Origin of the sequence: Streptomyces sp. KR80 (genome assembly GCF_052245555.1) — a bacterium.
Lineage (GTDB): Bacteria > Actinomycetota > Actinomycetes > Streptomycetales > Streptomycetaceae > Streptomyces.
In genome coordinates this window covers 225,339-281,892 of sequence record NZ_JBQQCD010000001.1, presented here as the reverse complement: position 1 = coordinate 281,892, position 56,554 = coordinate 225,339, and the positions used below count along the sequence as shown (strand labels likewise).

Below are 56,554 nucleotides of genomic sequence, written 5' to 3'. Positions count from 1 at the left end.
ATGATCAGCGTGCAGGGTGCGGCGCCGGCCAGCCGGAAGCGGAACGCCGCCCAGATGAGGAACGGGAAGGCGAGGAAGAGCAGCTGCACGGTGCTCCACAGGGCCAGCGTGCTCACGAAGGCCGTGCCGAGCCCGAGCGTCGCCGCCTCCGCCCACCTCAGTGAGGGCTTCTCCCGTGGCAGCGGGGTCATGCGCAGGGTGAGGAGCAGCGGTGTGATCACCAGGACGCCCATCGCATCGCCCGTCCACCACACCGACCAGGACGGCCAGAACTCGCTCGCCGACAGGTCCTCGAGGAGGACGAGGGTGCCGCTGCCCACCGTCGCACTCACCAGCATCCCGACCATGGCGCCGAGGAACACCAGCGCCAGCGCGTCCCGCAGCCGGTCCAGCTCGGTCCGGAATCCCGTACGCCGCAGCAGCAGGTAGGCACTCACCGGCGCGAGCGTGTTCCCGACCGTGATCGCGAGGAGCGCGGCCGCGGACCAGCCGAGCGTGACATTGACCAGGAACGCGCCGAGTGCGATCCCCGGCCAGATGCGCAGGCCGAAGAGGAGCAGTGCGGTGAGGGCGATGCCGGTCGGCGGCCAGAGGGGCGTGACCTGGCCGCGTACGAGCTCCTGGAGCAAGCCGAGCTTGCCTGCGCCGAAGTAGACGGCCGCGACGGCGAGGATCACGAAGGCCTCGGCCGCGTACCGTCGGGGGCTGTCGTATCGCGCCGCAGGCATGGCCACGGGATTATCAGAACCCCTCGCGCCGCCGGACTCGGGGCGTGACACACGGCTGTGGGGCGATCAGGTGTGACTCCGGGTGCCCGGGTCACCCACCGGAGTCAGCGAGCTCGCCGTGGCGGAGGACCAGCACGGCCGCGTCATCGGTGTGCCCGGTCATGTCGGCCACCCTGATCACCGCTTCGGCCAGCTCGTCGGCGTCGGCGTCGAACCCCGCGCGCACCAGCCGGGTCACGCTCTCCAGCCCCCGCTCGATCGGGCAGGACGGCCCCTCCACCACTCCGTCGGTGAACAGCACGAAGGCCCCTTCCTCGGTGAGCAGGTGCCGGGTCACCGGATAGTTCTCGCCGGGGAGGATGCCCAGCGGCAGCCCGCCCTCGTCCAGCACGACGGTGGAGCTCCCCCGGCCCATGGACCACACGGCCGGGACATGGCCCGCGCGGGAGGCGGTCAGCTCCGCCGTCGCCGGGTCGAAGCGGAGGAAGGAGCAGGTCACGAAGAGGCCGGAGCCCATCGACAGGAGCAGATCGCTGGTCCGGCCCAGGACCTCGCCCGGGTCGGTGGTGGCGAAGGCGATGGCGCGCAGACCGATCCGGACCTGCCCCATGACGGCCGCGGCCTCCACACCGTGCCCTTCGACGTCACCGATGGCGAACGCGAGGGTGCCGTCGGGCATGGGGAAGACGTCGTACCAGTCGCCGCCGATGTCCAGGCCCGCCCGCGCGGGCGCGTAGCGTGCCGCGGTCTGCAGACCGGGCAGGTTCGGCAGCTCTCCCGGGAGCAGGCTTCGCTGCAGCGCGACGGCCAGGTCCACATGGGCCTGTTGCAGTTTGATCCGCTCGTCGATCCGGCCGGCGAGATGACCGAGCGTCTGCAACAGCTCGTCGGCGGTAGCGGGCGGGCGGGGGCGGTTCAGAGCCATCGACCGCTCCGGGTTCGTCCGATTTACGCAGTACGTAACGTTACCGCCGTTGCGTTACGGAAGCTCCCTGAGTCACATCACCGCAGCTCACGAACGCGGGTGATCGCCGTCCGTCCGGACCGGGTGCCGATGGCGATGTGCGGCTTCTTCGCCGGATCCACCCAGGTCAGGATCGCCGCCATGGCCGATGCCGGGACGGATGCGCAACCGGCTGTGGCGCCGCGCCCGTTCACATGCAGAAAGATCCCGGCGCCCCGGCCCCTGACCGGCTGGTCGTAGTTGAAGCCGATCACCAGGGCCGGGGCGTACTGCGTGCGGTACGAGGCGAGGCGCTCGGCCTCTTTGGCGGCGCAGTCGCGCGGCAGTGGCTCGACCCAGCGGTTGTACGACCTGGACCGGCCGTCCTGGCACCACCAGGAGCGATGGGTGATCCGGCGGTACGGGACGGACGTGCCGGCGGGGGGCCGGCCGATGCCGAACGCGTACGGCAGGTCGTACAGGCCGGTCGGTGTGGTGGCGGTGTACTGCTTCCGGGTCCTGCCGTCGGCCAGGCCGCCCGCCCCGAACCGCGCGGGGCTGGATCCCGCCTTCCGCCACCGTTCCTTCCGCTTCTCCCACCAGATCACCGTGCCGGTGGTGGCGGCGAGCCGTGGGGCCACGGCGGTGATCAGCTGGGTGCCCCCGCCGGTGTCGGCCATGCGGGCGGGCAGAGGCGCGTCGGGGCTCGGGGCAGGGGCGGCCGCGGCGAGGAGCGGGAGAGCCGCAGCCGTCGCCAGGGCCCGGCGGACGAGGGTGCCGGGTGCCATGCGTCAGCCGAGGTCGGACGGGCTGGACATACGGTGCTGGTTGTCGCTGAAGACGTTGCCGTGGCCGGTCCGGTCCCAGAACAGGCCGACGGGACGGTTGTCCAGCGCGACGTTCTGCACGACCCGGTTGTCCCGAGGCGTCGCGCCGCCCCGTGGTTCGGTGGAGAACACCGCAATGCCGCCGGTGGCGATCGACGGTCCCGTCGGGGCGTTGTGGCGGACGTCGTTGCGGTGGACATGGACGTCGTGGACCCCGGCGAGGGCGATGCCGACCCCGGACGTGGCCGGCGTGTCCCCGCGGGCCGGACATGCCCGGGTGTTGCGGTGGACGGCGTTGTCGCGGATGTTCAGCCTGCCGCCGGGGACCGCCCCGCGGCCCGTGTTCAGGGCGACGATGCCGATGCAGTTGCCGGTGGCAGTGTTCCTCGCCGCGGTCATGCCCGTGGCGTCGCGGATCATGATCCCGACGGCGTTGCCGGAGGCCCTGTTGTCACCGATCCGGGCCGCGGCATCGGGGGAGTCACCGAGGTAGACCCCGGCGTCGCCGGAGCCCGTGGCGGTGTTGCCGGTAAGGACCGTTCTCGTGCTCGCGAAGGAGGCGATGCCGTACTCGCGGTTCCCCTCGGCGTGCACGTTTTCGACCAGCAGTCGGTCCGTGCCGAGGCCGATCACTCCGCTGCCGCGGAAGCCACGCACCCGGAAGCCCTTGATCGTCACATGGCCGACGATCCGCGTCGACACCTTGGGGCGGGTGTACGGGATCCTTCCGCCCACGCAGAAGCCGGAGACGTCCTGGCACGCGCTGTCCTGCGGCTCTCTCGGCGGCGTCAGAAGACTCCCGCCCTCGGTCATGCCCGAACCCAGGACCGTCAACGGCTTGTCGATGCTGACGCTTTCTCGGTAGTGACCCGGGTGGACGAAGACGGTGTCGCCGGGGCGTGCACGATCCACCGCGTCCTGAATCGGGGTGCCCCTGCCCGGCGACACGTGATGCACCGTCCGCGACTTCGAGTGCTCGTCGGTGTCGGTCGCACCGATCGCACCCGAGGAGGCGGCATAGAGCAGCAGCGCGCCCGCGACGAGGGCGCAGGCCAGTGCGGTACGGGTGGGTGTGCCCACCATGGCGGCCTCCAGAAAGACAGCGAGCGGGACCGGTGCGGCCGATCGTTGACTTATCTCGAGGCGACAGCGATTAAAAGTAATGGCTGATTATTCACTCGTGCGGTCTATGAGGCTTGCGCTAGGGCATCGCGGGATGCCTCCAACGATCGGTGGTGTCCCCCGACTTGGTCGCATCTCTCCGCGGTGGGGGAGTGGCGTGGCACGCCCGCTACCTCCCCCTAGCGTTAGTCCCCCTGGGCCTAGCGGCCCGGGTGGGGGGTACCCCCCGGCAGCGGGCGGGCGCGGTCGGCGTCCACGAGCGGGGCGAGCAGCTCGCCGTACTCCTCGAGCCGGGGAGCGATGTCACCGGCCTCGAAGGACAGTTGCCCGGGGTCCGTACAGTCCGCGATCTCCTCCCAGGTGACCGGCGCGGACACGGTCGGGGCCGGGCGGGCGCGGAGCGTGTACGGGGTGGCGGTGGTCTTCGCGGCGGTGTTCTGGCTCCAGTCGACGAAGACCTTCCCCGGTCTCAGGTTGCGGGCCATGCGGTGCACCACCAGATCGGTCAGCGTGCGCTCCGCCTCGACCGCGAGCCGCTTCGCGTACGCCGTGACCTGCTCGGACGGGACGGGCTCCAGCGGCGCGAGGATGTGCAGGCCCTTGGAGCCGCTGGTCTTCGCGAAGACCTCGAGGCCGTCCGCCGCCAGCCGCTCGCCGAGCCACTGCGCCACGGTGCAGCACTCCACGATCGTTGCGGGTGCGCCCGGGTCGAGGTCGAAGACGAGCCGGTCGGCCACGCCCGGTGCGTCCGCCTTCCACTGCGGGGTGTGGAACTCGGTGACCAGGTTCGCCGCCCAGATCAGCGTCGGCAGGTCCTGGACCAGGACGTGCCGCCCGGTCTCCCCGGCGCCCGATCGCGGCACGATGGCCGTCCGCACCCAGTCGGGCGTGCCCAGCGGCAGGTTCTTCGCGAAGAAGTGCTCGCCCTCGGCTCCGTCCGGATAGCGGAGGAAGGACAGGGGACGGTCGCGGAGGTGGGGCAGGATGGCGGTGGCGCAGCGGGCGTAGTAGTGCAGCATCTCGGCCTTGGTGAACCCGGTCGGATACAGCACCTTGTCCAGGTTGGACAGCGCCAGACGCCGCCCTTCCACCTCCGTCATCGGGGACATAGCACGAGAATCCCACGAAAGTCATGAATGCCGCGATTGATCTGTGAACGGCAAGGGGCCGGGTGACCTGGGGCCAGTGTCCTTCCGTCTCAGGAGGCGTGGGCCTTGCGTCGGGCGGGCTTGGCGGTGAGGGCCTTGATCAGCTCGTCCCGGCTCATCGAGGAGCGACCCGGGATGCCGGCTTCGGAGGCGCGCTGATAGAGCTCCGTCTTGCTGAGGCCCTCGAGCTCCGCCGCCTTCGAGGGCTTCTTCTCGGTCTTCTTCGTGGTGCGGGCGCCCCGGCGCTTCTCGGCCGCCTCCGTCAACTGCGTCGGCTTGCGTTCGGCGCCTGCCTTCTCCTTCTTCTCCTTCTTCGCGCCGGCTTCCTTGCCGCCCCTGGCCTTGTCGACGCTGGCCTGCAGGGCGTCCATCAGATCGATGACGTTGGTGGAGCTCGGCGGCGGCTCGCCCTTCTCGAAGGTCTCCCCGGTGCGCTTGGCCTCCACCAGTTGCATCACGCGCTCCTGGTAGGTGTCGTGATACTCCTCCGGGTCCCAGTCCATGCTCAGCGCCTCGACCAGTTGGACCGCCGTCTGCAGCTCCTTGTCGGAGACCTGCGTCTGCTCCGGGAGGCTGCCGATCTCCCGGTGCGGGTCGCGGACTTCGTCGGCCCAGTGCAGCGTGTGGATGGACAGCACGTCCCCCTCCGCCTTCACGGCGACCAGGTACTCGCGGTTGCGCATGACGAACGTGGCGATCCCCGCCTTGTTGGACCGTGACAGGGCCTCGAGCAGCAGGGCGTACACCTTGCCGTACTCCTTGCCCTTCGGGGCCAGGTAGTAGGTCCGGTCGAAGAAGATCGGGTTGACCTGCTCGAGGTCGACGAATCCGGTGATCTCCAGCCCCTTGGAACGGCCGGGGGCGATCTCGTCCAGTTCCTCGGGCTCGACCACCACGTACTCGTCCCCCATGTCGAAGCCCTTGACGATCTCCTCCAGGGGGACCTCCTTGCCGGTGCGCTCGTTCACCCGCTTGTTGCGCACCCGGTCGGACGTTCCGCGCTGGAGCTGGTTGAAGCGGATCGTGTGACTCTCCGTGGCGGTGAACAGCTGCACCGGCATGGCGACAAGACCGAATGAGAGAGCACCGCTCCAGATTGCCCGCGCCATGGCCCTCCACCTCCTTGTTCCCTCCCATCGCACTCCCCATGACCGGTGATCGCATCCCGGCGCCCGAGGGGCGGTGACAAGGCGTGTCAGGTGGCGGACGGGCCGGCGGTCGCCGCGGGGCGCGGACGCCGCAGCGCGTAGGCGGCACCCGCGCCGGCCGCGAACAGGGCGACGGCCGACACCGCCGTGGCGAGCCAGGTGGCACCGAGCCACTGGCCGCCGAAGTAGCCGAGGCCGACGCTGTATCCCGCCCAGGCGAACCCGGCCAGCGCCGACCAGGGCAGGAACTCGGCGGCTTTGCGGTGCATGGCCCCCGCCCCGAGGCTGACCACCGAGCGTCCCGCCGGCGCGAAGCGAGCGATCAGGACGAGCGTGCCGCCGCCGCGCATCAGCGCGCCGCCCAGCCGCGCCTGAGCGCGGGTCAGCCGCCGGGACCGGGCGATGGCGCGGTCCAGCCGGTCCCCGCCGCGCCACGCCAGCCGGTACGCGACCAAGTCGCCGAGGCACGAGGCGGTCGCGGCGCACAGCATCAGGGCCAGAATGTCGGGGACGTCGGGGTCGACGCTCGCGGCGCCGACGGCGTCCGCGGCCCTCCTCGTTCCGGCGGCCGCCGTCGCGGCGGCGATGACCAGCACGCCGCTGGGGAGGACGGGGAGAAAGACGTCCAGCAGGACGGAGACCCCCACGATCACATAGATCCATGGGGTGACGACCAGCGACCCCAAACTCTCCAGCAACGTCACTCCCTGTCCGGTCCCCCGCCGCGACGTCGCTGGGAAGCGGCAGGAGCGGCCTCTACAGCCGTACAGCGTACGCGGGCGGGGGTCGGAGAGATCGGCAAGGGGAAGGGGTGTTGTTCGAATCACTCTCACCCCAAATCCACCTTGCGGCCCATCGGTGTTCCGGACCGACGGTGGAGCGACGCAGTGGTTTCAGGGCGTCAGACGGCGCTGGACTGACGCTCGGCGGCTGGCGCCGCCACCGCTGCCGGTGCACGGCGCTCCACGCCGAGGAGCCGGTCGAGGGCCCAGGCGCCGGGGCCGGTGAAGACGATCAGCAGGAAGGCCCAGGAGAACATCGCGGCGGGCTCTCCGCCGTTCTGCATCGGCCACAGCGCCTCGCCCTGATGGACGATGAAGTACGCGTACGCCATCGAGCCGGAGCAGATCAGCGCGGCGAGCCGGGTGCCCAGTCCGAGCAGGACCGCGGCGCCGCCGACGAGCTGTATGACGGCCGCGTACCAGCCGGGCCAGGTGCCGGTGGGAATGGTGCCGCCGCGGCCCATCGCGCCGCCGAGGACGCCGAACAGCGAGGCGGCGCCGTGGCAGGCGAAGAGCAGGCCGACGACGGCGCGGAAGAGCGCGAACACGTGGGGCTGGAAGCCGGTGAGCGATGCGGTGAGAGACCTGGGGGAGGACATGGCGAAGGATCCTTCGGTGGGGGACGGGATACCGAATGCGTGCCTAGCTAGGCCAGGTTGGCTGGCCTGATCAATCCTTTCAAGTTCAATATTTGGCCGTCGTTCCTGACCGGCGACCAGAACGTCCTGCACCGGGACAGTCCGGGCGGCCGGGGACATGCCGCGTCACAACGGTGCGCAGCGCCGCCCGGGCAGCGGGCCTGCAGAAGCCGCGGCCGTCCCCCTACCCCGCATCACGGGCCGACGCAGTCGGCGCGCCCGCCGCGGCTGCCCCACCCCGCGCATGCGCGGCATCCGGGAGCAGCTCCGGCTCGGCTGTCACCGGGGTGGGCGGTGCGATCTCGGTGTCGAGGACCGTCCTCAGCCGGGGTACGGAGTCCCCGCCGCGCCCGGCCGCCGGATTCGCCCGGCGATCCGCCGCCCGCTCGCCCCCGGCGCGCGCCTGGTCGAGCCGCAGCCGCGCCCCGCGTCCGCGCAGCGTCAGCGTCATGAGCTGGTTGCCGAACCACGGCCCGCCCGTCTTGCGCCAGCTGATCGCCGGAGGTCCGACCCGCCCCTGCCGTCCCACGCGGCCATGGCGCGCCATCGCGCGCCCCAGCCAGCGACCGGCCCGGCTCCAGCCGAAGCGGAAGCCGAGTTTCATCGATGCCGGGACGCTGTTGTGGACCGGCGAGCAGGTCAGCTGGAGCACCCGTGCCGCCGGCTCCTCGCCCTCCGGCCACTGCGGCTCCGCGACGTACGCATGGTGCACATCGCCCGAGAGCACGCACACCGTGGCGGGCCCGCCGTCCCCGCCAGGCCCTTCGCCGGACTCGGACGAGCCCCTGCCCGCCCGGGCGATCAGCTCCGTCAACGCGTCGAAGGACCGCGGGAAGGCCGACCAGTGCTCGAGGTCGCCGAGCTGCCGCAGCTTCTCGGCGATCCGCGCCCAGCGCGGGCCGCGCTCCCCGGCGCACAGCGCCGCGTTCCACCGCTCCACGTCGTCGATGGCGGGCGGCAGCAGCCATGGCAGCGAGGAGCCGATCAGCAGGTGGTCGTACGCGCCGGGGCCGCCGTCCGGCACCTGCTCGCGCAGCCAGGCCCACTCGCGGTCGTCGAGCATCGCCCGCTGGTCCTCGGTGAGCACCCGGGCGGCCCGGGTGTCCACCATCAGCAGCCGCGCGCGGCCTAGGTCGCGACGGTAGCTCCACCGCGTGAACAGCGGGTCGGCGTCGGCCCGGGTGGCGAATTCCCGGAGCAGCGCGGTCCCGTCGCGCGCCGCGCGCACCTCGGCGAAGAGCGGATCGGCCATCAGTTCGGCGGGAGAGAGATTGCCCAGGTGCTGGTAGACCCAGTACGACATCAGGCCCGAGACCACCCGCTCCTCCCACCACGGGGCGGTCCGCATCTTCTCGAGCCACGTGGCGCTGGTGTTCCAGTCGTCGATCACATCGTGGTCATCGAAGATCATGCAGCTGGGGACGTTGGAGAACAGCCAGCGCACATCCGGGTCCAGCCAGGACTCGTAGTAGAGGCGGGTGTACTCCTCGAAGTCCGCGACCTGGTTGCCGGGCGGTTCGCGCAGGTCGCGGCGGGCGCCGAGCCACTGGCGGATCGCCGTCGAGGTCTCGTCCGCGTACACCTGGTCGCCCAGCAGCACCAGGATGTCCGGCCGCTCGCCGTCCGGGTCGGCGGCGATCCGCGTGGCGAGCGTGTCGAGCGCGTCCGGGCCCACCGGGTCGTGGCCGGCGTCGGAGGGCGGCGCGGCCCAGCGACAGGAGCCGAAGGCGACCCGCAGGGTGGGCTCTCGGCCGGTCGGACCGGAGGGACCCGATGGCGAGGTATTGGCCTCCGGCGCCGGCAGCGTACGGATCGTGCTGGGCGGATAGCGGTCGTCCGTGCCCGGCCAGACCTCGACGCCGTCGAGGAGCACGCGGTACGGGGTGGCGGTGCCGGGGCGCAGTCCGACCACGGTGGCCAGCGCGTAGTGGTGCCCCGCGATCTCCCAGGTGCGTGCCACACCGCGGCCCGTGCCGCCTTCGCAGACGACTTCGACCGTGCAGGGTCGGCCCGTTTCGACCCAGACGGTCGCGCTCGTCTCGTCCACGTACCGCAGGAGCGGTCCCAAGAGCAGTCCGGCCATAGGCGCATGGCCTCCCTCCGTCGCGCCTTACGGTTCGTCGCACCGTACGGTACGGAACGACGGAGGGAGGTGGGGAGTTTCCTTCCAGGAGATTCCGCAGGTGTTCCGCCTCGCTTCGCCTCCGGACGGCTCAGCAGCGGTTGAGGACCCCGCTGAGCGCCGACTTTTCGGCGGAGTCGACCGACAGGGCGTAGTAGTGCTTCACCTGGACCCACATGCGCGCGTACATGCAGTGGTAACCGCCGACCGGCGGCAGCCATTCGGCCGGGTCCTGATCTCCCTTGGACTGGTTGACGTTGTCGGTGACGGCGATGAGCTGGGCCCGGGAGAGGTCGTTCGCGAAGCCCTGGCGCCGCGAGGTCGTCCAGCCGCTGGCCCCGGACCGCCATGCCTCGGCCAGCGGGACGACGTGGTCGATGTCGACGTCCGAGGCGGCGTACCAGGTGGCGTTGTCGTACGGCGAGAACCACTTGCCGCTGACCGCCGCACAGCTGGAGTCCTGCTGGACGTCCGTGCCGTCGCGCTTCAGGACGACCTCGCGGGTGTTGCAGCTGCCGCTCTGGGTGATCCAGTGCGGGAACTTGTCACGGCTGTAGCCGGTCGACGAGCCCTCCGGCTTGACCGTCAGCTGGCCGAGGTAGGTGCGGGCGGTGGCCGCGCTCGGCGGCGTGGGCGGGGCGGCCTGAGCGGTGGGGAGAACCAGCATCGTGGTGACGGCGGCCAGGGCGGACAGCCCGGCCAGGATGGGTATTCGACGCGCGTAGAACTTGCGCCGCACAGCTGTCGTGCGCGTACGGACCATGGCGAACTCCCGTGGGTGAGGGGGGTGGTGGCCGGTGAAGCGTGGCCATCGTCGCGGCGCCAGGTTTCCGTGGGGCAGGCGCCACGTAACAGCGTGACGACATGCTCACGTCATATCAAGACATGTGGTTCATGTGCGCGCCACCGCACGACCCCCAAGCCGGTGTTCGTGGGAGGGAGGCCAGCAGGCTTCGCCGTATCGTGGGCGGGTGCCCGCCGCCGACGTCTCGCAGCTCGCCGCCGACTCCACGCTGCTGCCGGTCAACGCGACACTCGGAGCCGTACTCGCCGTGCTGCTGGTCGCCGCTGCCGGTATCGCCGCGCTCGCCCGTCTCGCCGACGGCACCGGCCGCGGCTACCACCGCTCCGTCGCCGTAGCCGGGCTCCGTGCCGCGGTCCAGCTCGCCGCCGTCTCGTTCCTCATCGGCTGGGTGGTCCACGAGGTCCCCTTGCTGCTGTCCTTCATCGCCCTGATGTTCGCCGTGGCGGTACGCACCGCGGGCCGCCGTATCACCGGCAACCGCACCTGGTGGTGGGCCGTGGTCCCCATCGCCGCCGGAGTCCTCCCCGTCGTCGCCGTCCTCCTCCTCACCGGTCTCGTGCCGCTCGAGGGCATCGCGCTCATCCCGGTCACCGGCATCCTCATCGGCGGCGCGCTCACCGCCACCGTGCTCGGCGGGCGCCGCGCGCTCGACGAACTGCGCACCCGGCACGGGGAGGTCGAGGCGGGCATGGCGCTGGGACTGCTCGACCGCGACGCGCGCCTGGAAGTCGCCCGGCCCGCCGCCTCCGACGCCCTCCTCCCCGGGCTCGACCAGACCCGGACGGTGGGGCTGGTCACCCTGCCGGGCGCGTTCGTGGGCATGCTGCTGGGCGGGGCGTCACCGATGGTGGCCGGGGCAGTGCAGCTGTTCGTGCTGGTCGCGCTGATGATGGTGCAGGCGGTCGCGGTGGCGCTGGTGTTGGAGCTCGTCGCCCGTGGCCGGCTTCACCGGGACTGACGGCGTGAGGTGAGCGGCTGTTCGCCGGGCCTCAGGGGCTGATGTGCAGCCGGAGGGCGCCGCCCTCGAGGGCTTCAACCTGCACGTGGTCAAGCGTGGGCACGTGCACCGTCGGCCGGTACGCGGCCGCTCGGGCGCCCACACCCACGACCCGCATCCCGGCCGCGCGGCCCGCCGCCATGCCGACCTCCGAGTCCTCGAGGACGATGCAGTCCTCGGGGGCGAAGCCGAGCTCGGCCGCGCCCTTCAGGAAGCCCTCGGGGTCCGGCTTCCCGGCGCCCACGCGCTCGGCGGTGACCCGGACTTCCGGCATCGGAAGTCCGGCGGCACGCATACGGGCCTGGGCCAGGCGCTCGTCGGCGGATGTGACCAGGGCGTGCGGCAGGTCGGCGAGTGCCGCCAGGAAAGCCGGTGCGCCGGGGACGGCTACCACGCCGTCGACGTCCGTCGCCTCCTGTTCGAGCATCCGCCGGTTGTCGGCGTGGTTCAGCTCCGCGGGGCGGTCGGGCAGGAGCAGCGCCATGGTGGCGTGGCCCTGCCGCCCGTGGACGTCGCGGAGCACGTCGTCGGGGTCCAGCCCCTGCTCCTCGGCCCAGCGCCGCCAGCAGCGCTCGACCACGGCGTCGGAGTCGACGAGGGTTCCGTCCATGTCGAGCAGCAGGGCACGGGTGGTGAGGGTGGTGATGGCCGTCATCGGCGTGGCTCCAGGGCGCGGCGGAAGAGGCAAGCGGTCCCGCCCGCCGGTCAGGGGAATGCGGGCGGGACCACTTTGTTCCCACACGATACAAAGCCCAGACGGTCCCGGCCAGCCCGCCCGGGTAACGACTCCGAAAACAATGGCCCGCCCACATTCGGCCGATGACGCCCCACACTCTCGTGAAGGGCTCAGCCTCCGCGACGATCCGCGTGTGGCCGTCACCCTGGCGAGAGGCAGGGCCTGCGCCGCGAGCCCGCGCGCGCCGCGGCAGCGGGTCCGCGAGCGTGCTCGCCCTCCGCGATGACCACGGCAGCAGCAGCTACCTCTGCCAGGGGTCCCGCACCGAGGGGGTGCCAGTACGCACTGCGGTGGCGGCTGTCCTGGCGGGGGCGCAGGCACTGCGGCAGTGCGCAGCAGGCTCCGCGGCAGCGGCCGCCCCGGCGAGGGGGATGCGCGGGGGAGCGGGCCGGGAGATCATCGTGCCCATGAACATCACAGTCCGGCTCGCGCAGCAGCAGGAGGCCGACGAGCTGCTCGGCCGCAGCCCGCTGGCCGCCCTGATCGGCATGCTTCTCGACCAACAGATCCCCATGGAATGGGCGTTCTCCGGCCCGCACACCATCGCGCAGCGCATGCGCGTCGACGATCTGGACGCGCACGACATCGCCGTGCACGACCCGGAGGCGTTCGTCGCCCTGCTGTCGGCGAAGCCCGCCGTGCACCGCTACCCCGGTTCCATGGCCAAGCGCATTCAGCAGCTCTGCCAGTACCTGGTCGATCACTACGACGGCGATCCGCTCGCCCTCTGGCGCGACGTGAGCACCGGCAGGGAACTCCTCGCGCGGCTGAACGCACTCCCCGGCTTCGGCAAGCAGAAGTCCCAGATCTTCCTGGCCCTGCTGGGGAAGCAGTACGGCGTGACGCCCGAGGGCTGGCGCGAGGCGGCCGGCCCGTACGGGGAGGCGGGCTCCTACCGTTCGGTGGCCGACATCACCGGCCCCGAGTCGCTGGCCAAGGTCCGCGCCTACAAGCAGGAGGCCAAACGCGCGGCAAAACAGGCGACTTCGGGCCCGACCACGCCCGGCACCACACGCTCGTAACGGGCCGACACCCGCGCCCGCCGCGCTGCGCGATCATCCAAGGACGGAAGTCCTGCCTCGACGACTCTCGACGACAGCAGTACTTCCGGGGTGGACGCTGGCGCTGGACGAGCGCGGGCCGGCCGCTCCTACGAGGCTGGGTCGGGACCGTCCGGGGCCGTGGCCAGAGGCTTGCCGGCGATCTTGAGCATCCGCTCGATCGACGTCCCCGCGACCGCGCCCGGGGCGTACGGCTCTCCGACGACCAGGTGCGTCAGGTCGCCGGCGGCGGTGCCGTCCGCCAGACGGACCGGTGACCCCGAGTCACCCGGCGACGCCGCGCCGGCCCAGGAGAACGCATCGCTCCGCCGCTCGTCGCCTGGGCCGCGGTAGGCCACTACACCCGCCCGGGGTGTGCCGCCGGTGCCGATGACCAGGCCGTGCCCGGCATGCTCGACGATGTCGCCGGACTCCGGCGAACCTTGACCGGTCGGGCCGCCGAAGTACGTCATCGACGGGTTGACGTGCTCGGCCATCTCCGGCCGGATCTCGACGAGCGCGAAGTCGTCGCCCACGCCGTTGTCGACACTCTTGACCGTCTTGCCGATGTTCATCAGCAGGCCCGGCGCGGCGAAGATCGTGACCTCGTCACCGGGCTCGGTGCAATGTCCCGCGGTGCCTATGTAGTAGTTCGGTGCCTGGCCGAAGACGAAGTTCATCGTGCAGCCGGCGGGTGCGATCATCCAGGCGCCTGGGCGGATGCCGGTGAAGGCCAGCCCGCTGGACGGATAGGTGACGCCGTCGGGAAGGGGTACGCCCTCCCCCCGGTCGCCGGCCTCGACCACCTTGGCGTGCAACTGCGCGGTGTACCAAGCCGGTTTGGGCGCCGACAGCTCCTCGGCACCGGCCACGGCCTGCTGCAGGCCGTCGGTGAGCGCCCCGTTGGCCGGGACGGCGGCCATCACCAGGGTCGCGCTCATGACAAGAACGGCGAACACTCGCGACACCCTCATCTGTCCTCCTCCAAGGCTCCAGGGCGGCGCGCCACGAGGCTGCCGCTGTGTCCGGTGACGAGACGGACGATTGTTCGGGAGGCTTCCGCGGAGGTCAATGGGTTGGAGTGGCTCGTTCCGGTTCTGCAACGTCTCCTGCCGCCCAAGCGCGCCGATGGCGCAGTCGTCAGGAACGGGTGGCGAGGTAGGTGTGCCCTGCCTGCGCGTCGAAGGTGATCGTGTCGCCGGTCCTGGTGTGCGGTACGGCGGTTCCGCTGCCGGCGTCGACGAGGGTGTACGAGCCGGTGAACAGCCGATTGCGGACCTGTAGTTCGCCGGTCTTGCCGGCGGCCAGCCTGATCGCCGTGGCCGCCCGTGCCGCCCAGCGCAACTCGACGGTGACGTCGCCGCGGGCGCGCAGCCCCCGCACCGAGCCGGTCGGCCACGTCCCCGGCAGGGCAGGCAGCACATCGATCACACCGGTCTGGCTCTGCAGCAGCATCTCGGCGACGCCGGAGACCGCGCCGAAGTTGCCGTCGATCTGGAAGGGCGGGTGTGTGTCGAGGAGGTTGGGCAGGGTCGAGGAGCGCAACTGCTCGACGAGCAGCTTGTGCGAGCGGTTCCCGTCGCCGAGCCGGGCCCAGAAGTTGATCTTCCATGCCTTGCTCCACCCGGTGCCCGCGTCGCCGCGGGCGTTCAGCGACACCTTGGCGGCCTCCGCGAGGGCGCTGCCCCGGGTGATCTGCCGGCCGGGGTGCACCGCGAACAGGTGGGAGGCGTGCCGATGCTTGTCGTTCGGGTCGTCCCAGTCGGTCTTCCACTCCATCAGCTGGCCCCACTTCCCGATCCGGGTACCGGGGTCGAGCTTGGCGCGGGCGGCGGCGAGTTGCCCGCGGAAGGCCGCGTCGTCGCCGAGGACGTCGGCGGCCTCGATCGTGTTGGTGAACAGGTCCCAGACGATCTGCTGCGCCATCGAGGCGCCCGCGGAGAAGTCGCCGTGCTCGGGCGAGTGGCTGGGCGAGACGACGAGCTTGCCGTCGCGCGGATCGGTGTGCAGGTTCGCCAGCCAGAACTTCGCCGCGTCCTTCATCAGCGGGTACGCGCGCTGCCTGAGGTAGCTGACGTCGCGGGAGTACCGGTAGTGGTCGTACAGCGTCTGGGTGAGCCAGCCGGCGGCCTCGGGGAACCAGAAGGAGTTGGGGTGGTCGTGCACACCGGTGTAGCCGAAGGGGTTGGTCTCGTTCTGCACCATCCAGCCGCTCGTGCCGAACATCTCCCGGGCCGTCCGCTGTCCTGGTGCCTGGAGCTTCTCGACGAAACGGGTATAGGGCTCGACGGTCTCCGCGAGGTTGGTCGCGTCGGCCGGCCAGTAGTTCATCTGGAGGTTGATGTTGGTGTGGTAGTCGGCGTTCCATGGCGGTTTGACGGAGTTGTTCCATACGCCCTGGAGGTTCGCCGGAAGCGAGCCGGCGCGCGACGAGGCGATCAGCAGGTACCGGCCGTACGCGAAGTACAGGGCCTCCAGGGCGCGATCGGCGGCGCTCGCGCCGCCGGTGTACGCGGCCAGCAGGTCGTCGGTCGGCGTGTCCGGCATCGCCTGTCCGATGTCAAGAGCGACCCGGTCGAACAGCCTGCGGTGGTCGGCGACGTGGGCGGCGCGCAGCGCGCTCCAGCCCTGGGCGGCAGCGGCGTCGACGCGGGCGGTGACTCCGTCGTGGGGGTCCGCGCCGCGGTACTCCGGGTAGGTGTCGGCGTAGTCGGTGCCGGCGGCGAGCAGGAAGACCGCACTGTCGGCGTCGGTCACCGTGATCCGGTCGGTGCCGTCGACCCGGGTACCGCCGGTGGTGAGCACCCGGATCTGCGCCTCGAACCGCATGCCGTTCTGCTCGAGTGCACCGCGGACCGTCAGCCGCCCGTTCAAGACCGTCACCGACTGGTCATTGCGGGGTGAGGACACCCGCAGGGTGAAGGACACCTTGCCGCCGCGGTCCGCGCCGAGCCGCCCCGCGATGACGCCTGCCGGGTGGGAGGCGAAGTACTCGCGGCTGTACGCGATTCCGCCCGCGGTGTACGACACCCCGGCGGTCGCGTCCCGCACGCTGAGGTGGCGCCGGTAGCCGGTCGCGTTCGCCGCGCCGGCCACGTCGAGCCAGAGATCCCCGAAGGTCTGGTAGGCGCCGAAGCCGCGCCGGGCCTGGCCGAGCTTCTGGGCCACGGCCGACGGCTTCATCGTGGTCTGGCTGTCGATGGTGCGCCTGACGTCGTCCAGCGCACCCGGCCGCGGAGCCGACCAGTTGCCGTTGTCGTACCCCTCCTTGGAACCGGGGCCGCCCGTCCATAACGTCTTCTCGTTGAACTGCAGGTGCTCGGTCCCGGTGCCGCCGAAGACCATCGCACCGAGCGCGCCGTTGCCGATCGGCAGTGCCTGCCGCTCCCAGTTCGTCGCGGGTTCGTCGTACCAGAGCGTCATCGCCTCGCCGGGGGCTGCGGCCTGGGCCTCCTCCGGCCGGCCGCTTGCCGCCAGGGCGCCACCGACGATGGCCAGCGCGGCCAGTACCGAAAGCAGCCTTCTGCAGGCGATCATGGTGGGTCCTCCGCGGAACGAGAATCGACAGAACTCGATGGCGGCGGCCCGGGGCCCCTCCCTGGGGGCACCCTCAGCGTTAGCTGGGGGGAGATCAGACCTCTTCTTTGTCCAAGCCGCAGTTACCAGCAATTACGCCGATCTGATGGGGCCGCGGGATGGTGATTGGTCGGATGTCTTCCGGGAGTGTAGCGACGTGAACGTACACAGACAACGGCGGGCGGGACGGTTTCACCCCGTCTCGGCGTCAGGACCCGGCACTCCGGCAGAACGCCAGGGGCGGCCGCAGGCCGGCGGCGTGGTCAGCCCCGCTTCGGCGCGGCCTGCTGGACCACCTCGAACGACCAGAGCGTCGCGCCGGACGCCGCGGGCTTCGGCCGCTCGCCGCCGCCCTCCCCGGCCCCGCCGCCCTGATGTGCGGCCTTCATCGTTCCTTCCATCCACGCCGTGAAGGCAGCTTCGTCGCGCCATCGCGTGTAAACGAGGTACTGGTCCGTCCCCTCCAGCGGCCGCAGCAGCTCGAACCACTCGAAGCCGTCGGAGTTCTCCACCATCCCGGCCCGCGCGCCGAACCGCTTCTCCAGCACCTCGCGCTGCTCCTCGGGAACCGTCAGCACATTGATCTTCACAATGCTCATAGGGCTCATCTTGCCGTATAGCTCGGGGGCTCTAGCGCCGGGGTTTAACGTTCGATCTTGAAGCGGCGTGTGTTCAGGGTCGCCTGGCGGACCCGATGTGTGAAGTCACTGCTCCGAGCGATTCGGTCAATTCCCTTCGTCTTGTTACTGCGTAGCGCAGCTCTATATTCCCGATCAAGAATCAATACCATCTGCTCGATGAGATCCTCCGAAAAGGAATTCGTGTCGATGGCCAAGAATTCTCTCTCGGAGGGGCTTCTTTTCTTGGTGAGCGTGAAAGATGCCATGTAGGCGAGATGGTATCGCCAATTCTCTGCAGTATCCCCCAGTAGGGTGTTGTAATCCATGTATGAAGTCAGGAAGTTGCCGATTTCTCGATGTACTTGGAGAACGATTCGGTATAGGTCGAGATCCCGATCTGTAGAGAATATCTTCTCGTAGTGCGCGTCTTGCATGAGCAGACTCTCGGAGAATTTGAGTGCAGAGTGCGGCTCTCCAAGCGCGAAAGCCGTGAACTCCTGCGCAAGTCGTGCCATGCTTACGATCTGTTCGAGCTCGAATCCCAGATTCTTGTAGTAGTTGGCGCGGCGCTCGTAATAGAAGCCGCCGACTCTTGCAAGAGACTCCTCGATGTCTTTCTGGATCTTCTCCGTAGCGCGCAGGGCGCCCGGTGGCAGTTGAGTCTGGCTGTTTGTTGCTCTGATGATTCCATCCCGGGTGCTTGAGCCAGGGGGGACGACAATCTTGACGAGCAGTGAGCGATCTCGGTGCTGTTCGGATTGTTGGAAATGGCTGTAGATGAGGTGACTGGTCTGCAGGCCGTTAACTATTTGCGGGTCTTTCATGACGATCTTTTTGCCGGTAATTCTTGCCTCGGAGGCGACAATCGTCACACCATTGTTGAACCACCAGAAGTCATCCTTACTGGTGGAGTTCAGCGTCTCCCTGATAGCGCTGTTGACCGCTGTGCGGCCTGCGTAGTCTCGGACATTGGACTCAAAGAGTTCCAGGCGCAGCGCGTCGTTCGGTGCAGACAGGAACTTGCAATACTCGTCGAGGCGCACAAGGCAGACATACGCCTCCCCCAAGGAGGTGCTCATGGGAGTCTCGGTGAATACCAGCTCGCCGACAACAGTGGCTCCGCGGGCAGCCAATTCGCGGAGCTCCGCCGCACCGAGGTATTCAATCTTGCAGCGAGTGCCGGAAGCGATGCTCTCCAGCTCGCGGGCCAATCTATTGCCCTTGGCGCGCACGTTGGGATGTGGCGGCTCCGCCGACTTGGTTGCGTAGATTACCTTAATGCGAATTTTAGGGAACGATGACGCTAACTCTTCGAGGACGCGCAGGAATCGGCCGGTGCGATCCAGCAGCTTCGCATTGGTCGATTCGGAGAGTTTTCCGATATCGCGCCCCATGTTGAGAAGCAGGGGCAAGTGATAGTGGAGTTTCTCGAATGCGCTTTCCTGATAGCCGGGTGCTGTCTTGGCCTGCAGGATGACGAGGTCGATCTCGGGTGCTCGGCCGCCGATACGAGGCCGCCAATCGGCCGTTACGTATCGACCGTCTACGAGCACCCAGATCCCGTCAACGCCGCAGTCATGGGAGCCGTCGACGATTCCATCGCGTAACTCGTCGGTGTCAAGGTCCAAGTCCTGGAGGGCGTTATCGGCTGCGAAGTAGTTGAAAAAGTCTTCGAGTCGCAGGTTGGGTGCAAGTCTCAGGCGCTTATCTTCAAGGATTCGATCGAGTAGGCGCTGATCGTTGTTCTTTGGTGCCACCCGGCCCCCCTGGATTGCACGACCTAGACAAGGCCGCCCCATTCTCGCCAGCTGAACACTCTGTGTGCAAGGGCGCTGACAGGATCGGTCTGGTGGAGGCGCCCTCCCTGTGGAGGGCACGGTTCGTCCGCGCAGGGTGGCTCTGCTGGAAGGCGCGTGGTACATCAAGGCACCTGTTGAGGCCGGAGCAGCTCGAACCACTCGAAGCCGTCGGATCTCCACTATCTCGGCCCGCGCGTCGAAGCGCTTCTAGGCGCCTCGCGCTGCTCCTCGGGCACGGTCAGGACATGGATCTTCACGGATGAACTGGAAGATGTCTCGGTTTTTAGGCTGGGGAGGCCTCCGGCTTCCCGCGTTGCGGGGCAGGGCTAGCCGGATTGCTGCCGGGTGTTTCGGCGTCCATCACGGGGGTGCCGAGGCTGAGCTCGAGCCGATGCACGATCTCGGAGTTGAGGGATCGCCGGGCCGTGCGGGCCTGGGCGGTCAGCTGGGAGTGAATGTCAGAGGGGAGCCGTAGGGTGATGCGCACTTCGTCATCCATAGTCTCAACTGTAGTTGTAGAGTGGTGGCATGACGACACCAAAGCTAGCTGCGGGTACTGGGATCGCCCGGTACACCTACCGCCTCCGTGTGTCGTCGACCGCACGCGCCACGCTGCTGGGCGAGTGGGACCGGTGCAGGTGGATCTGGAACGAATGCGTCGCCCGGTCCAAGAAGGCGCACCGGGATGGCGAGAAGTGCGGACCAGCCCGGCTCGACAAGATGCTGACCGAGGCCCGGAGCGCGACACCTTGGCTCCGTGAGGGCAGCAGTGTTCCGCAGCAGCAGGTGGTCCGGGATTTCGGCAGGTCGCGAGCCAAGGCGCTGAAGGATATCAAGGACCGTCTTCCGATCAGGCAACGGGCGGGCATGCCGAAGCACAAGAGGAAGCACCTCGCGGACCCGACGCTGAACTACACCCGCCACGGCTTCCGGGTGAAGGACGGGCGCCTGCACTTGGCGGGTGGCTTGGTCCTGACGGTGGTGTGGTCCCGGGAACTGCCTGCTGACCCGTCGAGCGTGCGGATCTATCGCGACAGTCTCGGCCACTGGTACGCCTCATTCGTTGTGCCCGCCCAGGCCGAACCGCTTCCGGAGACCGGGCGCTGTATCGGCATCGATTGGGGCGTGACCGAGACCGCGACCACCACCAGCGACGAGCATGACCTCCCGCACGCCGAGCACGGTAAGAAGGCCGCGAAGAAGCTCGCCCGCTATCAGCGGATGATGGCTCGTCGTCAGCCGAAGCGCGGGCAGGCCGGATCAAAGGGCTACCGGCGGGCGAAGAGGCTGACAGCCAAGTTGCACAAGAAGGTGGCACGGCAGCGGCAGGACACTGCCCGCAAGTGGGCCAAGCGCGTAGTGACCGACCATTCTGTTCTTGCGGTGGAGGATTTCTGCCCGAAGTTCCTTGCCAGTTCCTCTATGGCGCGCAAGGCCGCCGATGCAGCGATCTCCGCCACCAAGCACGAACTGGTCAACATGGCACGCAAGCATGGCCGCACCCTGCGGCTTGTGCACCCAGCGCATACCACCATGGATTGCGGACACTGCGGAGCGAGAACCAAGCACGCACTGCCGCTGTCGGAACGTACCTACACCTGCACCGCGTGCGGAGCCGTTTCCCCCAGAGACAAGAACTCCGCCCGAGTGATGCTCCTCCGGGCTGGTCTGAACCCGGCTAGCGCTGATCGTGGAAGACCTGACGGGCCGCCGGTCCGCCAGGCTGCGTGAGCTAGGAATCCCCCATCAACCCGAAGGCTGGGATCCCCCGTCTTCAGGCCAGGGAGCAGTCAAGATGCTCATGTCGGCCATCCTGCCGTACTCGACCGAGCCCGCCCGGGGCAGGTCAGATGCTGTCGCCGCCGGTGATGCCGGGGGCGACGAAGCGGCGGTGCAGGGGCAGCAGCTCCGTCTCCGGCTCACCCACGATGCCGATCTCCTTCGCCGTCGGGCCCAGTTGCTCCGCGGCGAACCGCTCCCAATCGGCCTCGGTGTCCCACACGTCGAACACCCGGATCCCCTCGTCGTCGAAGGCGGCGGCATGCATGACGATGCCCGGGGGCGGCTCCTCCTCCCAGCGGATCCTGCTCCGCGCCGCTTCGTACTTCTCGGGCGTGACACCCGCCCAGCGCAACGACAGCAGTACGGCCATCGCAGTCCCTCTCATGTCGTGCCGTCGGCCTCGGCCGGCCGTACGCCGCTTCCACGACGACGGTAAGCGAGCCACCACGGCCCGTCGCTCCGGGACGGGCCATTCGAGCAACGCCTCCGACGATCGACACGAGGTGCGGATCTCCGCCGCGCCCCCTTAATGTTCGAGCCAACAAACAGCGGCAGTCAGGTGACACAGAGGTGTCCTGCGTCGGTAAACAGGGACCCTTGGAGATCCGTTCGAGGCGGAGGGGGAGCGGCGGCGCGTGGCGAACGCACAGAGGCGCGGCACGATGACAGCGGAGTCTCCGGAGTCACGGGTCCGCATGGCCTTGGGAGTCGTCTGGCTCCTGACCGCTCTGCTCACCGCCCGTCAGGCGGCAGCCGTGCTGCGGCTCCCGCCCGGCGAACGTCTCACCGAGCTGGAGACCTGGATAGGGCCGCACGGCGTCCTGCGCATGCCCGGCCCGCTGTACGAGAACGGCACCTTCACCGGTACGCCGTTCGCCGGGCTCGTCCTCAAACCGCTCACCCGCTCGGCAGAGCAGAGCCTCGGCGTCTTCTGGACGTTCGGCACCCTGCTGCTCGTCGTCGCCCTCGGTTTCGCCGTCGCCCGCGGCCTGCCCCGCCCGGTCTCCGGCCGCACCAGGCTCTTCGCCGCGCCCGTCGCCATCAGCCTGATGGTGCTCTCGCTGCCGGTCCGCAACACCTTCACCCTCGGTCAGACCAGCATCCTGCCCGTCCTCCTGGTCCTCCTCGCCCTCCTGCCGCAGGTCTCCGCACGCAGGTCGGGGACGCTCATCGGCCTGGCCGCCGCCCTCCAGCCGACCGCGTTACTGTTCGTCCCGCTGCTGTGGTTGACGGGCCGGCGGCGGGCCGCCGCGACGGCCGCCGGGACGTTCGGGGCGAGCTCGGCGTTCGCCTGGGCCCTGCTGCCGCACGACTCCGCCACGTACTGGGTGCACCACCTCGCCGGAGCCGGGCTCGGCGGACCCGCGAACAGCCTGCACAACCAGTCCCTGCACGGTCTGCTGCTGCGGTGGGGCCTCAGCGGAGTGACAGAAGTTGCGGTGTTCGCCGTGCTCGCGGTAGCCGTCGCCGTGATCGGCCTGCGGCGCGCCGCGCACTACGCGAACGACGGCCAGTTGCTCCTCGCCGCAGCGCTGACCGGCTGTGTGGCCGTGGCCGTATCGCCCACCGCCTGGCTGCATCAGCAGCTGTGGATCCTCCTCGCCGTGGTCGGCCGCGCCGGCAGACGGCAGACGGACCGGATGGTGTGGCCGACGGTCGTCGTGCTGGTGATGACCCTGAGCAGCACCGCTCTGGTGCCCAGGATCGACGGCGTCCGCGTCATCGGCGAGAACGCGCCGCTGCTCGCCGCGCTCGCCGCGGCCTGTGCCGTCCCCTTCCTCAGCCGCAAGTCCCCATGGTGGGACCGCGCGGTACCCGCGGAGTTCCCCGACCCCGCGCCTTCGTCCGCCCCGCGCCGCTGGATCCCCCTGCTGGGGTTCTGGCGCCGACCGCTGTCCCGCCCGAACCTGCTCCTCGAACTCCTCCTGATCCGCGTCGGCTACTGGGCCTATTCGGCCGTACGCCTGCCGGCCGCCGGCGCGCGCGGCAACGCCGAGGAGCACGGGCGGCAGATCCTCCGCCTCGAGCGCATGCTGCTGATGGATGTGGAGTACGCCTTCAACCACGCGGTGGTGAAGGTGCCATGGCTCGAGAGCGCCATGAACTTCGCCTACACCTCCTTCCACTTCCTCGTGCCGCTGGTGCTGCTCGGGTGGCTGTACCGGCGTCGACCCGCGATGTACCGATGGGCACGCACAACCCTCTCTTTGACGACGCTGCTCGCGCTCATCGGCTTCTGGCTCTACCCGCTCGCGCCCCCGAGGCTCATGCCGGGCCTGGGCTTCATCGACACGGTGAACGGCCCCCAGGACCTCGACAGCCCCGAATTCGGCGCGCTCACCAAGATTTCGAACCAGTACGCGGCGATGCCGTCCTTGCACGTCGGCTGGGCCCTGTGGTGCGCGATCGCCCTCGCCCTGATCGCGCCCTGGATGTGGCTCCGGATCGCGGGATTCCTCTACCCGCTGCTGACCGTCGTCGTGATCGTGGGCACGGCGAACCACTATCTGCTCGACGCGGTCGGCGGGGCCGCGGTCGTGGCAGCCGGCTTCGGACTGCAGTACGTGCTCCTGGGCGGCCGGCCGCAGCGCGACCCGGACCGACCGGCCCCGCGCAGAGCAGCGGAGGCGCCGGACCAGGACCCGCTGCCCGTACCCGGCCTCGGCGCGATGTCCCGCGTTTTCGGGGCGACGGATGCCAGGCGGAGCTGACTTCCGCCGCCCCGTCGGATCGCCGCGCTTTTCAGCATCCGCCGGACTGCCGCCCGCCGCCACTCGTACGGCTCGGGGGTGGGGCCGGCGTTAAGAGTTAAGACAGCCGCACATGAGCTGGACTAGACCAGATGAGGCGGCTACGTTCCCGTGCGGCCGACTCCGCTTTCCCCCCACGTAAGACACTGGCTGGTTGAGGCGCTTTGAGGCCTTCCCAGCCAGCGGGAGTGGCGATGCGTTCTCCAGCCCGTCGTGGCGCCATTCCTCACCCCATTCCCTGCAGGGCCTTGTCCTCGTGGGCATGGCCGAGGATCAGGACGGAGGCAACAGGTGCGCCATCATCACAGCTTGCGCAAGGTGTTCGTTGCAGTGACGGCATTAGCCGTCTCCATGGGGATTCCCACTCAACAAGCGACGGCGAAGGAGTCCGCGTTCGTCGTCGCAGGCGCTGCGGACATCAACTCCAGCGGTACCGTCATCGTCGGTTTCAGCCCCGCACCCGGCAGCACGAACCACGCGGTGCGCTGGAATGCCGACGGCACCGTGACCGATCTGGGCACGCTGCCGGGCGATGCCACCAGCGCGGCCAAGGCGGTCAACGACAAAGGCGTGATCGTCGGCGAGTCCGACACGCCCGACTACAAGCCCCGTGCGGTGCGATGGGACACCGACGGCGGCATCACCAAGCTGCCCTTGCTCCCCGGGGACACCGCCAGCTCCGCCTGGGGGATCAACAACAGCGGCACGATCATCGGCTGGTCCGGGGTGTCCGGCGGCCCGTTCCACGCCGTGCGGTGGAACACCGACGGCACGATCACCACGTTCAAACCCCTGCCCGGCGACACCGAGGCGGGAGTCAACGGGATCAACGACGACGGTATGATCGCCGGCGTCTCCGGCGTGGCAAACAGCGACTACCACCCCGTACGGTGGAACGCCGCCGGAGCCGCCACCAACCTGGGCTTCCCCTCGGGTAAGACAAGCGGCGGAACGCTGGACATCGATGCCAAGGGCACCGCTGTCGGCTCGGCCGGAACCGCGGGCGGCAAGTTCGAGGCGACGCGGTGGGACACCGACGGCACCATCACCACGCTGCCCGCATTGCCCGGCGACACCAACGGCAGCACGGCCTATGACATCAACGCGAACGGCGAGATCGCGGGCGTCTCCGTCGGCCCCGACGACAACGAACACGCGGTGCGCTGGAAGGCCGACGGCACGGTCACCAAGCTGGACAACCTGCCTGATGACGAATACGCCTACGCCAAAGCGATCGCCGACGACGGCACGGCCGTCGGCCACACCGCTGCCAGCGGTGCGGAGCACCGCGCGGTGAAGTGGAGCCCGGACGGAGCCATCACCGTCCTGCCGCTGCTCCCTGGAGCCGAGGCCGCCTCCCGCGCGGCGCCACCACGCACCCCACGGCCGGTGGCCTCACCAGCCGTCCGCTGCACCCCTTGGCTTGTGGCGGGCCGAGGCTGACCGTACGTCACCGTCACCGGACTTGTCGTTCCTGTCGTTCGCCGGGCGGCCGGTCTTACCGCCGCCGTCCACCGCGCACTCGAACCAGACGGTCTTCCCGCCGTCCGGCGTCGGCAGGACACCCCATGCGTCTACGACCGCCGCGAGCAACGCAAGCCCGCGGCCGGTCTCGTCGTCCGGTGCCGCCGTCGTGCGGACGTACGGCTTCTCCGGCGAGCCGTCCGCGACCTCCACCCGCAGGCCACCCGGGCGGCGGAGCACCAGCAGCGAACAGCGCCGGTCCGGTACGTGGCGTACGACGTTGGCCAGCAGCTCCGTGACGGCCAGCTCGGCCGCGTCCGTCAGCTGCGGCGTACCCCAGAGCCGGAGGTACGAGCGGACGATACGGCGCACATGGCGGGCCGAGTGCTCACCCACGGTGAAGCGCATGCCGTACTGCTTGCGCGGGTTGACGTCCGGTGTCAGGAGGTCGGTTGTCCAGTTCACGCAACCAGCGTCATAGGGCTTGGCTACGCTCGGCTATGTACTGAACACAACGCGCTGTGTCGGCGAGTTGAGCAAGGGGGCGGAACGCGTGGTGAACATCCGAGACTTGGACCCGAGCGCGTCGCCCTTGGACTACTACGGGGCGGAGTTGCGGCGCTTCCGTGAGGCGGCGGGCCTCAACCAGAAGCAGCTCGGCGAGATCATCTACTGCACGGGTTCACTGGTCGGCCAGATCGAGACCGCACGCAAGCTGCCCACCCGCGAGTTCACCGAGCGAGCGGACGCGGCGCTGGGCACGGACGGGGCGTTGTCGCGGATGTTGCCGCTGGTGCTGCGCAGCCAGCTGCCGTCGTGGTTCCAGCCTTACGCCGGGATGGAGGCGAGGGCCAACCACATCCACACCTTCCAGGCCCAGTTGGTGCACGGTCTGCTGCAGACAGAGGAGTACGCGCGCGCGGTGCTCGGCGTCATGGACCAGGACCGGCTGGAGGAGCGGGTGGCGGCGCGGAGGGAGCGGCAGCGCATTCTGGAGCGTGAGAACCCGCCACTGGTGTGGGTGGTCATGAGCGAGGCGGTGTTGTACCAGGTCATCGGCGGCAGGAAAGTGATGCGGAACCAACTGGCCCACCTGTTGAGCTTCCGCGACCGGACGTGGGTGCAGATTCAGGTGCTGCCCTTCGCCGCAGGTGCCCATGCCGGACTGCTGGGCACGTTCACCCTTCTCCGCTTCGATGACGACCCGGACATCGTCTATGGCGAGGACTATGGGACGGGCCAGATGACGGCCAATCCTCATGACGTCAAGGCACGTTCGCTCCGTTACGATCACCTCCAGGCCGCCGCGCTCTCAGTGGAGGACTCGGCGGAGTTGATCGCCCGTGTGATGGAGGAGCGCTATGGGGAGCAGCCCGGAACTGACCGGAGTGCAGTGGCGTAAGTCCAGTTACAGCGGCGACACCGGCGGCGAGTGCATCGAGTGCGCCCCGCTCGGCGGCGCCCAGTGGCGCAAGTCCAGCTACAGCGGCGACACCGGCGGCGACTGCGTAGAGATAGCCCCCGCCCCCCACGCCGTTGCCATCCGCGACTCCAAGAACCCCGACGGGCCGGTCCTGACGTTCACGCCCGCCGCCTTCGCTGCGTTCGTGGACGCCGCCGCGAACGGCGGGTTCGGCGCCGCGGAACCGCAGAAACGGTAAACCCGACCACCCGGCGGTCAGGGCAGGAGTCCTGCCCTGACCGCCGGGTGACTGCGTACCGGGGTCCTTACGTCCCTACCCCTCCCATCACGGGTAGATGCGGGGGAGCAGGGCGAAGTCGTGGGAGTTGGGGTACTGCTGCGACGTGCGCGAGCCGTACATGCAGCTCGTGGTCGACGTGCTGTGGCCCAGGCCGAGGACGTGCCCTGCCTCATGGCATGCGGTGTTGCGATGCTCGGCGGCCGAGCCGCCGTAGTGGTCGTTGAGCTTCATCGAAACACTGCCGTCCACGAGGTAGCGGCTGGAGTTGTAGCTGTAGTTCGTGAGCCCCGTCCAGCCGGTGGCGCCGTAGTTGCCGCTGTAGGCGTGGACGCAGTGCCTGCCGCCACCGGGGCAGCCCCCGGTGTACCAGCGGTAGTAGGAGTCGATGCCCACGGACTCGTGCCACTTGGGGACGACGGCCGTCATCGGCCAGGCGGCGCTGGTGTGGTCGAGGAAGTACACCTGCGGGTCGGAGTAGCCGTTGTGCGCCCATCTGACGGGTGAGCACTCGAGCGTGCGGGCCGAGCCGTAGGAGCAGGGCAGGGCGGCCGGTGACACGGCCTTTGTCGACGCAGGCGTCGCGTTCGTCTGCACGCCGGCGACTCCCGCGGCACGGAGGCGGCTCGCCAGCTCAGTTGAGGTGACGCCTGGTGCCGGCCGGTACACCGTCACCGAAGTGACGCCGTTGGCACGGCGCTTGACCGCGTAGACGTCACCGCTCTCGGCGTTCTCTGCGGTGCTCGACGCCGCCGTCGGCGCTTTGCCCGGTGCCTCCGCCGGGGCCGCCTGGGCGGCGGGGACCGCGAGCCCGAGGCCGAGCACGCCGACGCCGGCCATCATGAGGACGCGGCTGCGTATTGCGCGCCGTACGTTTTTCTTCTTCAACGGAATTCTTCCCTTCGTTTTCTGTGTCGTGGGATCGCTCGTTTCGTGGGATCGCGCTGAACGGAAATCAGGGATGCGCAGGCATGATTGATCGCCTGCGGGCGCTGATGCGGCCGACCGGGTGCCGAGCCGACGAAAAGGGGCCGTCGTGCACGACGGCATGGAAAGCGCCGTACGATGGCCAGGGCGCGCCGGACAACCGCGCACTGTCGCATCGCAGGACGAAGAGAACCGCGGTGCAGCCGGGAGGTACCGGCCCATGCGGCTACAGCTGCTTCTGGCAGCTCAGTGAAGGGCCCACACGCGTGGGTCGACGAAGATAATCTGCTCTGCCCCCCGAATCATCCCCCGCTGCCGCCTCTCCCCTTGGGCGGCTTTGCTCGCACACGACGGTGCGAGTCAGGCACACAAACTAACCCCGTGCAGCGGCCCTGGCAATAATCAAGTCCGGCCAAATTATGGGAAAGAAAAAGCGGAGCCGGTCCAAGAAGGCAGGTTTTGCTGTGGAGTTCAGCATTCCACCCGCCGGAACTCCGCGAAGGCCGTGGGCAGGTGCCTGCCTGACGTCCTGACCCGGAACGGGCCGACTCCCGTTGACCGATCCTTCCGGTTTGCGCCCTTCATCCCGTAACGGCCTTCGCTGCACCACCCTCGTCGGCGGGTCGACGGACCTCGGCCGAGGCCTCAGATGAGAAAACTCTCCTCGTTCATCTCCACGTTCCGTTTCGGTGGCAAGCTGGCCGCGTGGTCCTTCGGAGGCTCGTCGTCGTGGTCGCCGCACTGCTCGCCCTCGTGGCGGCGGGCATGGCGGCCGGGGACGTATGGGCGCGCAGCGGCGGTCGGCCGACGCTCGGCCCGGGAATCGTCGTCCCGCAGCCGAAGGACCCCAGCGAGCCCTCGTCGCAGGCGCCGTCTCCGTCGAAGTCCGCGCCCGCATCGCCGACCCCCGCGCCGCCGTCCAACCCCCCGGCGCGGCCGTCCCGTCCGTCGGAGCCCTCCTCGTCACCAGGGGACTCGGACGACGACTCGGGAGGCCGGCCCGTCACCCCGCCGCCGCCACCGCACAGTGACGATGACGACACCAGCCCGTGCCCCAGTCCGAGTCAGGGTGGTGACGACGACGGCGATGACGACGGGGGAGACTGGTGCCTACCCGCAGGTTGAACGCGCGGACCCGCATCGTGGGGTGGATGCTGCTTCTGGTCAGCGCGGCTCTTGCCGTGCCGATCATCGGCATCACCGTGGTCTGGCAGTCACAACTCGACCACAAGGTGGATGCCCAGCTCCGCCGTGAGGCGGACAATCTGCGCCGGTTCGCTCGCACCGCGCATGAACCGGAGACCGGTCGACGCTTCTCCAGTGGCGCGTCGCTGCTCACGGCATTCATGACCGTCAATCTGCCGAGCCGGGACGAGACGTTCTTCAGCATCGTGGACGGGCTCCCGGACCGGCGCAGCTCCCATCTGCCGCCCGCCCGTTTGGACCGGGACGAGAAGGTGGTCGCACGGCTCTCCCAGGTCAAGGGCACCGAAATGGGATGGCTCGACTCCGCTGCCGGCCGGGTGCGGTATGGGGTGATATCGGTGCATGTAGCCGGTGAATTCAAGGATGCCCGGCTCGTCATGCTGGAATTCCGGGACCGTCAGCAGCGTGAGGAGCGCTGGGTCGCGAGGATGCTCATGGTCACCGCGTGTGGCGCGCTGATTCTCGCCGGGTTCGCCAGCTGGCTCGTGGCCGGCCGGGTGTTGGCGCCGATCCGGCTGGTGCGGCAGACCGCCGAACGGATCGGGGAGTCGGACCTGACCCAGCGGTTGCGGGTGACGGGCGCGGACGACGTGGCGGCCCTGGCCCACACGTTCAATCACATGCTGGACCGGCTGGAGAGCGCGTTCACCACCCAGCGGCGGTTCCTCGACGAAGTGGCGCATGAACTGCGTACCCCGATCACGGTGGTGCGCGGGCACATCGAACTCATGGGTGACGGGGAGAAGGAACGCATCGAGACGCAGGCGCTGGTGGTCGACGAGCTCGACCGGATGAACCGGATCGTGGAGGACCTGCTGCTGCTGGCCAAGGCACAGCGGCCGGACTTCCTGACGGTCGGTGAGACCCATCTCACCGACCTCGTCGTCGAAGTCGTCGCCAAGGCCGGGGCTCTGGGAGACCGGCACTGGCGGGTCGCGGAGGTCTCCGAGGCCACCGTGCTCGTCGACGGCCAGCGGCTCACGCAGGCTCTGATACAACTCGCGGCCAACGCGGTGCGGCACACACGGGACGGTGACATCGTGGAGATGGGGTCCGCGCTGCGCGGCGACCGGATCCTGCTGTGGGTACGCGACACGGGTCCGGGGGTGGATCCGGAGGACCGGGAGCGCATCTTCGGCCACTTCGCCCAGGCCCGCCAGATCTCCTCACTGGACCCCACGGGCACGGGGATCGGGCTCGGGCTGGCCATCGTCCGCGAGATCGCGGAGGCCCACGGCGGCACGGTGCGGGTGGAGGACGCCTTCGGCGGAGGGGCCCAGTTCGTCCTCGACCTGCCCGCTCGCTTCCCCTGGCATGAGGGACACCACGAACCAGAGCTTCCCCTGGCGGGAGGGCGCCATGAACCAGATTCTCATAGCTGAGGACGAGGCCAGGATCGCCGCCTTCGTGGAGAAGGGGCTGCGCAGCAACGGGTTCTCCACGACCGTCGTCGGCGACGGCCTGTCCGCGTACGAGCGCGGGCGCTCCGGCGACTGCAACCTGGTGATCCTGGACCTGGGCCTGCCGGTCTACGACGGCTTCACCGTGCTGCGCAAGCTCCGCGAGGCCCGGGTGACGATCCCGGTCATCATCCTCACGGCGCGGGACAGCGTGACCGACGTCGTCGCCGGTCTGGAGGGGGGCGCGGACGACTACATCTCCAAGCCCTTCGCCTTCGAGGAGTTGCTGGCCCGGGTGCGGCTGCGGCTGCGGGGCGAGAGCGCGTCGGAGGCGTCGCTGCTGCGCGCGGGCGACCTCCTGTTGGACCTCCGTACCCGCCGCGTCCATGTGGACGGGCGTGTGGTGGAACTCTCATCGCGAGAATTCGCCTTGGCGGAGGTTTTTCTGCGCAATCCGGACCATGTACTGACTCGCGAGCTATTGCTCAGTCGGGTATGGGGTTTCGACTACGATCCTGGATCGAATATCGTCGATGTCTACGTGCGGTATCTGCGCCGTAAAATTGGCCCGGACCGGGTGGAGACCGTCCGTGGGATGGGTTATCGACTGCGCGTCTAACGTGCGGCGAAGGGCAGTTGAACAGATGAGTAAACGCTCATGAGGACCTTCTCACCGTAATCTCACCGGTGACTCATGCGGCTCCCACACGCTTCACCGAAAGACATCCGCAGCGGGTGTCTCAGTGTCGGGAAGTGATGCCACATGAAGGAAATTCTCGAGCAGGCACGTTCCTTTCGGCAGCGGTTGGGCGCTGAAAGCGAAAACCTGCGGCGGCACGCCGCCGGGCAGACTCCGGAAGCCCTGTTCATCACCTGCTCTGACTCGCGCGTGATCCCCGCCCTCATCACCGCCGCTCGGCCCGGCCAGCTCTTCGAGCTGCGCAACGCGGGGAACATCGTTCCGCCGTACCGGCCGGGCATTCCCTCGGGGGAAGCCGCCACCATCGAGTACGCGGTCGAGGTGCTTCAGGTGCCTGACATCGTTGTCTGCGGGCACTCGCACTGCGGCGCCGTCGGTGCCCTGGCCCGTGGCGAGGACTTGACCCGGCTCCCCGGCGTCGCCGACTGGCTGACGTTCGCCCAGCCGGGGCTCACCCCGCTGCCGGCCACGCCGCCCGAGAACCCCGCGCTGTCGGAGATCGTGCAGCGCCATGTCGCCGCCCAGGTCCGGGCGTTGTGCGAGTACCCCCAGGTCGAGCGCCGGATCGCGGCCGGACAGCTGCGCGTGCACGGCTGGTTCTACCGGGTGGACACCGGAGAGGTCCAGGAGCTCGAGACGCCTGCCACCACCTGTCTGGCAGGACGTGCGTCCTGAGGCTCCCCACCTCACTCGGCTTTCCCCACCGCACCGAGCGATCGGTGTGAGCGAAAGGAACATCGTGTCGACCGTAAGAACCCCCGCCCGTCACGCCCGAAAGGCCGCCGGACCACCGCCCGGTCCCGCCACCTTCGGCACGGACTTCGTCGCGTCGATCGTCGTCTTCCTGGTGGCCGTGCCGCTGTGTATCGGCGTCGCGGCCGCCTCCGGCGTCCCGGTCGCCCTCGGCATCATCTCCGGCATCGTCGGCGGACTCGTCGTCGGCTTCCTGCCCGGCAGCAGTCTCCAGGTCAGCGGACCCGCCGCCGGTCTGGCCGCGCTCGTCCTGGAAGCCGTCACCTCGCACGGCCTGGAGCTGCTCGGACCGATCGTGTTGGCCGCCGGCCTGGTCCAAGTCGCCCTCGGAATGCTGAAGATGGGCCGCCTGTTCCAGTCCGTCTCCGTCTCCGTGGTGCAGGGCATGCTGGCCGGCATCGGCCTTCCCCTCATCATCGGCCAGACCTACGCGGTTACGGACTCCAAGCAGCTCGGCTCCACGCTGAAGAACCTCGTCGGTCTCCCCGGTCTGTTCGGCTCCGTCTTCTCCGATCCGCAGAAGTGCATCGCCCTCGGCCTCGGAGCGCTCTCCATCGCACTGTGCTTCGTGTGGAAGAAGGTGCCCGCCCCGCTCGGCAAGGTGCCCGCCCCGCTGGCCGCGGTGCTGCTCGGCTCGATCATCGCCTCCCTGCCCGGCGTCGAGGTCAAGCGTGTCGTCGTCGGCAACCTCCTCGAGGCGGTCAGCATCCCCGGACCGAGCCAGTACGCCGGACTCCTCGACCCCGAAGTGATCACCGTGGTCATCACCTTCGCGGTCATCGCCTCCGCGGAGAGTCTCTTCAGCGCCGCCGCAGTCGACCGGATGCACGACGGACCGCGGACCAAGTTCAACGCCGAACTGGTCTCCCAAGGGGTCGGCAACACCCTGTGCGGATTCCTCGGAGCGATGCCCATGACCGCGGTGATCGCCCGCAGCGCCGCCAACGTCCAGGCCGGAGCCAAGACCAAGATCTCCCGCATTCTGCACGGCGCTTGGCTGCTGTCGTTCGGACTCCTCCTTCCCGGCCTGCTCGGCCTGATCCCGGTCGCGGTGCTCGCCGGCATCCTGGTCCACGCCGGCTGGAAACTCTTCGATCCCCCCGCGTTCCCGAAGATGTGGCGAATCGACCGCGGCGAGGGGGTGGTCATGGTCATCACGACCGCTGCGATCATGGTCGCCAACCTCCTGGAAGGCGTGCTCGCGGGCCTGGCCGTCGCCATCGTCGTCGCTGCTCTCCGGATGTCCCGGATGACCATCCACACGTACACGGACGGCGGCGACGCCCGTCTGGTCATCAGAGGTAACGCGACGTTCGTACGCCTTCCGCGCCTGATGGAGGCCCTGGAGTCGGTCGCCGACAAGCGCCGTATCCACGTCGACCTCACCGGCATGTCCCACCTCGACCTCGCCTGTCGCAGCCTGGTGGAGGAATGGGCGGACCAGCGCCGCAAGGACGGCGCCGAGTTCGTGGAACTCCGGCTGCCGCACGCCGAGCCGCAGGAAGCGCCGGTGGAGTCCGGATCGCAGCAGGCACCGGTGGCCGCCGAGCCGGCTCCGACGCCGGCGGGCGCCACGTACAACACGGCGGTGGGTGGCAGCGCCCTGGGCGCCGAACCGCACCAGGCGCGGGTGGACGCCGGACCGCCCCCCGCGCCGGTGGGCACCCGGTACACCGCGGCGGCGGACGCCAGGTTCCAGGGAACGGACCAGGCCACCGTACAGCTGGCGGCGCCGGGTGCCGCGCGGATGCGCCGGGTTCGCATGCAGCAGGGCCTCGGGGACCCCCACCGGACCGGGGACGCGCACCGGCGCGGGGAAGCCCACCGCCCCGCGGACACGCACCCGCGCGGGCGCCCCACGACTCCGAGATCCGGCCACCACACCTCCGGTTCGGCCGACTCCTGGACCCCCGAGGACGAGCAAGCCGCATACGCGTCCTGGGAAAGGGCGTGGCGGCCCGACTGGGAAAGGACACCGAGGACATGAGCCTGGTCAGAACTGCTCTCGCCGAGGCGAGGGACGGATTACGAGAGATGCTGGGCACTGGGGGACCACACTCCACCAGTTCGGTTCGGAAGTCCCACCGGCTGGGAGGTTCCCACGGAACGGGAGACTCCCGCCGACCAGGAGGCCGAGACGACCCGCCACCTTCGGACGCCCTCTTCTCGCTCGCGAAGTCCATGCATCAGTTCCTCACCGTCCCGACCGTCCCGCAGCCGGACCACGCGGCGGAGCGGTCGGGATCGGATGAGCCGAGGCGGGAGCGGCCTGCCGCCGCCATCCCGCCACAGAGAGGCCCGCGATTGGACCACCGCTCACGGACCTGAGACCGCCGATCCTCGTCTCAGTCATAAAGCCCCGAGGCCCGCCATACCCACCCCCCGTGGCGGGCCTCGGCCCTGCCTGCGGGTCCGGGGCTCGCCCAGGGCGTACCCCCGCTCGTATCAGGGAAGTTGACGGGCGGCAGGGGCGTTGTGCGTAGGGAGGGCTGCCCCTGCCGCCCGGGTCACCGGTCAGGTGTAAGCGACCTGAAGCTCCTTCACGCCGTTGATCCACGCCGAACGCAGCCGCCGTGGTGCGCCCACCAGCCGGATGTCCGGGAGCGTGTCGGCGATGGCGTTGAAGATGAGGTCGATCTCCAGCCGCGCGAGGCTCGCACCGAGGCAGAAGTGCGGCCCGCCGCCACCGAAGCCGAGGTGCGGATTCGGATCGCGGGTGATGTCGAAGACATCGGGTCGGTCGAAGACGTCGGGGTCGTTGTTGGCCGAGGAGTAGAAGATCCCGACCCGATCGCCTTCCTTGATCTTCGCACCGCCCAGCTCCGTGTCGCACGTCGCGGTCCGCTGGAACGAGACGATCGGCGTCGCCCAGCGGACGATCTCGTCCGCCGTCGTGGCCGGCCGCTCGGCCTTGAACAGTTCCCACTGCTCGGGGTGGGTGAGGAAGGCGTGCATGCCGTGCGTGATGGCGTTGCGCGTGGTCTCGTTGCCCGCGACCGTCAGGACCAGGACGAAGAAGCCGAACTCGTCGGAGGTCAGACTGCCTTCGTCAGAAGCGGTGACCAGCTTGGTGACGATGTCGTGCGCCGGGCACTCCTTCCGCGCCGCGGCCATGTTCATCGAGTACGAGATCAGCTCCATCGCCGACTGGGTGCCGACCTCCTCGGTGATGGCCAGTTCGGGGTCGTCGTACGCGGCCATCTTGTTCGACCAGTCGAAGAGTTTGAGCCGGTCCTCCTGCGGGACGCCGATCAGCTCCGCGATCGCCTGGAGCGGCAGCTCGGAGGCGACGTCGGTGACGAAGTTGCCGGTCGGCTTCTCGGCCGCGCCGGAGACGATACGGGTGGCGCGGTTGCGCAGCGCCTCCTCCAAGGCCCGTATCGCCCGGGGCGTGAAGCCGCGCTGGACGATCTGCCGGAGCCGGGTGTGCTCGGGCGGGTCCATGTTGAGCATGATCAGCTTCTGGACGTCGATCTGGTCCCGGGTGATGGTGTCCTTGAAGCGGATGATGGCCGTGTTGGTGTTGGAGGAGAACACCTCGGGTCTGGTGGAGACCTCCTTGACGTCTGCGTGGCGGGTGACGACCCAGTAGCCGTCGTCCTGGAAGCCCGCGATGTTGTGCGGCTGGGCGTTCCACCACACGGGCGCCGTCTTCCGCAGCTCGGCGAGTTCGGGGAGCGGGACCCGCTGCTGGTAGACGTCGGGGTCGGTGAAGTCGAAGCCTTCGGGGAGCGCTGGACAGGAGGACATGGGGCGACTCCAGGTCTGACGGCCCATCAGAATGTGCGCAAGGTAGTAACGGGTTCTATAAGTGGCAAGGGATCCGACGGCATTCGTTGCGGATTGCCCTGACAGTCGGTCGAGGTCACGGCTGCACGACTCTTGCGTACCGGAGGTAAGGGCGTCGAGACTTTGGAGCGGAACTAGAACGTGTACTAGTTCTGTCGCGGCGCGCCGGGACGCCCCGCGACCGCAAGGCGCGAGGAGAGGACGAGTCATGGCCGCTGAACCCGTCATCGTCGAAGCCGTACGTACCCCGATTGGCAAGCGCGGCGGCGCGCTCGCCAACCTCCATCCTGCTTACCTGCTGGGCGAAACGTATCGCGAACTCCTCGCCCGTACGGGCATCCAGCCGGACTGCGTCGAGCAGATCGTCGGCGGCACGGTGACCCACGCCGGCGAGCAGTCCATGAATCCGGCCCGCAACGCCTGGCTCGCCTGCGGTCTGCCGTACGAGACGGCGGCGACCACCGTCGACTGCCAGTGCGGCTCCTCGCAGCAGGCCAACCACATGGTGGCGAACATGATCGCGGCCGGGGTCATCGACGTCGGCATCGGCTGCGGCGTCGAGGCGATGTCCCGGGTTCCGCTGGGCAGCGGCTCCAAGCACGGCCCGGGCAAGCCCTTTCCCGACGAGTGGAACGTGGACCTCCCGAACCAGTTCGAGGCGGCGGAGCGGATCGCGCGCCACCGCGGGCTGACTCGCGAGCGCGTCGACTCGCTCGGGCTGCTGTCGCAGGAGCGGGCCCACGTGGCCTGGGCCGAGGAGCGTTTCAAGAGTGAGACGTACGCCGTCCAGGTCCCGACGACGGAGGAGGAGCAGCGGACCGGACACGGCATGTGGCGGCTGGTGGACCGGGACGAAGGGCTGCGCGAGACCAGCATGGAGGCCCTGGCCGGGCTGAAGCCGATCATGCCCACCGCCGTCCACACGGCCGGGAACTCCTCGCAGATATCGGACGGTGCGGCCGCCGTGATGTGGGCGTCCAAGCGCATGGCGCGGGCGCTGAAACTGAAGCCCAGGGCGAGGATCGTCGCCCAGGCGCTGGTCGGTGCGGATCCGCACTTCCACCTCGACGGGCCGATCGACGCGACGCGGGCAGTGCTCGGCAAGGCGGGGATGTCCCTGCGGGACATCGACCTGGTCGAGATCAACGAGGCCTTCGCATCCGTCGTCCTGTCCTGGGCGCAGGTCTTCGAGCAGGATCTGGAGAAGGTGAACGTGAACGGCGGGGCGATCGCGCTCGGCCATCCGGTGGGCGCGACGGGGGCCCGTCTGATCACCACGGCGCTGCACGAACTGGAGCGGACCGGCAAGGAGTTCGCGCTCATCACGATGTGCGCGGGCGGGGGACTGGCGACCGGGACGATCATCCAGCGCCTCTGAGAGTACGGAGGAGCGGCCGTTCCCCGGGGGGCGGCCGCTCCTGGGGGCACTCCCCCAGCTAACGCCGGGGGTACCCCCGCCCAGCGGTAGCTGGGGGAGGTCAGACGGCCTGGTAGGCGACCGGGTCGCTGCCGGGCACGGCTTCGGCGCGGCCCAGCTTCACCAGTCGCCGCAGGTGGGCCTCTGCCTCGGAGACGGCGATGTTGCGGGAGCCGTAGGGGATCTGTGCCCAGGGGCGGTTCCACTCCATGGTCTCCGCGAGCTGCCAAGGAGTCAGAGGGCTCAGAGCGATCAGACCCTGCAGGTCGGAGAGCCGGGTCTCGTGGTGGGCCAGCAGCTCGCGCACTCGGCCCCCCGCGCCGGTGAAGGCGTATTGATGGGCGGGGAGCACCTCGGCCGGGCCCAACCGGGCGATCCGCTCCAGGGAGTCGAGGTAGTCGCCGAGAGGGTCGGTGACCGTGTCGTCGTCGGGGTCCTCGTAGAGCCCGATGTGCGGGGTGATCTCGGGGAGCAGGTGGTCGCCGGAGAAGAGCCGGCCGCGGCCCGGCCTGCCGGCCGGGTGGGCCTCCTCGAGATGCAGGCAGACGTGGCCGGGCGTGTGCCCGGGGGTCCAGATCGCGCGGAGTCTGCGGCCCGGCAGGTCGAGCAGCTCACCGGGAAGGATCTCGCGGTCCGGGATGGCGGCGCGGAGTCCGGGGAGCGGACGGCTGTTGCCCGACGCCCGGGCGGCGCGCAGTGGTGCCAGGTGCTCGTCCGGGGCGCCGGCCGCCGCGAGCTTGTCCATCAGGTAGTCGAGCCAGCGCGCCGGCTCGGCGGCCCGGGTCCGCCGTACGACCTGGGTGTCGGCGGGGTGCATGGCGATCCAGGCGCCGGAGGCCTCGCGGACCCGGGCCGAGAGTCCGTGGTGGTCGGGGTGGTGATGGGTGATCAGCACGCCGTGCAGATCCGCGACCGCGGCGCCGCAGGCCGCGAGGCCGGTGACCAGGGCGTCCCAGGCGGTCGGGTCGTCCCATCCGGTGTCGACCAGGACCGGGCCGCGGTCGGTGTCCAGGAGGTGGACGAGTGTGTGGCCGAGCGGGTTGTCGGGGATGGGGACCGGAATGCTCCACACCCCGCCGCCGTGATCCGTCACCCGGGGTGACGTCCGTGTCATGGGTCCCTCGCTCTCGCACTTCTGCCCGCTTGCCGCGGGGGCCGCCCCGCTCCCGCGCCTGCGGGGCGGGTGGGGGAGGGCTCCCGGCGCGCAGCGCCGGGACCGAGCGCTCTCGCGGAGCGGCCCGGCGGCGAGCGGTTGTGCACGCGCGTTCCCGTTCCCAATCATAACTAGAACTGGTATCAGTTCTGAGTGTGCGTCAGAAGAGGCACCCACGGACGATCCCCGGGAGGCATGGCGACATGGCGATGACCGACCTCATCGAGCACGGACAGCTCTATATCGGCGGGGAGCTGGTGGATCCGCTCGGCACCGACACCATCGAGGTGGTCTCGCCGCACACCGAGCAGGTCATCGGGCGGGTGCCGCACGCCACGCCCGCCGATGCGGACCGCGCGGTGGCGGCGGCGCGCAAGGCCTTCGACGAGGGGCCGTGGCCCCGTACGACACTCGACGAGCGGATCGAGGTGGTCACCCGCATCAAGGACGCCGTCGCCGTACGGCATGAGGAGATCGCCCGGCTGATCAGCGCGCAGAACGGCTCGCCCTACTCCTGGAGCGTCCTGGCCCAGGCGCTGGGCGCGATGATGGTCTGGGACGCGGCCATCGCCGTCGCCCGTGACGTCGTCTTCGAGGAGCCCCGGCAGGGCGTCCTCGGGCCGATCCTCGTACGACGCGAACCGGTCGGCGTGGTGGCGGCCGTCGTGCCCTGGAACGTGCCGCAGTTCGTGGCCGCCGCGAAGCTGGCCCCCGCGCTGCTCGCCGGCTGTTCGGTGATCCTCAAGCCCTCGCCGGAGACTCCGCTCGACGCCTATCTGCTCGCCGAGATCGCCACCGAGGCCGGGCTGCCGGAGGGCGTGCTGAGCATCCTCCCGGCCGACCGCGAGGTGAGCGAGTACCTCGTCGGACATCCGGGCGTCGACAAGGTGTCCTTCACCGGGTCCGTCGCAGCGGGCAAGCGGGTCATGGAGGTCGCCTCCCGGAACCTCACCCGGGTCACCCTGGAGCTGGGCGGCAAGTCCGCGGCCGTGATCCTCCCGGACGCGGACCTGGAGGCGACCGTCGCCGGCATCGTCCCCAACGCCTGGATGAACAACGGTCAGGCGTGCGTCGCCCAGACCCGTATCCTCGCCCCGCGCAGCCACTACGACGAGCTCGCCGACCGCTTCGCCGCGGCGGCGAACGCGCTCGTCGTCGGCGATCCGCTGGACCCGGCAACGCAGGTCGGACCGCTGGTCGCAGAGCGCCAGCGGCAGCGGTCGCTGGACTACATCGGGCTGGGGCAGGAGGAGGGGGCCAAGGTGCTGACGGGCGGCGGGCGCCCGGCCGGGCTCGAACGCGGCTGGTACGTCGAGCCGACGCTGTTCGGCGGCGTCGCCAACTCCATGCGGATCGCCCGCGAGGAGATCTTCGGCCCGGTCATCTGTCTGCTGCCGTACGAGGACGAAGCGGAGGCCGTACGGATCGCCAACGACTCCGACTACGGCCTCTCCGGCAGCGTCTGGACGGCGGATGCGGAGCACGGCGTGGAGATCGCGCGGCAGGTGCGGACCGGGACGTACTCCGTGAACACCTTCAGCCTCGACATGTTCGGCCCCTTCGGCGGCTACAAGAACTCGGGGCTGGGGAGGGAGTTCGGCCCGGAGGGATTCGATGCGTATCTGGAGCACAAGATGATCCATCTGCCGAACGGACAGGCGGGAGCGGCGTGATGGGGGCCGCCAGGTGCCGCGGGACCGGAACGGACCGCGGGGTCGAAGGCCGAGGAGGGGCGTGATGGGCGATCGCTGGCACATCGAGGTCGACCGCGGCATCTGCATCGGGTCGGGCATGTGCGTGAGCACCGCCCCCGACGGCTTCACGCTCGACTCCGCCCGCCAGTCGCACCCGGCCGCCTCGGAGGCCCCCGCGGCCGAGGTGCTGCTGGCCGCGGCCGAGGGCTGTCCTGTCGAGGCCATTGTGATTCGCATTGGTGACACCGGAGAGGCGGTCTTCCCACCCCCCGAATAGTGCTTCTACCTGCGGTAACCTATGAATTCCTCATAGTTGCTCGATTACAACTGTGACTGTTCTCCCCCTCCGGCGGCGTGGAAGTCTCTGAGCCATCACCGCCGAGGGGGGAACGATGATCAAGGGTTACGCCGTCTTCTGCGACGCCGACCGGTACTTCTACGACGCCCCCCATCGGCCGTCCGCGAACGGGGAGGCCGGAGGCGGGCTCTACGAAGCGGCCCGGCGCCAGGCGCCCGCGGGATGGCAGCGGCACCGCTCCGGCGACTGGCTGGCGTTCCGCCCCCGAGACGTCCGACTGCCCGGCCAGGGCTGGAAGATCCACCTCTCCGCCTGTCCGGACAACGCGGAGAAGGTGCTCGCCGGAGTCTGGGACTACTGCGTGCCCAGAGGACACGCGTTCAAGTTCCTGCCGAGCCGGTACCTGCTGCACACCCGCAACGCGAAGTACGCCGACCGCGGCAGCAGCGGGAAGTTCATCACCGTCTACCCCGCCGACGACGAGCAGTGCCGCACCATCGCCGAGGACCTGGCCACGCTGCTCGCCGGTGAGCCGGGCCCGTACATCCTCAGCGACCTGAGATGGGGCGACGGACCGGTGTACGTGCGGTACGGCAGCTTCACCGAGCGGCACTGCTACGACGACCAGGGCGAGCTGCGCCCCGCGGTCGAGGACGCCGAGGGCCGGCTCGTCCCCGACCGAAGAGGCCCGGCATTCCACGTCCCGGAGTGGGTCACGCTCCCCGCCTTCCTGCAGCCGCACCTCGCCGCCCGCTCCGCCACGAAGGTCGCCGGCGTTCCCTACCGGATCGAACACGCCCTGCACTTCTCCAACGGCGGTGGGGTCTACGCCGGGCGGGACGTACGGACCGGCGAACGAGTCGTCCTCAAGGAGGCCAGGCCGTACGCGGGGCTCGCCGCGGACGGCGCCGACGCCGTCACCCGGCTGACGCGGGAGAAGAGCGTTCTGGAGCAACTGTCCGGGCTGCCCCAGACACCGGAGGTGCTCGACTGGTTCGGCGTCGACGACCACCGCTTCCTGGTGCTCCAGTTCATCGAAGGCAAGCCCCTCAACAGCTTCTTCGCCCGGCGGCACCCGCTGATCGAGGCCGATCCGAGCGCGCGGAGCCTCGCGGAGTACACCGAATGGGCGCTGTGCATATACGGGTTGGTGGAAGAGGCCGTCGCAGCGGTGCACGCGCGCGAAGTGGTCTTCAACGACCTGCACCTGTTCAACATCATGGTGTCGGAGGACGAGTCCTCCGTGGTGCTGCTGGACTTCGAGGCGGCCGCTTACATCGACGAGGGACGCCGCCAGGTCATCGCCAACCCGGGCTTCGTCGCGCCCGCCGACCGCACCGGCTTCGACGCCGACCGATACGCCCTCGCCTGTCTGCGCATCGCCCTGTTCCTGCCCATGACCAGCCTGTTCGCCATGGACCGCGGCAAAGCCGCGCACTTGGCCGAACTGGTGGCCGAACAGTTTCCGGTGCCGCGCGACTTCCTTGACGAGGCCGTCGCGGAGATCGTCCGTGACCCCGGCGCACCGGGCCCGGGGAGGGGCGGGCCCGGTGCCGCCGCGAGCGGCTATCTGCCGGTCGACCTCCACGACTGGCCGCGCAGCCGGGACTCCATGGTCCGGGCGATCCTCGCCTCGGCCGTATCGGATCGCGACGACCGCTTCTTCCCGGGAGACATCGCGCAGTTCGGCGCCGGCGGCGGAATCTGCTTCGCCCATGGCGTGGCCGGAGTGCTCTACGCCCTGGCCGAAACCGGGAATCAGCGGTGCACGGCGGCCGAGGAGTGGCTGCTGCGGCAGACGGAAGAGCCCGCCTCCGGCACCCCGCTCGGCTTCTACGACGGCCTGTCCGGCGTCGCCTGGATGCTGGATCGGCTGGGGCACACCGGCCGCGCCCTGGAACTGGTCGACCGGGTCACCGCCCAGAGCTGGGACCACATCACCCCCGACCTGCACAGCGGACTGTCCGGCATCGGCCTGGCACTCGACTCACTCGCCACCGCCACGGGCGAGAGCGCCCTGCACGACAAGGCGCTGCGCTGCGCCGAGTTGGTGGCGGACAAACTCGGGGCAGGCGCTCCCCGGGCCGGGCTGCTCCACGGCGCCACGGGCGCCGCCCTGCTCTTCGTCCGCCTGTATGAGCGCACCGGGGACCCCGTGCTGCTCGACCTCGCCGCCGACGCGCTGCGGCGCGACCTCGCCCGCTGCATACGCGGTGCCGGTGGGGCCCTCCAGGTCGACGAGGGCCGACGCACCATGCCCTATCTCGGCGCGGGCAGCGTCGGCATCGGGATGGTGCTCGACGACTATCTCGCCCTGCGCGACGACGAGCAGTTCGCGCGGGCTCGGAGCGAGATCGTACGGGCCGCACAGGCCAGGTTCTACGCGCAGCCGGGGCTGTTCCGCGGCACCGCGGGCATGGTCCTGTACCTGAGCCGCACCACCGCGGGCGGCCCCGGGACGTACCAGGCCGAGCTGCGCCGCCAGATCGGCGCGCTGTCCTGGAGCGCCGTCCCCTACCAGGGCCAACTGGCTTTCCCCGGCGAGCAGATGATGCGCCTGTCGATGGACCTCGGCACCGGCACCGCCGGTTGCCTGCTCGCCCTGGGCAGCGCGTTGCACAGCAGCCCCGTACAGCTGCCCTTCCTCCCGCCGCTGAAGCGGCGCCCCTGAAGCCGGCCCGTCGAGGGCCGAAACGAAAGAGCAAATTGATATCTCATCTAAGGAGCGGAACCGCCATGACACTTCTCGACCTGCAGACGATGGAAACCCCGAACGACGAGCCCTCGGGTGAAGCGACCGCCCCCAGCCAGGCGAGTCTGCTGCTCTGCGGCGACAGCAGCCTGAGCGTCACCACCTGCAGCTGAGGTGAGGTCGCGGCCCCGGGTGGAGCACCGCCCGGGGCCGCGACCGACGCCCTGTGCCCCTCTTGTGAGATCCCGGTCCACCGACGCGAGGACGTAACCGCCCATGGCGACGCACCCCCGGATGAAAGGTGTCGGCGGTACCGACCCTGCCTCCTCCGCCGTGGACGCCGACCGCCTGCTGGTCCGCACGGTCCGCCACAGCGCGGGCCGTACCGTGATGCTCTGTCTGCTCGGCTCCGCCGCCTCCGCCGTGGCCGTCGCCCTGCCCACCGTGCTGGGGCGCATCCTCGACCTCGTCCTCGACGGGGGTGACGATCTGCCCGGCTGGCTCGCGGCGTGCGCCGCCCTGATCGCCGGGGAGGTCGTCCTCGACGCCCTGGTCGCGTACGCCACCGGCACCACACATGCCCGCAGTACGGCCTGGTTGCGGCGGCTCGGCGTGCGCCACCTGCTGGCCGTGGGGCCGAGCCGCGCCGCCCGCTTCGTCCCCGGGGATCTGGTCACCCGGCTGACCGGCAACGCGGCCGAGGCCGGCACCGCGCCCGCGACCGCGGCCACCGCGCTCGCCTCGCTCATCACCCCGGTCGGCGGTCTGGTCGCGCTGGCGCTGATCGACATCTGGCCGGCCGCGGTCTTCTGCGCCGGTCTCCCCCTACTCGTCCTGCTGCTGCGGGCCTTCGCCCGTGGTTCCGCCGACAGCGTCGCGCGCTATCAGCACATCCAGGGGACCATAGCCGCCCGTCTCGTCGAGACCCTCGGCGGTGCCCGTACGGTGGCCGCCGCGGGCACCGTAGAGCGCGAACGCCGGCGGGTCCTGGCACCGCTGCCCGAACTCGGGGCGCAGGGGCGGCGCATGTGGCAGGTGTACGGGCGGGCCGTCGTCCGGGGCGGAATCCTCATGCCACTGCTGACCACCGCCGTCCTCGCCGTCGGCGGCGTACGGCTCGCCGCCGGGGGCATGACCGCCGGTGAGCTGCTGGCCGCCGCCCGATACGCCGCGCTCGCCTCCGGTATCGGCGCCGTGACCGGGCAGTTGGCCGCACTGGTGCGCAGCCGCGCCGCCGCAGGGCGGATCGCTGAACTGCTGGCCGTGCCCCCGGTGCGGTACGGGAGGCGGGCGCTGCCCGCGGGCGGCCCCGGCAGACTCGAACTGCGGCAGGTAACCCTCGCAGCTGGGGGTGCGCCCCCAGGGGGACGATCACCGGTGCTGCGCGGAGTCGACCTCGTGGTCCCGGGCAATACGACCATGGCCGTGGTCGGGCGCTCCGGTGCGGGGAAGTCCGTACTGGCCGCCGTCGCCGGCCGGCTCGCCGACCCCGACAGTGGTCAGGTGCTGCTGGACGGAGTTCCGCTGGCCGAAGCCGACCCCGCCCAGCTGCGCCAGGAGATCGGCTACGCCTTCGAACGGCCCGCGCTGCTCGGCGACACCGTCGCCGAGGCCATCGGGTTCGGGGCGTACGAACCCTCCGCCCGCCGGATCGAGGCGGCCGCCCGCGCGGCCGGCGCGGACCGCTTCGTCCGGCTGCTCCCCAGGGGATACGCCACCGAGCTCGCCGACGCCCAGCTGTCGGGCGGAGAACTCCAACGGCTCGGACTGGCACGTGCCTTCGCGCACCCCGGGCGGCTGCTGGTGCTCGACGACGCCACCTCGAGTCTGGACAGCACGACCGAACGGGAGGTGGGCCGGGCGCTGTTGCGCGATGTGCGGGCGTGCACCCGGCTGCTCATTGCGCACCGGGTCTCCTCCGCGGCCCGCGCGGACCTGGTCGCCTGGCTGGAGGACGGCCGGGTCCGCGCGGTGGGGCCGCACGACATGCTCTGGGAACTCCCGGACTACCGGGCGGTGTTCGCCGGCTCCAGTGAGGGCCCCGACGAGCTCTTCGACGCGTTGTCCGACGAGGACTTGGGCGAGAGCTTCGGCCAGGACGTCGGCGAGACCTCCGGCCAGAGCCGGGCCGCCGTGGACGAGAGCGGGGGCCGATGACGGCGCGGGGGCCGCTGCACCGGATCTTCCCGCAGGCATGGCGTTTCCTGCGCCGCAGGAAACGCGTGCTGATCACCCTCGGCGGCTGGTCGCTGCTGGAGTCGGCGCACAGCTTCCTCGGCGGCTACGGCGTGGCCCAGGCCCTGGACCGCGGCTTCCTGGCCGGGAACACCGGCGTCGGACTGCTCTGGCTGTCCGTGGCCGCGGTGGCCATCGTCGTCGGTGCCCTTGCGGGCCGTGGGGTGTTCGGGGGCTTGGCCGACTTGGTCGAGCCGCTGCGCGACGGGCTGCTGCGCACGGTGGTGTCCAGGGCCCTGCGGGAGGCGGTTGCCGAACCGGCCAGGGCGGACAGCGCGGTGGTCTCCCGCCTCACCCATCAGACGGAGATCGCCCGGGACAGCTTCGCGGGGCTGGTCCTGGTGGCCCGGTCCTTCGTCTTCACGACGGCCGGGGCGCTGCTCGGCCTGGCCGCGCTCGAGCCCCGCCTGCTGCTGGTCGTCCTGCCGCCGCTGCTGCTGGGCCTGTTGCTCTTCCTGGCCGCGCTCGCCCCGACGGCCGCCCGCCAGCGGGAGTTCCTGGCGGCCGACGAAGGGCTGTCGATGGGGTTCGGCGCGGTGGCCGCCGGCCTGAGGGACGTCGTGGCGTGCGGCGCCCAGGACCGTACGGCCGGGCAGGCGAGCCGGCTGATCGAGGCCGAAGCGCGGGCGGCGCGAGCACTCGCCCGGTGGGCCGCGGCACGCTCACTGGCGCTCGGCGTGGCCGGACATCTGCCGCTGGTGTTGCTGCTGCTCGTCGCGCCGTGGCTGCTCGGGCAAGGGGTCACGGCGGGTGCGCTGTTCGGTGCGCTGACCTATCTGACCCAGGTGCTGCTGCCCGCGCTGCGCACGGTGATGACCGCGCTCGGGGCGGCGGGCACGCGACTGGTGGTGGTCCTCGACCGGCTCACCGGACCGCCGGCCGTGGCTGACCGGCTCACCGCGCCCCCGGCCGCGGCTGCCGCCGAGGTACCCCGTCGCGGGACGGCGGCGCAGCCCCGGCCGGGTGGGCTGCGCGGTCCGGGCGCTGCGCGGGTGGAACTGCGGTCGCTGACCTTCGCGTACGGCGCGGGGGCGCAGCCCGTACTGCGCGACCTCGACCTCGTCGTCGAGCCTGGCGAGCATGTGGCCGTCGTCGGACCCAGCGGCATCGGCAAGTCGACTCTGGCCGGGCTCGTCGCGGGACTCCTGGAGCCCGTCCGGGGCGAAGTGCGGGTGCACGGCGAGCCGGTGCGCGGGCGCGCGGCGGACGAACTGGCGCGGCTGCGCGTGTTGATCCCGCAGCAGGCGTACGTCTTCACCGGCAGTGTGCGCGAGAATCTGCTGTATCTGTGCCCGGACGGTGCGCCGAGCGCGGCCGTGGACGCCTCGGTGGCGGCTGTCGGTCTCGGCCCGCTGGTCCACCGGCTCGGGGGGCTTGACGCCGTCGTCGATCCCGGGGCCCTGTCGCAGGGTGAGCGGCAGCTCCTCGCCTTGGGCCGGGCCCATCTCTGCCCTGCCCCGTTGACGTTGCTGGACGAGGCCTCGTGCGGGCTGGACCCGGTGGCGGAGGCGCGCGCGGAGCGCGCCTTCGCCGAACGCCCCGGCACCCTCATCGTGGTCGCCCACCGCATCAGTTCGGCCCGCAGGGCCGACCGGGTGCTGGTCATGGACGGCGCCCGGGCGGTCTGCGGGCGCCACCACGAGCTGCTCGACGCATCGGCTCTGTACCGGGATCTGGTAGGCGACTGGAACGCCGGGCGCGGGTGACGCGGCCGGCCGTCCCTCGCCCCTGAGAGATACCGCCGCCGGGATCATTCGCAGTGCGCCGAGCTTTAGCCCGGCGGTGATGCGGGTCTCGGACCCTTTGACCTCAGCATTAGGCACGGATCTGCACTGGTGGCCTCGGCTCAGGACGGGCCGTTCTGCTGCTCTGTCTACGGGCGGACGATCGCCAGCGGGCCCCGCCGACCCAACTGGCGACGTAGGAGCCGGACCACAGCTTGTTCGCTCGCCAGTATTGCCGTGGGAGGTCGGGGAACTCCTGGCGGAGCCACGCGAGCTGACGCCCTTGAGGGAGTTGACCAGCTTCGAGACGGCGATCGTAGGCGGGAAGTTCTCGAGCAGGTGGACGTGGTTGCCCGCCATTGAACTCGACCAACTCCGCCTCGACTTCGCCACAACACCAAGTCCATGGAGGAGGAGAACAAGCAGCGTGGATGCCGCTGTATACCGCGATATCTCATAGTACGGTGATCGATATGAAGCTCCGGTACAACATGCGCGTGTACCCGAGCCCTTCTCAATGCGTGGAGCTGGCGAAGGCGTTCGGGTGCGCCCGCGTCGTATGGAACGACGGCCTTCGCCTCCGGCGCGACGCCTACGCTCAGGGTCTGCCGCGTCCGAAGGCGGCCGAGCTTTCCAAGCAGGTCATCACCGAGGCGAAGAAGACCCCGGAGCGGGCCTGGCTCGGCCAGGTGTCCGCTGTGGTGCTGCAGCAGTCGCTGCGGGACCTGGAGACCGCCTATAGCAACTTCTTCGCCTCGAAGGACGGCAGCCGTAAGGGCCAGAAGATGGGGCCGCCGAGGATGAAGAAAAAGACCTCCAGGCAGGCAATCCGGTTCACCGCCAACGCCCGCTTCTCGATCACCCCTGGCGGGGAGCTGCGTCTGCCGAAGATCGGCGACATCGCGGTCCGCTGGTCCCGGCCCTTGCCCTCAGACCCGTCTTCGGTCACGGTCATCAAGGACCCGGCCGACCGGTACTTCGCTAGCTTCGTAGTCGAGGCCGACGACAAGCCTCTCCCGGAACTGGACCCGGAAGAGACCGACACCGGCATCGACCTGGGCCTGTCCTCCTACGCCGTCCTGCGCGGCAGGAAGATCGCCTCCCCGAAGTTCTTCCGCCGTCAGGAACGCAAGCTTAAGCGGGCCCAGCGCAAGCTGTCCCGATGCCAGAAAGGATCCAACAACCGGCGCAAAGCCAAACTTGCTGTCGCCAAGATCCATGCCCGCATCGCAGACCAGCGGCGCGACTTTATCGAGCAGGAAACCATCCAGGTAGTCCGTGAGAGCCAAGCGGCCTACGTGGAGGAGCTGAACGTGAAGGGCATGGGCACCCGGCGCGGGAAGCTTGGCAAGAGCGTCCACGACCAATCCCTCGGTATGTTCGCCCGCACCCTCGAAGCCAAGTGCGCACGGTACGGACGGATCTTCGTCAAGGTCTCCCGCTGGTTCCCCTCGACCCAGCTCTGCTCCCGGTGTGGTGCGCTCACTGGGCCGAAGGGACGCGACCAGCTCCATATCCGCACTTGGACGTGCGATTGCGGAACGACCCACGACCGGGACGAGAACGCCGAGGCCAACATACGCGCCGCTGGACGGAAACTCGCTGCTGAGATGCGGCGGGAGGCGGAGCGTCAAAACGTCTGTGGAGAGCATGTAAGACCCCGCCAGCCGGGGCGGGGCTCGTCGAAGCAGGAACCCACCCGAAGCCCCGCCGCTTACGGCGGCGGGGCAGGCGGGAATCACCCAGCTTCAGTTGGGTGAGGACGTCAAACCCATCCCGCCCCCTGCGATATGCGAATCGCGTCGACGCGGTTGCGGGCCCCGGTCTTGCGGGTGATCGCGGTCATGTAGTTGCGCACGGTGCCATGCGACAGATGCAGTCTCCCGGCGATCTCGGAGACCGAGGCACCTTCGGCGGCGAGCGACAGCACGCTCAGCTCGCGCGGGGTCAAGGGCATATCGGCGGCCTGCAGAAAGTCGAAGGCGAGCGAGTCGTCGACGTAACGCTCGCCGGAGGCGACCTTCCGGATGGCCGCGAGTAATCGTTCCGGCCCCGCATCCTTGTTGACGTAGCCCAGCGCCCGGGCGTCGAACGCGCGCCGCAGCAGGCCGGGACGGCTGGCGGTGGCGAGCACGAGGAGAGCACCGGCCCGGTCTGCCGCGTGCTTGATGAACTCCGCGGCGGCGGAGAGCGTCGCCGAGCCAGGACAGTCCACGTCCACGACGCACACGTGTGGTTGCAGGGACCGCGCGCGGCCGGGCGCGGTGCGCCACGAGGCCGGTACGACGTCGAGATCGCGCTCTTTCCCCAGCAGTGCCACCAGCGCCGACCGCAACAGATGCGTGTCGTGCACCAGAAGAACCCGGATCAACGTATTGCCCCTCCAGCCCTCCGCGTACCGGTCATTTGGTTCGAGCACGTCGTCCCGAGGTCAATTCATACCGGGTTCGTCAAGGGTGCGCGCACGACAAATCGGCCGACGGTCGGCACATCGGCGAGGCACCCGATGTGCCGTCGGGAACGCTCCGGGGGTGTCCGGTTCGCCGTGTCTGTCCGCATCTAACGGGGCGAGTTCCCCGGTGTAGTGAGCAGATCGCGGTCCCGAAGTATGTTCCTCGAGGTATTGGGGAAATCCTTGCTCGAGTTCGTTCGGTGCGCTTGCATGGTGCGCAGAGCGAAACAACGCGAAAACCGCGGATAAGGCTTGGACGTCAGCAGAGGCTTCGACCGCACTTGCTCCGGGGGGAGTGGATGGTGCGCAAGAGTCCTTGACGGGCGACCCCAAGCGGGGCCCGGGTCGATGACCCGGGCCTTCGGCGTTCCCAGACGCGGCGACGGTGCGCCACCTCTGGCCAGCAGCCCGTACGGCGGCCGGCGCTACGGTGAAGCCGACTCTCGGCGCTGCGGTGCCGTGATGTCGATCAGGCGGCACACGGTCTCGATGTCGATCTTCACCTGGGCGATCGACGCGCGGCCGGAGAGCCAGGTGACCAGGGCCGAGTGCCAGGTGTGCTCGATGACCCGGACCGCCGAGAGCTGCTCGGGGGTGGGCGGGGCCTCCAGTCCCATGGCGTCCAGGATGATGGCGGTGGTCAGCCGGGAGACGGTGTCCACCTCCGGGCTCACCGAGCGGTCCGCGAAGGTGAGGGCGCGGACCATCGCATCCGCGAGGTGCGGCTCGCGCTGCATCGCGCGGAAGGCCCGCATCAGGGTCTCCGCGACCCGGGCGGACGGCTCCTGCGCGGTCGGCGGGCGCTTGCGCAGCGTCTCGTGCAGGTGCTGGAGCTGGTCCTGCATGGTGGCCACCAGAAGGTGCACCTTGGACGGGAAGTAGCGGTAGAGCGTCCCGAGAGCGACGCTCGAGATCTCGGCGACTTCACGCATCTGCACGGCGTCGAAGCCGCCGCGGCTGGCCAGCTGGGCGCTCGCGTGCAGGATCCGACGGCGCCGCGCCTCCTGGCGCTCCGTCAGGGGCGCAGCGGGCGAGTTGGATTCCGTGGTCATGTTTCCCATTCCGTGACATCCGGCCAAGGGAGTGGTCCGGACAGCATGGCAGGGGGCGCGTGGTGGCGCGAATCATCCGATCCGGACGGCGCGACGGGGGTCGGGCCGTGGCGTGAATCACCTGATCCGGCCCTCTGCTGCTTCGCTACCTGCCGGTAGATTCGGAGCTCCTCGAGCGATCAAGTCTGTAACTTGTTCTAGATTAGCGCGAGCAGTTACGCTCCGGCGCAACCGCAGTGAGAAGGGGGCCTGAGTGACCGCTGAGGCCGTACAGGCAGCCGTGCTCCGCCCCCCGGCCGGGGCATCCGCGACCGACGACGGCGACCGCCCCCTGCGCATCGCGCTGCTGACGTACAAGGGCAACCCCTTCTGCGGCGGTCAGGGTGTGTACGTACGCCACCTCTCCCGCGAACTGGCCCGGCTCGGTCACACCGTCGAGGTCATCGGCGCGCAGCCGTACCCCGTCCTCGACGCGTCGTCGGGCCCCGGTGGGCTCGGCCTCACCGAGCTGCCCAGCCTCGACCTCTACCGCCAACCCGACCCGTTCCGCACCCCGCGGCGCGAGGAGATCCGGGACTGGATCGACGCCCTCGAGGTCGCCACGATGTGGACCGGGGGCTTCCCCGAGCCGCTCACCTTCAGCCTCCGCGCCCGCCGTCATCTCGCCGCCCGCCGCGGTGCGTTCGACGTCGTCCACGACAACCAGACCCTCGGATACGGCCTGCTCGGCCTGGACCGGCTCGGCTTCCCGCTCGTCACCACCGTCCACCACCCGATCACCGTCGACCGCCGCCTGGACCTGGACGCCGCCACCGGCTGGAAGCGCCGCGCCTCCGTACGCCGCTGGTACGGCTTCACGCGCATGCAGAGGCGCGTCGCCCGGCGGCTGCCGTCGGTCCTCACCGTCTCCGGCTCCTCGCGACAGGAGATCGTCGACCATCTGGGCGTCGCGGAGAACCGGATCCACGTCGTACCCATCGGCGCGGACACCGAGCTGTTCTCCCCGGACCCGTCCGTCCCCCGGATCCCCGGCCGGATCGTCACGACCTCCAGCGCGGACGTCCCCCTCAAGGGCCTGATCCACCTCGTCGAGGCGTTGGCCAAGCTGCGCACCGAGAATCCCCGGGCTCATCTCGTCGTCGTCGGCAGGCGTGCCGAGGACGGTCCGGTGGCCGCCGCCATCGAGCGCTACGGGCTCGACGGGGCGGTCGACTTCGTCAAGGGCATCACCGACCAGGAGCTGGTCGATCTGGTGCGCAGCGCAGAGGTGGCCTGCGTGCCGTCCCTCTACGAAGGCTTCTCGCTGCCCGCCGCCGAGGCCATGGCGACCGGCACCCCGCTGATCGCCACCACCGGTGGTGCCATCCCCGAGGTCGCCGGCCGCGACGGCGAGACGTGTCTGGCCGTACCGCCCGGTGATGCGGGGGCCCTGGCCGCCGCCCTCGGCCGCCTGCTCGACGATGCCGAGCTGCGGCGCAGGCTCGGCGCCGCCGGACGGGAGCGGGTGCTCGCCCGCTTCACCTGGCACCAGGCCGCCGTCGGCACCGTGGAGCGATACCGCGAGGCCATCGCGGTGCAGGGCGGGACGGCGCACGCCCAGCGCTCCGCGGCCGCCCAACTGTCCCGCCGGCGCATCTAGACCGGGCCGCCCCGGCCCGGTGGCGGAGCTTGAAGCCGACGAACGGTCGAGGCCGCCGCAGACGCCGACGGCCGACGCCCGGGACCGGACCCCGGCCACGCCCATGACCCGCCCGATGAAAGTAGAACCGTGCTGACCGTCGATTTCACCCGCTTCCCGCTCGCCCCGGGCGACCGCGTGCTCGATCTCGGCTGTGGCGCAGGCCGGCACGCCTTCGAGTGCTACCGGCGCGGAGCGCAGGTCGTGGCCCTCGACCGCAACGGGGAGGAGATCCGCGAGGTCGCCAAGTGGTTCACCGCCATGCAGGAGGCCGGGGAGGCCCCGGCGGGCGCGACCGCCACGGCCATGGAGGGTGACGCGCTCGCCCTGCCCTTCCCCGACGACAGCTTCGATGTCGTGATCATCTCCGAGGTCATGGAGCACATCCCGGACGACAAGGGTGTGCTCGCCGAGATGGTGCGGGTGCTCAGGCCCGGCGGCCGGATCGCGGTGACGGTGCCGCGCTACGGGCCCGAGAAGATCTGCTGGGCGCTCTCCGACGCCTACCACGAGGTCGAGGGCGGCCACATCCGGATCTACCGCGCCGACGAGCTGCTGCGGAAGATGCGCGAGGCGGGCCTGCGACCGTACGGCACCCACCACGCCCACGCGCTGCACTCCCCGTACTGGTGGCTCAAGTGCGCCTTCGGCGTCGACAACGACCAGGCGCTGCCCGTGCAGGCGTACCACAAGCTGCTGGTCTGGGACATCATGAAGAAGCCGCTGGCCACCCGGGTCGCCGAGCGCGCCCTCAACCCGCTCATCGGCAAGAGCTTCGTGGCGTACGCGACCAAGCCGCACTTGCCGGAGGCGTCCGTGACCGGCGGGGACGGGGCGGGGGTCGGCGCGTGACGGCGCATCGCCGGGGGCCGGGGCGCACCGAACGCCTGGTCCTGCCCGGCGTGCTCAACGCCGAGCAGGCCGCGGTGACGGTGGCCGGCATTCTCGCCGTACAGCGGCCGGACGGCGCCATACCGTGGTTCCGCGGTCACCACCTCGACCCGTGGGACCACATCGAGGCCGCCATGGCGCTGGACGCCGCGGGCGAGCACGAGCGCGCCGAAGCCGCGTACCGCTGGCTCGCCCGGCACCAGAACCCGGACGGCTCCTGGTACGCGGCGTACGCCGACGGGAACGCGGACGAGCCGACCGACCGCGGCCGCGAGACCAACTTCGTCGCCTACATCGCCGTCGGCGCCTGGCACCACTATCTCTCCACGGGCGACGACGCCTTCCTGGAGGCGCTGTGGCCCACCGTGTACGCGGCCGTGGAGTTCGTGCTGGCGCTGCAGCAGCCCGGCGGACAGATCGGCTGGAAGCGCGAGTCCCCCGAGGACGGGGGCACGCCGGTGACCGACGCCCTGCTCACCGGGTCGTCCTCGATCCACCAGGCGCTGCGCTGCGCCCTGGCCGTCGCCGAGGAGATCGGCGAGCCCCAGCCGGACTGGGAGCTGGCGGCGGGCTGGCTCCGCCATGCGATCTGCCACCACCCCGAGCGCTTCCTCGACAAGGACCGCTTCTCGATGGACTGGTACTACCCGGTCCTGGGCGGGGCGGTCACCGGACCCGAGGCGAAGGAGCGGATCGAGGCGGACTGGGACCGCTTCGTCGTGCCCGGACTCGGCGTGCGGTGCGTGGCCGACCGGCCGTGGGTGACGGGCGGGGAGAGCGCCGAACTCGCCCTCGCGCTCTGGGCGATGGGCGAGTCCGAGCGGGCCGTGGAGATCCTCCGGTCGATCCGGCATCTGCGCGCCGACAACGGCATGTACTGGACGGGGTACGTCTTCGAGGACGAGGCGGTCTGGCCGGAGGAGCTCACCACCTGGACGGCGGGCGCTCTGCTGCTCGCCGTGGCCGCGCTCGGCGGAGACGAGGCGACCACGGCAGTCTTCGGAGGCGAGCGGTTGCCGTCGGGGCTGGAACCGGACTGCTGCTGAGCCGGGCCTCGGGCCCGAATCCCCGGATCAGAGCTGGCGGAGGCGGCGGGCGATGCCGTGCCCCACGAAGAGGTACAGCACGGCCGGGATGCCGTAGTTGAGCAGCACGCGCAGCCAGTCCGTGTCCATGGTGAAGAGGTCGCGCGACCAGCTCGCCAGCCAGTCGGCGGCGTCCTCGACAAAGCTCACCAAGTCGTTTGCCGGGTTGGCGTCCAGGATGAACATCAAGATCCACAGGCCGAGGATCACGGCCGCGATGTCCGCGATGGCGGTGATGACCGAAGCAGCGGGTTTGGTCCAGGCGCTTCTCTGAAGGGGCATGCCCAAGTTGTTGCCGGTCTCCAGTGGCCGAAACCTTTCGCGCACCGACGGTACGAAGGCGGAAGATCATCCGTTCAGTTCCGCCAGTACCCGGAGCGTGTCCGGGTCGGGGGCGGTGACCAGGAGGTCCGTGACCGGCCCCTTGCGCCAGAGCTCCAGGCGTTCCGCGATCCGCTCCTGCGGGCCGACGAGGGAGATCTCATCGGCGAAGGCGTCCGGCACCGCGTCGATCGCCTCCGCGCGGCGGCCGTCCAGGAAGAGCTCCTGGACGCGCCGCGCCTCCGCCTCGAAGCCCATGCGGGCCATCAGATCAGCGTGGAAGTTCCGGGCCGCGTGCCCCATCCCGCCGATGTAGAAACCGAGCATCGCCTTCACCGGCCGCAGACCCTCGGCCACGCTCGCACACACCTGGGCCCGGGCCATGGGCGCGATGAGAAAGCCTTCCGGGACGTCCTCCAGCGAGGCCTGGTACACGTCCGTGCGCAGCGGGGACCAGTAGAGGGGGAGCCAGCCGTCGGCGATCCGGGTCGTCTGGGCGATGTTCTTCGGGCCCTCCGCGCCGAGCAGCACCGGCAGGTCCGCTCGGACCGGGTGGGTGATCGGCTTGAGGGGTTTGCCGAGGCCGGTGCCGTCCGGACCGGCGTAGGGGTGGGAGTGGTACCGCCCGTCCAGCTCCACCGGCGCCTCGCGGCGCAGGACTTGGCGGATCACGTCCACGTACTCACGGGTCGCGGTGAGCGGGCTCTTCGGGAACGGACGCCCGTACCACCCCTCGACCACCTGTGGACCGGACAGGCCGAGGCCGAGCATCATCCGGCCGCCGGACAGGTGGTCGAGGGTGAGCGCGTGCATCGCGGTGGCCGTGGGCGTGCGGGCGGCCATCTGCGCCACCGCCGTGCCCAGCTTGATCCGGGAGGTGCGGGCGGCGATCCAGGTCAGCGGGGTGAAGGCGTCGGAGCCCCAGGCCTCGGCGGTCCAGACGGAGTCGTAGCCGAGCCGCTCGGCCACGACGGCGAGTTCGACGTGCGCGGGATCGGGACCGCGACCCCAGTAGCCGAGTGCGAGGCCGAGCCGCATGCGGGTACCTCCGGTGGTGCGTTGCCGGTGCCGCGCTGCGGGCGGTGTCCTCAAGCGCGGCCGGGCTCGATTCCTCGAGCCGAATTAACTGACGGGCCGTCAGGACTGTAAGGGGTGCGCCCGCACAAGACAACGGCCCCTCACCCGCGACGGGTCGAGGGGCCGTGCCGGTTCCGCGTACGTGAGCGGATCAGCCGCGCTGGATACCGCTGGTGTCCTGGAGGATGCCGCGCCGGCCGTCCTGCGTCTGCGCGACGAGCGCCGGGCCGCGCTGGTCGACCGCGAGGTACCAGGTGCCGGGCGCGAGCTCGGCCACCGGCGTGGGCGAGCCGTCCTCGGCGTACAGCGGCCGGGCTACCGGCACCGCGAACCAGAAGGGTGCGAAGTCGCCGCCGCCGGCGGGCCCGGGCTGCCCCGGATGCTGGCCGCCGTACGGCTGTGCTCCGCCCGGCTGCGCGCCGTACCCGGACGGGGCGCCCTGCTGTGCCGGGTAGCCGTAGCCCGGGTTCGGGTTGACGCCGTACGGGGATGGGGCCTGCTGCTGCCGGGGGGCCGGGAGGAGCGGGGCCTTGAGGGCGGGCACGCGGGCGGGCAGCAGCGCGCCCGCGACCAGGACGAGAGTGGCGATCACTCCGAGGATCTGGCCGGAGCCCTTGTCGACGTCCCCGCCTCCGATGAGCGTCCACAGTGCGGTCCAGGCGGCGAACACGGCGAGTGCCATGCCCCACTGCTCGAGGCCGAGCCCGAGGATCTTGCGCTCCGCGGGCTGGAAGCGGGCGGACACGATCAGCCCGGCGGCGATCAGACCGGCGAGGAAGATCGACGGAAGTACCGGGAAGAGCCGGGAGTCCCACGTGGACGGGACTTCGCGGCACAGCGGGCCGTCACAGGAGTAGAAGTCGAGGAACGAGGCGATGAACAGCAACACCGCTGCTCCGATCACCACGCCGTCGCCTCGAGTGAGGGAGCGGATGTTCACGTGAAGTCCTTCTCAGTCTCGATCTGCCGTCGTCGCTGTCGCCGGTACGCGCGGGGCGTGGCGCGGGGGTGGCTCCCCATCGTACGGATGAATCTATCGGCCGGTGTCCAGGGGTGTCCCGAGGTCGAAGAGGTCGGCGCTGCTCCATTTACCTGGGAAATTCCCTGTTCCTTGGGCTATGCCTTCCTTTTCAGGAAACTCCGGATGCCATCAGTGATGCCCTGTGCCGCGCGCTGGCGCCACTTCTTGCTCTTGAGTTGGGCGGCGTCCTGCGGGTCGCGCATGTTGCCGCACTCGATGAAGACCTTGGGGACGGTCGAGAGGTTGAGCCCGCCGAGGTCGG

49 protein-coding genes and 2 pseudogenes (2 of these 51 only partly in view) are annotated in these 56,554 nt (G+C 70.0%); 23 read left to right on the top strand and 28 right to left on the bottom strand.

The genetic code is table 11. The annotated features are described in order from the left end of the window. The 10 genes from ACTWQI_RS01290 to ACTWQI_RS01245 form a co-directional block, all read right to left on the bottom strand. On the bottom strand, positions 1 to 728 hold the 5' portion of the coding sequence (locus ACTWQI_RS01290) for an MASE1 domain-containing protein (protein ID WP_443266546.1). Its footprint begins 235 nt before the window's first position; the window shows 728 of its 963 coding nt (coding positions 1–728); it begins with the start codon at positions 726 to 728; the stop codon falls past the left edge of the window. 91 nt (positions 729 to 819) lie between these two features. Continuing rightward, complete coding sequence (locus ACTWQI_RS01285; protein ID WP_443266544.1) at positions 820 to 1,653, bottom strand: PP2C family protein-serine/threonine phosphatase; 834 nt, start codon at positions 1,651 to 1,653, stop codon at positions 820 to 822. 77 nt (positions 1,654 to 1,730) lie between these two features. After that, positions 1,731 to 2,459 carry a L,D-transpeptidase family protein gene (locus ACTWQI_RS01280; RefSeq protein WP_443266543.1) on the bottom strand — a complete coding sequence of 243 codons (729 nt, stop codon included), beginning with the start codon at positions 2,457 to 2,459 and terminating at the stop codon, positions 1,731 to 1,733. Between the two features lie 3 nt (positions 2,460 to 2,462). Next, positions 2,463 to 3,581 (bottom strand): right-handed parallel beta-helix repeat-containing protein, encoded by a 1,119-nt coding sequence (locus ACTWQI_RS01275; protein WP_443266541.1) that lies wholly within the window; start codon positions 3,579 to 3,581, stop codon positions 2,463 to 2,465. Positions 3,582 to 3,820: 239 nt separating this feature from the next. Then, on the bottom strand, positions 3,821 to 4,729 hold the full coding sequence (gene ligD, locus ACTWQI_RS01270; RefSeq protein ID WP_443266539.1) for a non-homologous end-joining DNA ligase: 909 nt from the start codon (positions 4,727 to 4,729) through the stop codon (positions 3,821 to 3,823). Positions 4,730 to 4,818: 89 nt separating this feature from the next. Then, complete coding sequence (gene ku, locus ACTWQI_RS01265) at positions 4,819 to 5,877, bottom strand: non-homologous end joining protein Ku (RefSeq protein WP_443266537.1); 1,059 nt, start codon at positions 5,875 to 5,877, stop codon at positions 4,819 to 4,821. 86 nt (positions 5,878 to 5,963) lie between these two features. Further along, positions 5,964 to 6,614: a DedA family protein gene (locus tag ACTWQI_RS01260; protein WP_443266535.1), complete on the bottom strand. Its 651-nt coding sequence runs from the start codon at positions 6,612 to 6,614 to the stop codon at positions 5,964 to 5,966. A gap of 203 nt (positions 6,615 to 6,817) precedes the next feature. Beyond that, the gene (locus tag ACTWQI_RS01255) at positions 6,818 to 7,297 is read right to left on the bottom strand and encodes a DoxX family protein (protein ID WP_443266533.1); all 480 of its coding nucleotides are present in this window, start codon (positions 7,295 to 7,297) and stop codon (positions 6,818 to 6,820) included. A 223-nt stretch (positions 7,298 to 7,520) separates the two neighbouring features. Beyond that, entirely contained in the window at positions 7,521 to 9,419 is a 1,899-nt protein-coding gene (locus ACTWQI_RS01250; RefSeq protein WP_443266531.1) for an alkaline phosphatase D family protein, read from the bottom strand. Positions 9,420 to 9,549: 130 nt separating this feature from the next. Then, complete coding sequence (locus ACTWQI_RS01245; protein ID WP_443266530.1) at positions 9,550 to 10,221, bottom strand: HNH endonuclease family protein; 672 nt, start codon at positions 10,219 to 10,221, stop codon at positions 9,550 to 9,552. Between the two features lie 208 nt (positions 10,222 to 10,429). Here ACTWQI_RS01245 and ACTWQI_RS01240 point away from each other — a divergent pair, with 208 nt between their 5' ends. After that, entirely contained in the window at positions 10,430 to 11,221 is a 792-nt protein-coding gene (locus ACTWQI_RS01240; protein WP_443266528.1) for an ABC transporter permease, read from the top strand. A gap of 31 nt (positions 11,222 to 11,252) precedes the next feature. Here ACTWQI_RS01240 and ACTWQI_RS01235 read toward each other — a convergent pair whose 3' ends face one another. After that, positions 11,253 to 11,915, bottom strand: coding sequence for an HAD-IA family hydrolase (locus ACTWQI_RS01235; protein ID WP_443266527.1), 663 nt, complete (start codon positions 11,913 to 11,915; stop codon positions 11,253 to 11,255). 488 nt (positions 11,916 to 12,403) lie between these two features. Between ACTWQI_RS01235 and ACTWQI_RS01230 the strand changes: the two genes are divergently transcribed. Then, the gene (locus ACTWQI_RS01230) at positions 12,404 to 13,018 is read left to right on the top strand and encodes an HhH-GPD-type base excision DNA repair protein (protein WP_443266526.1); all 615 of its coding nucleotides are present in this window, start codon (positions 12,404 to 12,406) and stop codon (positions 13,016 to 13,018) included. 128 nt (positions 13,019 to 13,146) lie between these two features. Here ACTWQI_RS01230 and ACTWQI_RS01225 read toward each other — a convergent pair whose 3' ends face one another. The 5 genes from ACTWQI_RS01225 to ACTWQI_RS01205 all read right to left on the bottom strand — a co-directional run bounded on the left by ACTWQI_RS01225 (position 13,147) and on the right by ACTWQI_RS01205 (position 19,530). Next, positions 13,147 to 14,010 carry a hypothetical protein gene (locus tag ACTWQI_RS01225; RefSeq protein ID WP_443266525.1) on the bottom strand — a complete coding sequence of 288 codons (864 nt, stop codon included), beginning with the start codon at positions 14,008 to 14,010 and terminating at the stop codon, positions 13,147 to 13,149. Between the two features lie 166 nt (positions 14,011 to 14,176). Further along, a complete protein-coding gene (locus ACTWQI_RS01220; RefSeq protein ID WP_443266523.1) occupies positions 14,177 to 16,573 on the bottom strand; it encodes a glycoside hydrolase family 95 protein in 2,397 nt (798 codons plus the stop codon). Positions 16,574 to 16,875: 302 nt separating this feature from the next. Continuing rightward, complete coding sequence (locus ACTWQI_RS01215; protein WP_443266521.1) at positions 16,876 to 17,211, bottom strand: antibiotic biosynthesis monooxygenase family protein; 336 nt, start codon at positions 17,209 to 17,211, stop codon at positions 16,876 to 16,878. Between the two features lie 44 nt (positions 17,212 to 17,255). Then, the gene (locus ACTWQI_RS01210; RefSeq protein ID WP_443266520.1) at positions 17,256 to 18,989 is read right to left on the bottom strand and encodes an AIPR family protein; all 1,734 of its coding nucleotides are present in this window, start codon (positions 18,987 to 18,989) and stop codon (positions 17,256 to 17,258) included. A gap of 325 nt (positions 18,990 to 19,314) precedes the next feature. Beyond that, on the bottom strand, positions 19,315 to 19,530 hold the full coding sequence (locus tag ACTWQI_RS01205; protein WP_443266517.1) for an Arc family DNA-binding protein: 216 nt from the start codon (positions 19,528 to 19,530) through the stop codon (positions 19,315 to 19,317). 29 nt (positions 19,531 to 19,559) lie between these two features. On the opposite strand from ACTWQI_RS01205, the gene ACTWQI_RS01200 reads away from it, so the two are divergent. Next, on the top strand, positions 19,560 to 20,762 hold the full coding sequence (locus ACTWQI_RS01200) for an RNA-guided endonuclease InsQ/TnpB family protein (RefSeq protein WP_443266515.1): 1,203 nt from the start codon (positions 19,560 to 19,562) through the stop codon (positions 20,760 to 20,762). A 115-nt stretch (positions 20,763 to 20,877) separates the two neighbouring features. On the opposite strand, the gene ACTWQI_RS01195 is transcribed toward ACTWQI_RS01200, so the two are convergent. Next, positions 20,878 to 21,198, bottom strand: coding sequence for a hypothetical protein (locus tag ACTWQI_RS01195; RefSeq protein ID WP_443266514.1), 321 nt, complete (start codon positions 21,196 to 21,198; stop codon positions 20,878 to 20,880). A gap of 277 nt (positions 21,199 to 21,475) precedes the next feature. On the opposite strand from ACTWQI_RS01195, the gene ACTWQI_RS01190 reads away from it, so the two are divergent. Together ACTWQI_RS01190 and ACTWQI_RS01185 are read left to right on the top strand one after the other, a co-directional pair. Continuing rightward, on the top strand, positions 21,476 to 23,524 hold the full coding sequence (locus ACTWQI_RS01190) for a bifunctional glycosyltransferase 87/phosphatase PAP2 family protein (protein ID WP_443266512.1): 2,049 nt from the start codon (positions 21,476 to 21,478) through the stop codon (positions 23,522 to 23,524). Between the two features lie 369 nt (positions 23,525 to 23,893). Beyond that, positions 23,894 to 25,006, top strand: coding sequence for a hypothetical protein (locus tag ACTWQI_RS01185; RefSeq protein WP_443266510.1), 1,113 nt, complete (start codon positions 23,894 to 23,896; stop codon positions 25,004 to 25,006). Here the strand turns inward: ACTWQI_RS01185 and ACTWQI_RS01180 are convergent. Continuing rightward, complete coding sequence (locus ACTWQI_RS01180) at positions 24,959 to 25,492, bottom strand: ATP-binding protein (protein WP_443266508.1); 534 nt, start codon at positions 25,490 to 25,492, stop codon at positions 24,959 to 24,961. The genes ACTWQI_RS01185 and ACTWQI_RS01180 overlap by 48 nt on opposite strands. Positions 25,493 to 25,580: 88 nt before the next feature. Between ACTWQI_RS01180 and ACTWQI_RS01175 the strand changes: the two genes are divergently transcribed. Next, complete coding sequence (locus ACTWQI_RS01175) at positions 25,581 to 26,429, top strand: helix-turn-helix domain-containing protein (RefSeq protein ID WP_443266506.1); 849 nt, start codon at positions 25,581 to 25,583, stop codon at positions 26,427 to 26,429. Further along, complete coding sequence (locus ACTWQI_RS01170) at positions 26,389 to 26,688, top strand: DUF397 domain-containing protein (protein WP_443266505.1); 300 nt, start codon at positions 26,389 to 26,391, stop codon at positions 26,686 to 26,688. Before ACTWQI_RS01175 ends, ACTWQI_RS01170 begins: the two co-directional genes overlap by 41 nt. Positions 26,689 to 26,775: 87 nt before the next feature. Here the strand turns inward: ACTWQI_RS01170 and ACTWQI_RS01165 are convergent, their stop codons facing one another. Then, positions 26,776 to 27,615 carry a matrixin family metalloprotease gene (locus tag ACTWQI_RS01165; RefSeq protein ID WP_443266503.1) on the bottom strand — a complete coding sequence of 280 codons (840 nt, stop codon included), beginning with the start codon at positions 27,613 to 27,615 and terminating at the stop codon, positions 26,776 to 26,778. Positions 27,616 to 28,359: 744 nt separating this feature from the next. Here ACTWQI_RS01165 and ACTWQI_RS01160 point away from each other — a divergent pair. The 5 genes and pseudogenes from ACTWQI_RS01160 (at position 28,360) to ACTWQI_RS01140 (ending at position 33,700) form a co-directional block, all read left to right on the top strand. Further along, on the top strand, positions 28,360 to 28,779 hold the full coding sequence (locus ACTWQI_RS01160) for a hypothetical protein (RefSeq protein WP_443266501.1): 420 nt from the start codon (positions 28,360 to 28,362) through the stop codon (positions 28,777 to 28,779). A 26-nt stretch (positions 28,780 to 28,805) separates the two neighbouring features. Then, positions 28,806 to 30,314, top strand: a pseudogene (locus ACTWQI_RS01155) (sensor histidine kinase); the annotation flags it as partial. Continuing rightward, positions 30,268 to 30,879 (top strand): response regulator transcription factor, encoded by a 612-nt coding sequence (locus ACTWQI_RS01150; RefSeq protein ID WP_443267142.1) that lies wholly within the window; start codon positions 30,268 to 30,270, stop codon positions 30,877 to 30,879. The pseudogene ACTWQI_RS01155 and the gene ACTWQI_RS01150, both read left to right, overlap by 47 nt. Before the next feature lie 144 nt (positions 30,880 to 31,023). Then, positions 31,024 to 31,635 (top strand): carbonic anhydrase, encoded by a 612-nt coding sequence (locus tag ACTWQI_RS01145; RefSeq protein ID WP_443266498.1) that lies wholly within the window; start codon positions 31,024 to 31,026, stop codon positions 31,633 to 31,635. Between the two features lie 64 nt (positions 31,636 to 31,699). Beyond that, the gene (locus tag ACTWQI_RS01140; RefSeq protein WP_443266496.1) at positions 31,700 to 33,700 is read left to right on the top strand and encodes a SulP family inorganic anion transporter; all 2,001 of its coding nucleotides are present in this window, start codon (positions 31,700 to 31,702) and stop codon (positions 33,698 to 33,700) included. 527 nt (positions 33,701 to 34,227) lie between these two features. On the opposite strand, the gene ACTWQI_RS01135 is transcribed toward ACTWQI_RS01140, so the two are convergent. Next, on the bottom strand, positions 34,228 to 35,463 hold the full coding sequence (locus tag ACTWQI_RS01135; protein ID WP_443266494.1) for a cytochrome P450: 1,236 nt from the start codon (positions 35,461 to 35,463) through the stop codon (positions 34,228 to 34,230). A gap of 247 nt (positions 35,464 to 35,710) precedes the next feature. On the opposite strand from ACTWQI_RS01135, the gene ACTWQI_RS01130 reads away from it, so the two are divergent. Further along, the gene (locus tag ACTWQI_RS01130) at positions 35,711 to 36,880 is read left to right on the top strand and encodes a steroid 3-ketoacyl-CoA thiolase (RefSeq protein WP_443266492.1); all 1,170 of its coding nucleotides are present in this window, start codon (positions 35,711 to 35,713) and stop codon (positions 36,878 to 36,880) included. 100 nt (positions 36,881 to 36,980) lie between these two features. Here ACTWQI_RS01130 and ACTWQI_RS01125 read toward each other — a convergent pair whose 3' ends face one another. Continuing rightward, positions 36,981 to 38,033, bottom strand: a complete 1,053-nt coding sequence (locus ACTWQI_RS01125) for an MBL fold metallo-hydrolase (protein WP_443266490.1) — start codon at positions 38,031 to 38,033, stop codon at positions 36,981 to 36,983. 248 nt (positions 38,034 to 38,281) lie between these two features. On the opposite strand from ACTWQI_RS01125, the gene ACTWQI_RS01120 reads away from it, so the two are divergent. From ACTWQI_RS01120 to ACTWQI_RS01095, 6 genes are all read left to right on the top strand, one after another. Further along, entirely contained in the window at positions 38,282 to 39,745 is a 1,464-nt protein-coding gene (locus ACTWQI_RS01120; RefSeq protein ID WP_443267140.1) for an aldehyde dehydrogenase, read from the top strand. 64 nt (positions 39,746 to 39,809) lie between these two features. Continuing rightward, a complete protein-coding gene (locus ACTWQI_RS01115; RefSeq protein ID WP_443266488.1) occupies positions 39,810 to 40,043 on the top strand; it encodes a ferredoxin in 234 nt (77 codons plus the stop codon). Positions 40,044 to 40,158: 115 nt separating this feature from the next. Continuing rightward, positions 40,159 to 42,735 (top strand): class III lanthionine synthetase LanKC, encoded by a 2,577-nt coding sequence (gene lanKC, locus ACTWQI_RS01110; RefSeq protein ID WP_443266486.1) that lies wholly within the window; start codon positions 40,159 to 40,161, stop codon positions 42,733 to 42,735. Between the two features lie 65 nt (positions 42,736 to 42,800). After that, the gene (locus ACTWQI_RS01105) at positions 42,801 to 42,929 is read left to right on the top strand and encodes a SapB/AmfS family lanthipeptide (RefSeq protein ID WP_443266484.1); all 129 of its coding nucleotides are present in this window, start codon (positions 42,801 to 42,803) and stop codon (positions 42,927 to 42,929) included. A gap of 103 nt (positions 42,930 to 43,032) precedes the next feature. Further along, positions 43,033 to 44,913 carry an ABC transporter ATP-binding protein gene (locus ACTWQI_RS01100; RefSeq protein ID WP_443266482.1) on the top strand — a complete coding sequence of 627 codons (1,881 nt, stop codon included), beginning with the start codon at positions 43,033 to 43,035 and terminating at the stop codon, positions 44,911 to 44,913. Continuing rightward, positions 44,910 to 46,697 carry an ATP-binding cassette domain-containing protein gene (locus ACTWQI_RS01095; RefSeq protein ID WP_443266480.1) on the top strand — a complete coding sequence of 596 codons (1,788 nt, stop codon included), beginning with the start codon at positions 44,910 to 44,912 and terminating at the stop codon, positions 46,695 to 46,697. The genes ACTWQI_RS01100 and ACTWQI_RS01095 overlap by 4 nt, the downstream gene beginning before the upstream one ends. Before the next feature lie 315 nt (positions 46,698 to 47,012). Here ACTWQI_RS01095 and ACTWQI_RS01090 read toward each other — a convergent pair. Then, positions 47,013 to 47,075 (bottom strand): annotated as a pseudogene (locus ACTWQI_RS01090) (hypothetical protein); the annotation flags it as partial. A 113-nt stretch (positions 47,076 to 47,188) separates the two neighbouring features. Here ACTWQI_RS01090 and ACTWQI_RS01085 point away from each other — a divergent pair. Further along, positions 47,189 to 48,475: an RNA-guided endonuclease InsQ/TnpB family protein gene (locus tag ACTWQI_RS01085; RefSeq protein WP_443267139.1), complete on the top strand. Its 1,287-nt coding sequence runs from the start codon at positions 47,189 to 47,191 to the stop codon at positions 48,473 to 48,475. A 5-nt stretch (positions 48,476 to 48,480) separates the two neighbouring features. On the opposite strand, the gene ACTWQI_RS01080 is transcribed toward ACTWQI_RS01085, so the two are convergent. Next, a complete protein-coding gene (locus ACTWQI_RS01080) occupies positions 48,481 to 49,086 on the bottom strand; it encodes a response regulator transcription factor (protein WP_443266479.1) in 606 nt (201 codons plus the stop codon). A 506-nt stretch (positions 49,087 to 49,592) separates the two neighbouring features. Further along, positions 49,593 to 50,219 carry a TetR family transcriptional regulator gene (locus tag ACTWQI_RS01075; protein WP_443266477.1) on the bottom strand — a complete coding sequence of 209 codons (627 nt, stop codon included), beginning with the start codon at positions 50,217 to 50,219 and terminating at the stop codon, positions 49,593 to 49,595. Between the two features lie 253 nt (positions 50,220 to 50,472). Between ACTWQI_RS01075 and ACTWQI_RS01070 the strand changes: the two genes are divergently transcribed. The 3 genes from ACTWQI_RS01070 to ACTWQI_RS01060 all read left to right on the top strand — a co-directional run bounded on the left by ACTWQI_RS01070 (position 50,473) and on the right by ACTWQI_RS01060 (position 53,834). After that, positions 50,473 to 51,858 carry a glycosyltransferase family 4 protein gene (locus ACTWQI_RS01070; RefSeq protein WP_443266476.1) on the top strand — a complete coding sequence of 462 codons (1,386 nt, stop codon included), beginning with the start codon at positions 50,473 to 50,475 and terminating at the stop codon, positions 51,856 to 51,858. A gap of 129 nt (positions 51,859 to 51,987) precedes the next feature. Next, positions 51,988 to 52,749, top strand: coding sequence for a methyltransferase domain-containing protein (locus tag ACTWQI_RS01065; protein ID WP_443266474.1), 762 nt, complete (start codon positions 51,988 to 51,990; stop codon positions 52,747 to 52,749). Further along, positions 52,746 to 53,834, top strand: a complete 1,089-nt coding sequence (locus ACTWQI_RS01060; RefSeq protein ID WP_443266473.1) for a prenyltransferase — start codon at positions 52,746 to 52,748, stop codon at positions 53,832 to 53,834. The genes ACTWQI_RS01065 and ACTWQI_RS01060 overlap by 4 nt, the downstream gene beginning before the upstream one ends. A gap of 27 nt (positions 53,835 to 53,861) precedes the next feature. Here the strand turns inward: ACTWQI_RS01060 and ACTWQI_RS01055 are convergent, their stop codons facing one another. From ACTWQI_RS01055 to ACTWQI_RS01040, 4 genes are all read right to left on the bottom strand, one after another. Next, a complete protein-coding gene (locus ACTWQI_RS01055; RefSeq protein WP_443266472.1) occupies positions 53,862 to 54,155 on the bottom strand; it encodes a hypothetical protein in 294 nt (97 codons plus the stop codon). Between the two features lie 66 nt (positions 54,156 to 54,221). Beyond that, entirely contained in the window at positions 54,222 to 55,232 is a 1,011-nt protein-coding gene (locus tag ACTWQI_RS01050; RefSeq protein ID WP_443266471.1) for an LLM class F420-dependent oxidoreductase, read from the bottom strand. A 190-nt stretch (positions 55,233 to 55,422) separates the two neighbouring features. Further along, positions 55,423 to 56,211, bottom strand: a complete 789-nt coding sequence (locus ACTWQI_RS01045) for a hypothetical protein (protein WP_443266470.1) — start codon at positions 56,209 to 56,211, stop codon at positions 55,423 to 55,425. Positions 56,212 to 56,387: 176 nt separating this feature from the next. Beyond that, positions 56,388 to 56,554, bottom strand: partial view of an N-acetylmuramoyl-L-alanine amidase gene (locus ACTWQI_RS01040; protein WP_443266468.1) — the 3' end only. 793 nt of this gene lie beyond the right edge of the window; 167 of the gene's 960 nt are visible here — the last part of the coding sequence; its start codon lies off the right edge, out of view; its stop codon occupies positions 56,388 to 56,390.

Bases quoted from the DNA above. Each gene is read 5' to 3' on its own strand.
- ACTWQI_RS01285 (WP_443266544.1), bottom strand. From the start codon at position 1,653: ATGGCTCTGAACCGCCCCCGCCCGCCCGCTACCGCCGACGAGCTGTTG.
- ACTWQI_RS01280 (WP_443266543.1), bottom strand. From the start codon at position 2,459: ATGGCACCCGGCACCCTCGTCCGCCGGGCCCTGGCGACGGCTGCGGCT.
- ACTWQI_RS01275 (WP_443266541.1), bottom strand. From the start codon at position 3,581: ATGGTGGGCACACCCACCCGTACCGCACTGGCCTGCGCCCTCGTCGCG.
- ligD (WP_443266539.1), bottom strand. From the start codon at position 4,729: ATGTCCCCGATGACGGAGGTGGAAGGGCGGCGTCTGGCGCTGTCCAAC.
- ku (WP_443266537.1), bottom strand. From the start codon at position 5,877: ATGGCGCGGGCAATCTGGAGCGGTGCTCTCTCATTCGGTCTTGTCGCC.
- ACTWQI_RS01255 (WP_443266533.1), bottom strand. From the start codon at position 7,297: ATGTCCTCCCCCAGGTCTCTCACCGCATCGCTCACCGGCTTCCAGCCC.
- ACTWQI_RS01250 (WP_443266531.1), bottom strand. From the start codon at position 9,419: ATGGCCGGACTGCTCTTGGGACCGCTCCTGCGGTACGTGGACGAGACG.
- ACTWQI_RS01245 (WP_443266530.1), bottom strand. From the start codon at position 10,221: ATGGTCCGTACGCGCACGACAGCTGTGCGGCGCAAGTTCTACGCGCGT.
- ACTWQI_RS01235 (WP_443266527.1), bottom strand. From the start codon at position 11,915: ATGACGGCCATCACCACCCTCACCACCCGTGCCCTGCTGCTCGACATG.
- ACTWQI_RS01230 (WP_443266526.1), top strand. From the start codon at position 12,404: ATGAACATCACAGTCCGGCTCGCGCAGCAGCAGGAGGCCGACGAGCTG.
- ACTWQI_RS01225 (WP_443266525.1), bottom strand. From the start codon at position 14,010: ATGAGGGTGTCGCGAGTGTTCGCCGTTCTTGTCATGAGCGCGACCCTG.
- ACTWQI_RS01220 (WP_443266523.1), bottom strand. From the start codon at position 16,573: ATGATCGCCTGCAGAAGGCTGCTTTCGGTACTGGCCGCGCTGGCCATC.
- ACTWQI_RS01215 (WP_443266521.1), bottom strand. From the start codon at position 17,211: ATGAGCATTGTGAAGATCAATGTGCTGACGGTTCCCGAGGAGCAGCGC.
- ACTWQI_RS01205 (WP_443266517.1), bottom strand. From the start codon at position 19,530: ATGGATGACGAAGTGCGCATCACCCTACGGCTCCCCTCTGACATTCAC.
- ACTWQI_RS01200 (WP_443266515.1), top strand. From the start codon at position 19,560: ATGACGACACCAAAGCTAGCTGCGGGTACTGGGATCGCCCGGTACACC.
- ACTWQI_RS01195 (WP_443266514.1), bottom strand. From the start codon at position 21,198: ATGAGAGGGACTGCGATGGCCGTACTGCTGTCGTTGCGCTGGGCGGGT.
- ACTWQI_RS01190 (WP_443266512.1), top strand. From the start codon at position 21,476: ATGACAGCGGAGTCTCCGGAGTCACGGGTCCGCATGGCCTTGGGAGTC.
- ACTWQI_RS01170 (WP_443266505.1), top strand. From the start codon at position 26,389: ATGGGGAGCAGCCCGGAACTGACCGGAGTGCAGTGGCGTAAGTCCAGT.
- ACTWQI_RS01145 (WP_443266498.1), top strand. From the start codon at position 31,024: ATGAAGGAAATTCTCGAGCAGGCACGTTCCTTTCGGCAGCGGTTGGGC.
- ACTWQI_RS01135 (WP_443266494.1), bottom strand. From the start codon at position 35,463: ATGTCCTCCTGTCCAGCGCTCCCCGAAGGCTTCGACTTCACCGACCCC.
- ACTWQI_RS01130 (WP_443266492.1), top strand. From the start codon at position 35,711: ATGGCCGCTGAACCCGTCATCGTCGAAGCCGTACGTACCCCGATTGGC.
- ACTWQI_RS01125 (WP_443266490.1), bottom strand. From the start codon at position 38,033: ATGACACGGACGTCACCCCGGGTGACGGATCACGGCGGCGGGGTGTGG.
- ACTWQI_RS01120 (WP_443267140.1), top strand. From the start codon at position 38,282: ATGACCGACCTCATCGAGCACGGACAGCTCTATATCGGCGGGGAGCTG.
- ACTWQI_RS01115 (WP_443266488.1), top strand. From the start codon at position 39,810: ATGGGCGATCGCTGGCACATCGAGGTCGACCGCGGCATCTGCATCGGG.
- lanKC (WP_443266486.1), top strand. From the start codon at position 40,159: ATGATCAAGGGTTACGCCGTCTTCTGCGACGCCGACCGGTACTTCTAC.
- ACTWQI_RS01105 (WP_443266484.1), top strand. From the start codon at position 42,801: ATGACACTTCTCGACCTGCAGACGATGGAAACCCCGAACGACGAGCCC.
- ACTWQI_RS01100 (WP_443266482.1), top strand. From the start codon at position 43,033: ATGGCGACGCACCCCCGGATGAAAGGTGTCGGCGGTACCGACCCTGCC.
- ACTWQI_RS01095 (WP_443266480.1), top strand. From the start codon at position 44,910: ATGACGGCGCGGGGGCCGCTGCACCGGATCTTCCCGCAGGCATGGCGT.
- ACTWQI_RS01085 (WP_443267139.1), top strand. From the start codon at position 47,189: ATGAAGCTCCGGTACAACATGCGCGTGTACCCGAGCCCTTCTCAATGC.
- ACTWQI_RS01075 (WP_443266477.1), bottom strand. From the start codon at position 50,219: ATGACCACGGAATCCAACTCGCCCGCTGCGCCCCTGACGGAGCGCCAG.
- ACTWQI_RS01055 (WP_443266472.1), bottom strand. From the start codon at position 54,155: ATGCCCCTTCAGAGAAGCGCCTGGACCAAACCCGCTGCTTCGGTCATC.
- ACTWQI_RS01050 (WP_443266471.1), bottom strand. From the start codon at position 55,232: ATGCGGCTCGGCCTCGCACTCGGCTACTGGGGTCGCGGTCCCGATCCC.